Consider the following 55,921-nt stretch of genomic DNA (forward strand, 5'->3'; position numbering starts at 1 on the left):
TTATCAAGCACCCTGTTGAGTTCTCAAAGAACAACCACACCCGGCCAACCGCTCCGGGGCACTCGCTCAACTTTACTAGGTCTTCCCGGCGTTGTCAACCGGTTTATCCCGGTTGGTGCCGCTTCGTCCCAGTAACCCCGCGTCCTGAGGCGCGCAGCATCGCTGCGATCCGCAGTTCGAAGGATTTGGCAGGACGTCCGCTTGCGGATCTCTCCGCTGCCGCGTCCGTTTCCCTGCCGGCTCGCAAAACATTACACGCGCGTTCCCTGGGCTCCAAATCGGGTACCAGTCTGACGCGTATGGGCAGGTCAGCGCAGGGAAATCGTCAAGGTTGCGCCACCTCGACCTGGCCCGCCTCCACCCGCACGCGCAGCAGGGGTTGATGGTTCGCCGCCGGCCCGTGCACGACAACTCCGTCCCGGAGCCGGAACGTGCTGCCGTGCCAGGGGCACACCACGCAGGCGTCCTTCCCGGTTCCGACCACGTCGCCCTCGCCCAGGGGGCCGGTCTCGTGTCCGCACCGTTCGAGCATGGCGGTCACCGAGCTGCCCTCGCGCCACAGCAGCACTGGGACGTCTCCCACGGTTCGTACGGCCGGCTTGCCCTCGGGCAGCGAGGCGAGCGAACCCACCGACGTCCACTCCGCCGGCACCCGATTCAGGTCGGGCGCCGCCTGGTTCATCCCGCCCCCTCGGGAGTACGAGATGTGGCCGCCCAGATAGGCACCCAGCCCGGCCACCGACAAGCCGGCGTAGCTCAGGGCCCGGCCCGAGCGTCCGCGTAGACGGGCGACCAGCGACGCCGTGTAGAGCCCGACCGCCACCACGTTCGCCGTCGCATGGACGAGACCGACGCGCTGCTTGTCCTTGGTCATCTGCGACCAGTCGGTCCATCCGGCTGCGACCGCCGGCGCCACTCCCGCCGTGCCGACCGCGATGAGCACGGTCGAGGCCCGGCGCTGACCGGGAAGGAGATCGAGCACGCCGGCCGAGATGAACGCGCCCACGGGCACCTGCACCAGCACGGGGTGCAGGGCATGGCCGATCCATACCCCGTGCAGCGTGTCCCGCAGGCGCTCGGGCGTCTTGAGGATCGCCGCCTGCACCTTGTCGATCACACCGTCGAGCGAACGGGTCGTCTCCAGCCGGTTCAGTAACTGCATGACCGAGGGGTTCCCGCTGAGAGGTCCGCGAAACGCCGTGAGGGCATAGCGTGCCGGTCATGAATGGCTTGATCGCACCCGGTTTCGAGGCTGTCGGCGACGCTTTCGCCACCGATCCGCGCGGAGGCTCGGCGCTGACGATCCTGCGCGGCGGCGAACCGGTCGTCGAGCTGGTCGAGGGCTGGCGCGATGCCGCCCGCACCGACCCGTGGCGGCCCGACACCCTGGTCAACGTCTATTCGACCGGCAAGCCTGTCATCGCCATGGCGGTGGTGCTGCTGGCCGACCGCGGCCTGGTCGATCTCGACGCGCCGATGTCCCGCTACTGGCCGTCGTTCCGAACCCCGGCGTCCGTACGCCAGGTGCTCTCCCACACCGCCGGCCTTCCCTCGTTTCCCGTGCCCCGCCCCGCCTCCGCCTACAGCGACTGGGACCTGCTCTGCGGCGACCTGGCCGCGGCCACACCCGAGTACGAGCCCGGCAGCGTGGCCGCCGAGCACGCCCTGACGTACGGCCACCTGCTCGGTGAACTGGTACGCCGCGTCGACGGCAGATCGCCGGCCCGGTTCATCGCCGACGAGCTCCCGTACGACTTCGGCTTCGCCCTGTCCGATGAGGACATCGGCCGTTGCGCCGAGCTGGAGTTCGACGCCCCCGACTGGCCGGACCGCAACGCCGGCGCCCCCGGCTCCCCGAAGAACCGCGCGATCAGCAACCCACCAGGCGCCCGCGACCTGGCCGTCATCAACAGCACGGCCTGGCGCCGAGCATCGGTGCCCGCGGTGAACCTGCACGCCACCGCGACCGGCATCGCCCGCTTCTACGCCGATCTGCTGGCCGGCAAGCTGCCCTCCCCGGCAATTCCGCAGTACACCGGGCCCGACCTCTTCATCGGCGAGGAGATCACGTTGGGCCTCGGCGTCCAGCTCGAGCCGGACGGCACCTGGGGGCACGGCGGCCTGGGCGGCTCGGCCGGCTATGCCGACCCGTCCCGCAACCTGGCGATCGCCTACGTGAGCCGCCGCCTCGCCGACTTCGCGGTGCTCGACCGGGTCGACGCCGCACTACCGCGCTGAGAATTCTCAAGCAGCGGCCACCGCGACCGATTCTGAACTGTCGCGGAATGAGGGTTCACACGGAGATGGCCGCGAGGGAGCGGTGGCGGACCGGGCTGGTGCCCGCCACACTCACGGCGGTTTCCGCTTGCCGGTGCCCGCGACGTCGCCGAACACCCGGCGTCGCGGGCACCGTCACAGCTGGGCGCGTCAAGAATGGGAATCGGCCCGGAAAGCAAAACGCCCACCGTGCGTTTCCGCAGGTGGACGGTGCTCAGAGCCCGGCGAGAGGCCTGGTGGCCAGGGGCGGGGTCGAACCGCCGACCTTCCGATTTTCAGTCGGACGCTCGTACCAACTGAGCTACCTGGCCTTGCTGGTGCATTGCGGTCCTGACGGGACTTGAACCCGCGACCTCCGCCTTGACAGGGCGGCGAGCACTCCAACTGCTCCACAGGACCTTGCTATTCAAATATCTTGCTTTCCAACTGCTCGGTCAGTCTAGCGAACCGTGCTGGTCGCTAACCTACCAGTACCCCCAACGGGATTCGAACCCGTGCTACCGCCTTGAAAGGGCGGCGTCCTGGGCCACTAGACGATGAGGGCAACGCCATCAGTATTGCACGTCTGCAATGCTGTTCGGCTTTGACCCCAACCGGGCCCCCGCTTGAGGCTTGGAAAGCATACGTGATCCACCGCCCCGCCTCCAAACCGGTATTCCCTTTCGGGCGGCGGTGCCCTGACCAGCACAAACGTCAGCGGGTAGCGGCCACGACGGTGTTGACGGCGTCTTCCAGGCTGGTGAGCTGGACCACGCCCTCGGGCAGTTCGTCCGGCCAGCCGGGGCCGGCGGCGGCGGTCAGCATGGGTGGACGGGGGGCCGCGGCCACCTGCGCCAGCTGGTCGGGGTCGGACGAGGTGGGTGTCTGCGACCAGAGCACGACCACCGTGGGGCCGGTGCGGTCGATGGCGTCGGCCAGGGCTTTCGGTGGCACACGGGCGCCGAGCAGGCGGCTGGGGATGCCCACCTCGGCCAGGGCGGCGGCCAGAGCCTCCAGCGGCAACGTGTGCTGTTCCTCGTCGGCTGCGGCCAGCAGCACCCGGGGGGAGGCCGAACTGTCGGGGCGCGGCACCGAGCTCAGGACCTCGGTGACCGTACGGGAAAGCAGGTGTTCGACCTCGATGAAGCGGCGGGTGGACTCGTAGCGCTCGCCGATCCCGATGAGCACCGGCATGGCCACCTCTTCCCAGGCCCGGATCACGCCGTTCTGGGTCACCACCATCTCGAGGATGTCGCGCATGGCCGGCGCGTCCAGGCGCATGGCGGCGCGAGCCAGTCCCCGGGCCGCGGGAGTGACTGAGCCGAGCGCGATGGCGTGTCCGCCGCCGTCGCGGGTGCGCGGCAACTCGACCTCGTCGGTGGTGAGCGGTGTCCGTTGCGCCCACGCGGCGGCTTCGGCCGGGGCGACTCCCTGGGCGGTGAGCCGCCGCATCACCTGGAGGCGATCGAGATCCTGTTCCGTGTAGCGCCGGTGGTGCCCCGGCAGGTGTTCGCTCGGGCCCAGCCCGTACCGCTGGTGCCACGTCCGCAATGTGGTGACCGCCACCCCGAGGCGGCGGGCCACTGCCCCTGCGGTGAGTCCGTCACCGGCCATCGGGCTGGGCCGGCCTGGCTTCGAGCGCTAGGCGCTGGGTGACGCCGAGGAGCCAGGGCGCGTACGACCGGGGATCGCTCTCAGCCTCGGCCAGAAGCACCGGCACCGAGACCCACCGCAAGTCGGCTACCTCGTCCGGGTCGGGCGACGGTCGTACGCCGGAAGGCAGATCCCCGACGAGCACGTGGTCGTACTCGTATTCGACACGACCGGTGGCCGGATCCTCCGCGTAGTACGCGTAGACGCCCACCTCGGTGAGCTCCACGCCGTCGACCCCGAGCTCTTCGACCAGACGCCGCGCGGCCGCGACGGGCAACGCCTCGCCCGGCAGCGGATGGCCGCAACACGTGTTCGCCCAGCGCAGCGGGAACCGCGTCTTCACGGCCGCCCGCTGTTGCAGCAGCACCTGCCCGAACTCGTCGCGCAGGAAGACCGAGAACGCCCGGTGCAGCCGGCCCGGCGCCTGGTGCGATTCGGCGACCGTGGCCGTGCCGAGGGCCCGCCCCTCGGCGTCGACCAGCTCGACCAGGTGGGCTTCGCGCGCGGTCACGACGTCGCCCGGGTGACGCGGGCGGCGGCCAGCTTGCCGCTGATCAGCACCATCGGCACACCCACACCGGGCTGGGTGCCGGAGCCGGTGAAGACCACGTTGTCGAGGCCGGGGTGCAGGTTGGCCGGCCGGAAGGGGCCGGTCTGGGCGAACGTGTGCGCGGCGGCGAACGGCGTGCCGGCGGCCATGCCCTGGTCCTCCCAGTCGGCCGGTGTGATGATCTGCTGCACCTCGATGCCGTCGCCGAAGCCGACGTAGCCACGCATTTCCAGGGTGCGGACCAGCGACGACGCGTACCGCTCGGCGAGACCGCCGCGCCAGTCCATCGGTCCGGAGACCAGATTCGGGGTGGGGGCGAGCACGTAGTAACTCTGCCGTCCCGCGGGCGCGGCCGACGGATCGGTGTGCGTCGGGTTGGTCACCAGCAGCGAGGGGTCGCTCATCAGCAGCCCCTTGCCGATGACCTCCTGGAACGTGCCGCGCCACTTCGATCCGAAGTGGATGTTGTGGTGCGCGATCTTGCTGTACTGCCGGGTCGAACCGATGTGCAGAACCACGCAGGAGGGTGAGTACTTGAGGTTGCGCTGCCGCCGCGGGGGAAGCAGGTCGCGCTTCGCGATGGGCAGGTCCGGGTTCAGTACGACCACGTCGGCCGGGATCCGCGAGCCGTCCTCCGTGATCACCGCGGTCGCCCGGCCGTTGACCGTCTCGACCTCGGTCACCGTGGTCTCGTAGCGGAACGTCACGCCGTGCTTCTCAGCCGCGCCGGCCAGAGCGCGGGGGACGGCGTGCATGCCGCCCTTGGGAAAGAAGACGCCGGCGACGGAGTCGAGATAGGCGATCACGGCGTAGATGGCCAGCGCGTCGTGCGGCGCGAGACCCGCGTACATCGCCTGGAACGAGAAGATCCGCTGGGTCCGGGGATCCCGGAAGTACTGGTTGATCTTCGGTTGCAGCCGCCGGAACCCACCCAGGCCGAGCAGCTTCAGCAGGTTGAGGTTGACCAGGTCGAGCGGGGTGTCGAGGTTGCGGTCGATGAAGTGGTTGCGTTCGAGCTGCCACAGCTGCCGCGCGAAGTCGACGAACCGCAGGTAGCCGTCGGCCTCCCGCGGCCCGCAGACCCGGCTGATCTCGGCCGCCATCCGTACCGTGTCGGTGCGTACGTCCAGCGTGGACCCGTCGGGATAGAAGGCCCGGTAGGCCGGGTCGAGCGGCGTCAGCTCGAGCCAGTCGGACAGGTTCTCGCCGACGGCGTTGAGCGGCTCGGCGATCAGCTCGGGCATGGTCAGCACGGTCGGGCCGGTGTCGAACTCGTACCCCTGCAGGCTGAGCCGACCGGCCCGCCCACCGGGCACGGCCTCGCGCTCGACGACCGTCACCTGCCGCCCGGCCGCGGCCAGATGCAGGGCGCAAGCCAGCCCGCCCAGTCCTGCGCCGACCACGACCACGTGGTCGGTCGGTCCTGTCACGGTTCTCATCGTGTGCACCTCCGGTTGAACATCATGCCGGGCGGTGCGTGACACGAACCGCAAGCTCGATGAGCGCCGCACGCGCTTCTTCGTGGATCGGGGCCTGGGCCAGGGCGGCGACGCCGTCGGCGACCCGCTCCTGAATCATCGCCTCGAGCCGGGCGGGCGCGCCGGTCTCGGCGATGATGCCGGCGCGACGCTCGATCTGGGCCTGGCTGAAACCGCCCTCGGTGAGGGCGTAGGTAGAACCGCCGGAGCCGTCGGCGGGGTTGACGGCTCCGGCGGGGTCGAGGGTCAGCTCGGCCCGCTGGGCCGGGGTGGCCAGCTTGCGGGCGAGCATGAGGAGGGCGGTGGGCTTTCCGGTACGCAGGTCGTCGCCGGCCGGCTTGCCGGTGACCGCGGGATCGCCGTACACGCCCAGAAGGTCGTCGCGAAGCTGGAACGCCTCGCCGACCGCGAGCCCGTAGGACCCGTAGGCCTGCTCGGTCTCGGGCTGGACGACGCCGGTCAGCGCGAGTCCGAGCTGCAGCGGGCGTTGGATGGTATAGCTGGCGGTCTTGTGGCGGGCGACGAGCAGGGCGCGGTCGACCGACCAGGCGCCGGGCTGGTTCTCGCCGAGAATGTCGAGATACTGCCCGGCTATCGCTTCGACGCGCATGCGGTCGTAACAGGCGCGGACGGTGGGCGGAGCCTCGGAACGGGCCAGCAGCTGGTCGGCCCAGACGAGGCAGAGGTCGCCGATGAGGATCGCGGCGGACGAGCCGAAGCGCTCCGGGTCGCCGATGCTGCCGTCGTTCTCGTGCTGTCCGGCGAAGATGCGGTGCGCGGTGGGCCGGCCCCGGCGGGTGTCCGACTCGTCCATCACGTCGTCGTGGATCAGCGCGAACGTGTGCATGAGCTCGAGCGCGGCAAAGGCCGGCAGCACCGGCTCGACCGGCGCGCCGGGCCCGGTGGAGCCCCGCCAGCCCCAGTACGCGAAGACCGGGCGCAGCCGCTTGCCGCCGGCGTGCACCAGGTCGCGGGCAGTGCGGGCGAAACGGCCGAGGGCCGGATCGATCGAATCCAGCGACCCGATCTGGGCGGCCAGGAAGTCGGCCAGCGTCCCCTGGATCGCATCGATCAGCGTGTGCGGCGAGGCACCCTGGCGGGGAATACCCCTGTGCCGGTTTCCCTCGAGCGTGTCGTTAGCCACGACCAATACCGTACCCTTGCTTTGAAGTTGCGTCGATTCGTGCGTCGATTTTTCTCCGGAGGCCCCCCGTGGACGTCGATCTGGCCGCTGCCTACGAGCGGTGCCGCGAGCTGCACAAGCGGCACGGGCGCACCTATTACCTCGCCACGAGGCTCCTTCCGTCCTGGAAGAGACGGCATGTGCACGCCCTGTACGGCTTCACCCGGTATGCCGACGAGATCGTCGATCAGACCTCCGAACTCCCCGCCGCCGAGCGGGCCGCCCGCCTGAACGAATGGTCCGAGGCGTTCGTCGCCGGCCTGCGCGGCGAGCCCGTCGACGACCCACTGCTGCCCGCGGTGCTGCACACCATCGCGGTGTTCGACCTCGAGGTCGACGACTTCGCGACGTTCCTACGCTGCATGGCGATGGATCTCACCGAGACCTCGTACGGCACGTACGACGACCTGCTCGACTACATGGAGGGCTCGGCCGCCGTCATCGGCACGATGATGCTGCCGATCCTCGGCTCGAACGATCCGGCCGCCGCCCGCGAGCCCGCCCGCCAGCTCGGGTTCGCCTTCCAGCTCACCAACTTCATCCGCGACATCGCCGAGGACCTCGAGCGCGGCCGCGTCTACCTGCCCGAATCGCATCTCGGCCGGTTCGGCGTGACCCGCGACGACCTCGCCCGCGGGCTGGCCACCCCCGAGATCAAAGAGCTGGTCCGGTACGAGATCGGAGTGGCCCGCGAGCACTATGCGGCCGCCGCGCCCGGCATCGTGATCCTCGAACCGGCGTCGCAGGCCTGCATGCGGACGGCCTTCGCCCTCTACGGCGGCATCCTCGAAGAGATCGAGGCCAACGACTACGACGTCTTCGCCCGCCGGGCCACCGTGCCGAACCGGCGCCGGGCCGCCGTCGCGGTGCGCAGCCTGCTCACCCGGGCCGGCACCCCCGTCCGGACGGCGGCCTGACATGAAGACCGCCGTCGTCCTGTTCACCCGGGACCTGCGGGTACACGACAACCCCGCACTCGCCGCCGCCTGCGCGAACGCCGAGCAGGTGGTGCCGCTCTTCGTGCTCGACCCGGACCTCACCCGGCTGTCGCCCAACCGCACCCGGTTCCTGCACGAGTCGCTGGCCGACCTGCGGACCGCGCTCCGCGAACGGGGCGGAGACCTGGTGATCCGGATCGGCGACCCGGTGGCCGAGGCGATCGAGCTGGCCCGCTCCACCGGCGCCGAGGGCATCGGCATGGCGGCCGACGTCAGCCAGTACGCCCGCCGCCGCGAGGAGCGGATGCGCAAGGAGTGCGAACGGCACCGGATCGCGCTGCGGCTGTTCCCCGGTCTGACCGTGGTCGACCCCGGGGCGCTGCGGCCCGGCGGAGGCGGTGACTCGTACCGGGTCTTCTCGCCCTACCACCGCGTCTGGCGGGCGGCCCGATGGCGGGACGAAGTGGCCGCACCCGCCACGGTCACGCTGCCGCCGGGGATCGCGCTGGGGCAGCTGCCGGCGATCCCGGAAGGCGAGTCGCCCGACGCTGCCCCGGGCGGTGAGACCGAGGCCCGGCGGCGGTTCGCGACCTGGTTGCGGCACATCGGGCCGTACCCCGAGCTGCACAACGACATGCCCGGCGACGGCACCAGCCGGCTCAGCCCGTACCTCAGGTTCGGTTGTCTGTCGCCTTTGGAGCTGACGAGGGCGGCGATCAACCACGAGGCCGAGGAGTACGCGCGGCAACTCTGCTGGCGGGACTTCTATTACCAGGTCGCGCTGACGTTCCCCCAGCTGTCGACCCGGCCGCTGCGACCCCGGGCCGACACCGAATGGCGCGTCGACCAGGACGCCCTTCAGCACTGGCAGGACGGCACAACCGGTGTGCCGGTGGTCGACGCGGGCATGCGCCAGATGCGCGCCGAGGGCTGGATGCACAACCGCGCCCGCCTGATCACCGCCGCGTTCCTGACCAAACACCTCGGCGTCGACTGGCGCCCCGGAGTCCAGTGGTTCTTCCGCTGGCTGCTCGACGGCGACGTGCCCAACAATTCGGGCAACTGGCAGTGGGTCGCCGGTACCGGAAACGACACCCGGCCCTACCGCAAGTTCAATCCGATTCGTCAGGCTCAGCGTTTCGACCCCGAAGGCGTGTACGTTCGGCGCTACATACCCGAACTCAAGGGAATCGAGGGCGGCGCCGTGCACCAGCCCTGGCGCTTGCCGGAAAAGGTCCGGCGCGGCCTCGATTACCCGGGGCCGCTCGAGTCACACCGAGATGAGGCGGTGTGGCTGCGGCCGTGACCCCGCCCGGTACGCCCGGGCGGGTTCTCAGCGGGGCCCGCCGGCCCGTTGCGTCCGTCATAACGTCAAGGTCGGCGGGCTCCGCGCCCTTCTTTCGCTGCACGGTCTTCCCCCGTACGCCCGGTTCACGCATCAGCGCAGACGCGACGCTCGAGACTCCAGGTAGCGCTGCTCGGGCAGGCTCAGTGTCTGGCGCGCGGCCAGCAGATACTCGTCGCGGGCGGCGGCGAGGTCGCCGGAGCGTTCGAGCAGGTGGGCCCGGACGGCGGTGACGCGGTGGTGGGTAGCCAAGGCAGGTTCGGTGGCGGCCTTCTCCAAGGCGCGCAGGCCGACCAGTGGGCCGTCGACCTCGGCGAGTGCGACGATCCGGTTCAGCGTGACCATCGGGCCCGGGGCCACCGATTCCAGCAGGCGGTACAGGGCCAGGATCTGCGGCCAGTCGGTCTCGCCGGGCTCGGCGTGAACGGCGGCGATAGCGGCCTGCAGCTGGAACGGGCCGATTTCGGTGTCGCGCAGCGCGGCGGTGATGATTTCCACGCCCTCCTCGATCGCGGCGCGGTTCCACAGCGTGCGGTCCTGCTCGGCCAGGGGCACCAGGGCGCCGTCGGGGCGGGTGCGGGCCGGGCGGCGGGCGTCGGTGAGCAGCATCAACGCGAGCAGGCCGGCCACCTCGCCGTCCTGCGGCAGGCGGGCGTGCAGCTGGCGGGTCAGGCGGATCGCCTCGGTGCTCAGTTCGACGCGGTGCAACGACGAACCCGAGCTGGCGGTGTGGCCCTCGTTGAAGATCAGGTACAGGGTCTGGCGTACGCCGGGAAGTCGCTCCTCGAAGTTGGCCGGCAGCACAAAACGGGCGCCGGCCTCACGGATCTTGCGCTTGGCCCGGCTGATGCGCTGGCCGACCGTGCTCTCCGGCACGAGCAGGGCGCGGGCGATCTCGGCCGTGCTCAGACCGCCGACCGCACGTAGCGTCAACGCCACCTGGGACAGCGGCGTCAATGCGGGATGGCAGCAGAGCACCAGCAGCGTCAGTTCGTCGTCACCGCGTACGGAAGGAACCGGATCCGCCGGCAGTGCCTCGCGCCGGCGCCGGGCCTCCTCGTTGCGCAGCAGCTCGATGCGACGACGCGAAGCGACGCGGATCAGCCACGCGCGCGGATCATCCGGCATCCCCTCCCGTGGCCATTGCCGGGCCGCCGCCAGCAGCGCCTCCTGCACCGCGTCCTCGCTGGTGTCGAAGTCGCCGTAACGCCGCACCACCGCGCCCAGCACCTGCGGCGCGGCGGTACGCAGCACCTCCTCCAGAGGGGTCAGAACTCCCACCCGCTCATGTCCAGGATCGGGCGCACCTCGACCTCCGTGTTCGCCGCGTCGGGCACCTTGGCCGCCCACGCCACGGCTTCGTCCAGGCTGGGCACGTCGATCAGGTAGAAGCCGGCCAGGTGTTCCTTCACCTCGGCGTACGGGCCGTCCGACACGATCGTCTCGCCGTCGCGCACCGAGACGAACCGGGCCAGCGACGGGTCGGCCAGGCCCTCACCGGCGACGTGCACGCCCGCCTCGGCCATCGCCTCGTTCAGCTCGAGGTGGCCACGGCCGAACGCCGCCCGCTCGTCGTCGGACATCTTGTCCCAGATCGCCAGGCTGCGGGGATTCGACTGGATGAGAATCAGATACTTCACGGGTCATCTCCTTTGCCTCACTCAGCATGTCGAAGCCGCCGGCCCCGCTTCGACGTCTCGGGAGAAGTTTTCTGAAGAACCGAGAGGAGCACGACATGCGAGAGATCCGCGAAGTGATCGAGGGACGGGCGGCCCGGCTGAGCGAGGGCGACGTGCGGGGCTTCCTGGCGTACTCGGCGCCCGAGATTCTCCTGTACAGCCTGGCGCCGCCGCTGGGCGAGCGGGTCGACAGCAGTGACCCGACCCCGACCGAGCAGTGGCTGGCCACCTTCGAGGCGCCGCCGCGCCGCGAGGTCACCCGGCTCGAGATCGCGGCCGACGGCGATGTCGCGTTCGCGACCAGCATCGACTCGATGAGCGCGACCCCCAAGGGAACGACCGACGCGTTCACCCTCTGGTACCGGGTGACGCTCGGCCTGCGCCGCGTCGACGGACGCTGGCTGGTCGTGCACGAGCACGAGTCGGTGCCGTTCCAGATGGACGGCTCGTTCGCCGCCGCCATCGACCTGAAGCCCTGACGCCGGGCCGCGGTCACGTGCGGCGGGCGATGGCGTAGAGGTCGCGGGCCGGCCCGATGAGCTGGTCGGCGGCCCGCCACACCGCTTGCAGCCGGCGCTGGAGCGGGACGGCGGCCGGAACGGCCACGAGCGTGCCCGCTGTCAGCTCGGCGGTCACCGCGAGCGAGCTGAGCACGGCCGGACCCGAACCGGCCGCGACAGCGTGCTTGATCGCGGTGGTCGACGACAGCTCCACCATCGGAGCCGCCGCGACCAGGCCGCCGAGCGCCTGGTCGAACGCGCGGCGGGTGCCCGAGCCGGCCTCGCGGGACACCATCGGGGCCTCGGCCAGTTCGGCCGCCGTTACCGCCCGGCGCCGGCGCGCCCACGGATGCGCCGGCGCCACCACCACGGTCAGGCGGTCGGTCGCCACCACCTCGGCATGCAGCCCGGCCGGCAGGTCGGGACCCTCGACGAAGCCGAGCTCGACCTGCCCGGCCAGCACCGCCGCGGCCACGTCAGCCGAGTTCGCGGCCTGCAGCGTCACGGCCAGCCCGGGGTGGGCGGCACGCAGCGCGACCAGCCACGCCGGCAGCAGATATTCGGCCACGGTCTGGCTGGCCGCGACCGTGAGGCGGCTCTCATGGGTGGCCCGCAGCGCGGCCAGGCCGGCCGCCAGCGCGTCGGCCGCGTCGACGGCTGATCGGGCCCAGTCGGCTACCAGGGCGCCGGTGCCGGTCAGGGTCGAACCCCGCGGGGTGCGGTGCAGCAATGTCAGCCCGACCCGCCGTTCCAACTCGCGCAGGCGGGCGCTGGCCGCCGGCTGGGAGATGCGGTGCTCGGCAGCGGCTCGGCCCACGCTGCCGAGCCGGGCGACGCTGAGCAGCAGGTCGAAGCCGGTGAGGTCGGCGGCGAACGGCGGTAGAGGCATAACCCAAGGTTATGACCTCAGCCAGGATCACCACCTACCGGCGGCGATCAAACAGCCGCAGGCTGAAGACATGTTCGGACCCAACTGGTTCGCCTCCGTCATGGGCACCGGGATCGTCGCCGTCGCGGCCGCCACGCTGCCCGTCCACCTGCCCGGCCTGCACGCCTTCGCCACCGTGATGTGGCTGCTGGCCACGCTGCTGCTGGCGACCGTGATCGTGGCGTTCGCGCGCCGGGGCACCACGCACGGCGCCGACCCCGTGCTGGTGCAATTCTGGGGCGCGCCGCCGATGGCGCTGATGACCGTCGGGGCGGGCACGCTGCTGCTCGGCCCCGGCAGCATCGCCGTCACCGCCTCGTTCGTGCTGTGGAGCGCCGGCACGGTCCTCGGCCTGATCGTGGCGGTCGCCGTCCCGTACCGGATGATGACCCGCCCCGGCACCGCGCCCGACGCGGCGTTCGGCGGCTGGCTCATGCCGGTCGTGCCACCGATGGTCTCCGCCGCAACCGGCGCGCTGCTCGTGCCGCACGTGCCCGACGGCCGCGACCTGCTGCTCGTTTGCTACGCCCTGGCCGGGATCAGCCTGATCGCCTCGCTCGTCGTGATCACCCAGATCTGGACGCGCCTGGTCAACCATCAGGTCGGCGCGGCCCGCATGGTCCCGACACTGTGGATCGTGCTCGGTCCGCTGGGCCAGTCGGTCACCGCCTTCCACCTGCTGGGCCGCTCGGCCGAGGGGGTGCTGCCCGACCTGTACGCGTCGGGCGCCCAGATGCTGGCGGTGCTCTACGGCGTGCCGGTGCTGGGTTTCGCCCTGTTCTGGGCCGCGCTGGCCACCGCGATCACCGTCCGCACCGCGCGCGACGGCCTGCCGTTCTCACTCACCTGGTGGAGCTTCACCTTCCCGGTCGGCACGGTGGTGACAGCGACCGGCGGCCTGGCCACCCGCACCGGGTCCCCCGTGCTGACCGTGCTGGCGGTGACCCTGTTCGCCGTCCTGCTGACAGCTTGGGCGATCGTCGCGACCCGGACCTTGCGCGGCGTCCGACAGAAAACCCTGTGGCCCGCCGCACCTCAGCCGGTGCCCGCAACGCGCTGATCCCGGATCAGTGCTTCGAGGGCGGCGACGCAGTCGACGGCGGTGACAGTCGGCCGGTAAGCGACGTCATCCGGCCACACCCGCCCACCCGACACCCAGGCGGTACGCAGCCCAGCACCGAACCCACCCCCGACGTCGTACGCGATGTTGTCGCCCACCATCCAGCCGCCCTCAGCCAGATCGGCCCCCACCGCCGCCGCCGCGATCTCGAAGATGCGCCGATCAGGCTTCCGCACCCCCGCCCCTTCGGAGATGACCCAGCCCCGCACCAGCCGGTCCAACCCCGTACGGCGCAGCTTCGCCTCCTGCTGAGCCACCGTGCCGTTGGTGACCACCACCGGCACGAACCCCGCAGCCGTAGCCTCGCGCAGCGCCGCATCCACCCGAGGATCGGGCGCAAGCTGCTCGACCATGCCCGCCCGCAGCTCGAACAGCGTCTCCCCCGCGTCCAGCCCGTACCGCTCGGCGATCACCCGGGCCAGCTCCTCCCGCCGCCGGTAGCCGTCCCGGTCCTCCGTGACGAGCCACGCCACCTCACCCGCGCCGAACCGCCCCCGAGCCCAAGCCGCATACGCTCCCGCCCGATCGATGAGCGTGTTGTCCAGATCCAGAAGCAACAACATCGCTCGATCCTTCTCCACTCTTGCTATGGGTTGCCATGCCACCCACACCCGCCAGGCGCCGAGCAGCGTCATCTCCCGTCACGCGCATCCCGCGGCACTGACAGCCAAAGCTCGGGAGGCGGAACACCTAGTTCTTTCAGCAACTGCTCGGCGCGCTGCAAAGGCGTTATCCGCGCAAGGACGGCGGCTTCGAGATTGCCGCATTCGATTTCGAGCGCGGCCGACGTGTTGGCCGCATCGGCCTGTATCAGGCGGGATCGGCCAGATCCTCGAGAAGCCGGCCGAGGAACAGATCTGCTTCCTCGATCTTGGCTCGGCACAACGGGGCAGCCTCGCGCGGATCAGGCCCGAACTCCTCCATCGCGATCACGTCGATGCCCAGGCGCTGGCAGACGTGGATCACGACCTCGCGGACAAGGCTCGAGGTCGCGTGCGGTGCTGCTCAGAAAGAGCGTAGGACAGGGATTCGACGACACACGGAATGCTATCCGCGGTCGCGCACATCATGCCGGAGCCGCCTGCGGGAGATCGACTGCGGAGACGGTGGAAGAAGCGGGCACGGGACCAGGCTTGTAGGCGGCTGTGCGGTCGATAAGAGTGAACTGCAGGTCGGTGAGCAGTAACGTTCGTCGATCTTGTCCGGGTCGGGCGTGACGAGGAGGACGGCGTGCTGACATTCACAAACGCGGCTGAGCAGGCGGCCTGGAGCATGGCCGAGGCGCTCAGCGAGAAGGCCTTCGCCGCGATGAAGAACGCCGAGGAGGCGCAAGAGATGTTCCGGTCCGGCCGGATGGCGATGCGCCGGCAGTTCAAGGCGCGCGGCCTGTCCGAGGTCGACGCGGCCATCCGCTGGAAGAGCACCGCCCAGGCCCAGTCCGCGCTGGCCGACCACGAGTTCTACATGTCGCTGGCGTCGATGTACAACGAGGCCGCGGCCGCCCAGTACACCAAGGCGCTGTATCTCAAGAACGGCAAAGGCTGAGCGGTCTCAAGAGGGGCAAAGGCTAAGCGGCGCGGTGGCGCAGCGTCGCCACCGTCGAGCCGGCCAGGGCCAGCAGGCAGTCGGGCAGCTGGCCGTCGGCGATCGCGGCGCCGAACAGGGCCTCGGCGGTCGGGATGTCGCCGTTCGCGTAGGCGCTGATGAAGCGGGCCACCCACCGCTTGTCGTAGCGCGCGTCGTCGATGCCGGGGAAGTCGAGCGTCCACGCGCCGCCCGAGGGCACCTGGCCGACCATCGTCGCGGCCAGGCACCACGCCACGTCGTAGGCGCCGACGATGCCCGAACGGTCGACGACCGAATCGAACGTGCCGACCACCGCATCACTGTCGCCGCTCAGCGCACTCTGAAGCACGAGTGCCGCGTCGTCGATAGCGTGCTGTGGTACCTCGGTCACGAGAAAGAAGGTACGTGGAACGGTCAAGGTCTGCGCGGTGAGACCCCGGAAATCACGCTCCGCGGAGCAGGCAGGTGATACGCGCGGTGCAGACGCGCTCCCCGCTGTCGTCGGTGATGACGATTTCGTACGTCGCCATGGTGCGGCCCCGGTGCACCGGGGTGGCCACCCCGGTGACGACCCCGGACCGGGCCGACTTGTGATGCGTGGCGTTGATGTCGACGCCCACGGCGAACGGCCGGTCGACCGTCTGCCCGTGCATGACCGCCCCGACCGAGCCCAGCGTCTCGGCCAGCACGCACGAGGCGCCGCCGTGCAGAAGCCCGTACGGCTGGGTGTTGCCCTCGACCGGCATGGTGCCGACGACACGTTCGGCCGACGCCTCGCTGAGCTGGATGCCCATTCGCGCACCGAGCGAACCGCCGCCGTCGGTGAAGAGCTCCTGCACACTGTCGGCCGCTATGTCCATTCGATGAACGTTACCGGCGGCACTCGGCTCGCGGCGCTGTGACTTGGGTCTTACTCTTCCCTGCGACCGTGTACGCCATATGCCGGGAGGCCCCATGACCGAGCCGCAGGAGACCGTCGAGACGCGTGGAAACGAGCGCGTCGACCTGATCGCCCAGGACGCCAACGGCGACGGCAAGACCGACGTGTGGGTGTCCGACACCGACGGGGACGGCAAGCCCGACCTCTTCCAGTTCGACACAGACGGGGACGGCAAGGTCGACATCACGATGGTCGATCTCGACGAGGACGGGAACCCCGACATGATCGTCGACGGGGACGGCGGGATTCCGCCGAAGGTCTAGGCGCCACCGAGGGCGCTCAACGCGACCCACAACACGGCGATCGCCACGGCAGTCGCGGCGATCGTCCAGGCCCGGTGCCGCCACGACACCGGGCCCGCGACGGCTTCGGGATGTCCGAGCCGCCGCAGCTCGGCCCGCTGTGCACGGACGGCTGCCTTCCCCTGCTCGACCGAGGGGGAGGCAGCCAGCCGGGCCTGGGCCCGCTGCAACCGTCGTACGGCCGACGCGGCCGCCCGCCCACCCTGTTCGGCGGCCAGCCGGCGGGCCGACGCCCGACGCGCCCCCGAGCGGAGCGCCTCCAGCTCACCGCCCGTGATCAATTCCGGGTCGTCCAGTTCGGCGAGCCGGCCCACGTAGTAGTCGGCCTCGCTGTCGTGCGCCCGCCGCACCAGCAGCAGGATCAGCACCAACGGCGGCAGCCCCTTGACGACCAGCACTCCGAGCAGCGCCAGAGCCCCGTTGCCGAGCCCGTCGACAACCAGCGGCGCGTTCCAGAGCACGTGCGAGGCCCACGCGCCCAGCACGCCCAGCACCGCCACGCCCACCCGGTGCGGGCCTCCACGTTCCCGGCTGACCACCAGGTAGCCGATCCCGGCCCCGGCCAGCGCGCCGAAAAGCGTGTGACTCCAGATGCCGCTGAGGAAGCCGCGCAGCAGAAACGTCGCGATCACCGGCTGCACCTGGTCGCCCTGTCCGGCCAGCGCCACCGCGCCGACGGCGAAGACGATGTCCTCGGCGATCTGGAAGCCGAGGCCGACCATCGCCCCGTAGACGATGCCGTCGAGCACGCTGTTGACCTGGGAGCGGGCGATGAGCACGATCGCCACCACGCCGAGCGTCTTCGCGATCTCCTCGACCGTCGGCGCGGCCAGGGCGGCGCCCCAGCCCGCGGCCAGTTGCGGCGAGCCGAGCTTGGCCACCAGGTTCTGCAGGGCCACGCCGCCCGGGATCGACACCGTGGTGGCCACCAGCCCACCCCACGCGAAGGCCAGCACGAGCAGCTTCGTCGGCTCCGGCTCGAAGAAGTCGAGTTCCGAGACGAACAGCCAAAACGGCACGGCCAGAAGCGCGAAGAGCAGAACCGAGGCGGCTGTCGCTTTCGGGTACGAGGTGAAGAACTGCCCGGCGAGTTGAGCCATGCGCAGTCCGCCGGCCGCCACCACCGCGAGCACCACCCAGAAGGCGGGCACCCGCATCAGGGCCGACACCCGTGGGCTGCCCGCGGCCGGCCGCACCACCGAGGCGGTCACCGCGGCTCCCCGTTCTGGCGCAGGGTGCGCGTGCTCGCCTCGATCCGGGGCAGCGTCCGGCCCAGGTCCAGGTCGTTCCCGCTGATCGTCACCTCGATGGTGTGCTCGTCGGCGACGAAGACCGAGTACCGGCCGCCGCGCCCGGGAGCGGTGTAGCCGCCCTGCAGCCCGGCGAGACCACCCGCCGTGCTCACCGTGAGCTGCGCGCTCGTGACCTGGTAGCCGGTGGTGTCGACGATCCTCTTCCGCAACCGGTCGGCGGCCGCGGCGAGGTCACCCCGGAACGGGCGTACGGCGATCGCGTAGCGCACCGGGCCGACGCGGAACAGGACCGTGCCTTGGGAGTCGCCCGGTCTGGTGCCGGTCACGTCGAGCACCGCGCCGGACGGCGGCACAACGGTCACCCCGGCGCCGGCCGAGTAGGGCTCGTCGTCGGGAACCGCGCGTTCGGCCGGCAGCGACCGGTCGGCCGCCGGCAGCCCGAAGGCGAGGCCGCCCAGGATGGCGACAACACCGACCGCACCGAGGAGATTCGTCAGCTCACGCCGGTTGATCCTCGCCATCACCCCACGCTAACGGGGGGTGTGCGCCGTCATGACGTACGACCACTGTGGAGCCGGGTATTACGGATTTGTCGCTTCTAGCATGAGAAAACGCGGCGGCACGCCCGGCGTCAGCCAGACCCCGTTCGCGCTGAGGTGGAACACGTGCCCGGCCGCGGCCATCTCGCCCGCCGCGACCCGCAGCACCACCACGTCGGCCGAGCGACGGCGGCCGACGAGCAGTGCGGTCGGCACGCCGGACGAGAGGTGCACGTGGTCCCGGCTGCGCGGCCGCAGGCCCTCAGCAATGATCGATTCGAGGTTGGCCCGGGGCGTGCCGTGGAACAGCACCGGCGGCGGATCGGCCGGCGGCAGGCCGAGGTCGACGGACACCCGGCGCGAGTGTCCCTGGCTGGCCCGGATCCAGTCGACCCCGTCGCGATGGGTCACCGCGAACCTGGACTTGTCGTTGTGCTCGACCACCGCATCCAACTCGTCCCGGGTGATACCCAGCGCGGACAGCAGGTCGGCGACCAGCACCCAGCCGTTGGCGTCGAGGGTCAGGCCGGCCGACTCGGGCCGGTGCCGCAGCACCAGGGCGATCCGCCGGCTGGTCCGCACCTGCTCGCGGGTCAGCCCGGTCATTCCCGCAGCTCCATGACGGCAAGGTAGTACGGCCGGTCGGCGTCGTCGATCGTTGCGAGGCGCCACCGCGTGCCCGCGAGCAGAGCGTCCAACTCGGCCACCGAGCAGTTCAGGTAGTCGAACCAGGCCGTGGCCAGCCGCCGGTAGCGCAGCCGCAGCCGCAACTGTCCACCGAGGCGGCCCTTCTCGCGGTTCCGCTGGTGATAGCCGACGTGCACGGGATCGGTGGTGCCGTACGGGTCGGTGCCCTGCGCGATGATCCGGGCGCCCGGGTTGGCCAGCCGGGCCAGCGCGGCCAGGAAGACGGGCGCCCGCTCGGCGTTCTCGATCAGGCCCAGGTTGTTGCCGAGCAGCAGGAACGTGTCGTAGCGGGCGCTCGCCGAGGCGTACGCGTCGACGGTGTTGAGCACGGTGTCGCGCAGACCTCGCTCGCGGGCGACAGCGATCGCCCCGGCCGAGGTGTCGAGACCGGTCACCGCCATGCCCCGGCGCTGCAATTCGACGGCAGTGCGGCCGGCGCCGACGCCGATGTCCAGGACGTGCCCCCGGCAGAGGCGGAGCGCGCGATGGTCCTGCTCCTCCCATTGACGAGGCTCGTCCAGGTAGTGATCGGCCGGAGCGCCGTTGATCAGTCCGTCGTCGCGCTCGATCACCTCGATCACCGGCCGGGGCACCCGCCCGCCGGCCAGCGGCCTCGGCCCGACGCCGGTGCGCACCGCGTAGGCGTCGCGGATCATCTCGCCGAACACGTCGCCGATCGGTGGCTCTTCCATGGTCACTACCCTTGGGGGCATGGCCACCCTGGAGCAACTCGGTTCCGAGAAGTACGTCCTTCTGACGACTTACCGCAAGGACGGCTCACCCGTGGCGACGCCCGTCTGGGTGCTGCCCGACGGCGCCGGCGTGGCCATCTGGACGGAGACCCGGTCGTACAAGGTGAAGCGGGTCCGCAACGACCCGCGCGTCACCGTGGCGGCCTGCGACATCCGCGGCAAGGTGCGGGGTGAGGCGGTCGAGGGCACGGCCCGCATCGTCAGCGACGCCGAGCGCGACCACTTCGCCAAGGTGCTGGGCCGCAAGTACTGGGTGACCGGCATCCTCGGCTCGCTGCGCTACCGGATGCTGGGCCACCGCGACCGCATCACGGTCATCGCGGTGCAGCCGGCCTAGCGAGACGAACCGTCTCGTCTCGTCCCGGGCGCGGAGCCGGCCCGGACACGAAGAAGGGGCGATCGTCTTCCCCGACGCTCGCCCCTTGCAACGATCTCTCGCCTCGACTGAGGTTCGTTCAGTCGCCCTGACGCTGCGTGGGAATCTGCCCTTGCAGCAGAGCGCGAACCTCCGACTCCCGGTAACGACGGTGGCCGCCCAGAGTGCGGATCGCACTCAGCTTGCCGGCCTTCGCCCACCGGGTGACGGTCTTCGGGTCGACACGGAACATCGACGCCACCTCGGCCGGAGTTAGTAGCGGCTCAGGATCATGCGTACGCGATGCCATCGGTCACTCCTCCACAGGTACCTATAGACAACGGCCGGGGTCCCGCCGGCCGGTGCGTCTCTCATGGTCCGGCTAGTCCCCGATGTCCGACATGGGCCGAACGGACGAAGGTCCCCAGATAGACGGATGAAGCATGCCCGATTTTTACGTGTTTTCTACGCCAGATAGTGCCGCGTTTAGTCCGATTATCACGCTTCGCGGAACGGTGATTACGAAGAGTGTTCACCTCGGGAGCGTTCCCACGGGGGGCATATCACCGCATTTTCGCAGGTCAGTTGCAGCGCTCCAGAAGTTGGACGGCGCGCCAGCGCTCGACCAGCTTCTCGTACGCGGCGGAGGCGTCGTCGGCGTCGCCCCGCGACAGTGCCGAGAGACCCGCCGCCACCACTCCGGGTGAATCGTCACCAGCGAGAACGTCATCCGGCAGAAGGTTGACGAGGCCGCCGTAGTCAAGCTCGACGATCGAGCGCGGGTGGAACTCCTCGAGCCAGCGCGTGCCCTCTTCGACCGCCTCGGTGATCGGGGCATCGCCCACCGACTTGCGCAGCACGGCCACCGCGCGGTGCGCGCGCCGCCGGGCCTTCGAGATCTCCGTGCGGTAACGCAGGGTGCGCGGCTGGGCGGCGAGGTCGATGACCCGCTCCTCCAGATCGACGAAGACGAACCAGCGCAGCGGCACACCCCAGGTGGCGATCTGCTCGTGGACCCGCGGCACACCGTGCTCGAGCACCTTGGCCCCGCTGCGCCAGTCCTCGACCACAGCCTTGGCCTGGCCGGCCAGCACGGGCGGAACGAACGCGTCGGCCAGCACACTGGGCACGCCGTCGCGCGCGTTCAGCGCGGCCTCGGCGACCCGCAGGCGCAGGTTCCACGGGCAGACCAGCAGCGAGTCGCCCCACTGCAACACGTACGCCTCGTCGGGCAGGTCGGGCAGCCTGGTCCAGCCGGCGCCGAGCGCCTCGAGCACGGCCGAACGCTGACGGACCGGGCCGTCGACCGGGCCCAGGGCACGACCCTCGCGCGCGTACTTGCGCCAGAAAACCTGACGGTCGCGGTCGAAGGCGGTCAGTGGCTCGTAAACCCTCAGGTACGACGCGAACAGTGACGGCACGGCGCGATCCTTTCACGAAATCGGCCGGGTGGAACTTCCCGCGCAGACGTAAATCCGGTAGAGGTGCACCCGACTAGGCTCGGGATGTCCGGCCCACCCCAGCCGGTACGACCTGCCCCACAAGGGCCCAGACACCAGATCAGGAGAACAGCCATGGGCGTGTTCGACACCGACGGCACCGACGCCACCGGTCACGAACAGGTCGTCTTCTGCCAGGACAGGCAGACCGGCCTCAAGGCGATCATCGGGATCTACTCCACGGCCCTCGGGCCGGCTCTCGGCGGCACCCGCTTCTATCCGTACGAGAGTGAGGACGCCGCCCTCGCCGACGTGTTGAAGCTCTCCCGCGGCATGGCCTACAAGAACGCCCTGGCCGGTCTCGACCACGGCGGCGGCAAGGCAGTCATCTGGGGCGACCCGGCCCGGGCCAAGTCCGAGGGCCTGCTGCGCGCGTACGGCCGCTTCGTGGAGTCGCTGCACGGCCGCTACTACACCGCCTGCGACGTCGGCACCTACGTCCCCGACATGGATGTCATCGCCCGCGAGACCCGGTACGTCACCGGCCGCAGCCTCGAGCACGGCGGCGCCGGCGACTCCTCGATCCTGACCGCCTGGGGCGTCTTCCAGGGCATGCGCGCGGCCGCCGAGCACACCTGGGGCCGCCCCACCCTGGCCGGGCGCACGGTCGGCATCGCCGGCCTCGGCAAGGTCGGGAAATATCTGGCCGGCCACCTGATCGAGGACGGCGCCGCGGTCATCGCGACCGACGTCAACGAGGCCGCCCTGAGCTGGGCCCGCACCACCTACCCGCAGATCGAGCTCGTGGCCGACACCCAGGCGCTGATCACCTCCGAGCTCGACGTGTACGCCCCGTGTGCCCTGGGCGGCGCGCTCGACGACGACACTGTCCCCCTGCTGCGGGCCAAGGTCGTCACCGGCGGCGCCAACAACCAGCTGGCCCACCCGGGCATCGAGAAAACGCTGGCCGAGCGGGGCATCCTCTACACGCCCGACTATCTGGTCAACGCGGGTGGCGTGATCCAGGTGGCCGACGAGATCGAGGGCTTCAACTTCGAGCGGGCCAAGCTGCGCGCCACCGGCATCTTCGAGACCACCCGCCGGATCCTCGAGATGGCGCGGACCGAGGGGGTGGCCCCGGCCGTCGCCGCCGACCGGCTGGCCGAACAGCGCATGGCCGAGGTCGGCCGCCTGCGCTCGATCTATCTCAGCTGAGACCTGGCCCGAACGGCCACCTCCATCCGCCGAAAGGTGGGGTGCGAGGTAGGAAAAGAGAGCGGTTTAGTGCCTGCCGCGCGTTCCGGGACGGAAAACCGCGACGCGCGGCAGTGTCACACGCAACCCGAGGTGCCGAAGACGGCATCGTCCATGTACCGTAAGACCCACGAGAGATGCCTAACGTCATCGGGGCCCGCCTTCGGGCTGCCCCGAATTCTGTGCGAGGGGGTCGAGCCATGGGGCGCGGCCGTGCTAAGGCCAAGCAGACGAAGGTGGCCCGGGAGTTGAAGTACCACTCCCCGAACACCGACCTCACCGCCTTGCAGCGCGAACTGGCGGGTGCCGGTCCATCCGACCGTCACTTCGACGACGACAACGATGAGTTCGTCGACGATGACGAGGATGACGCTGACGACGACCGGGATTCCTGGTCGCCGACAAGGCGCTGACCCGAATCGCACAGAGCACGCGGCAGACCGCGTGCTCACGTGCGTCGTGGTCAGTTGCTTGTGGTGATACAGCCTACGGTTCAAACACCGAAGCCCACGCGGGCCAACCCCCGCGTGGGCTTGGAACCAGAACAACCACCGGCGCCGGCGAGCACCTCGTAGTTCAGGGTGGCCCGGTCCTCACCAACATCACCTGCGTCGACCCGAAAATCGTGAGCTGCCTGCGCTTGCCTCGCATGTGAGCAGGCAGTCGATTTTTCGTCGCCGCGGGGTTTGCGGTGCCGGAAAATCGGCTGTCTGCTCACATGCCTCCCAGAGGCAAGCGCCCGCGGAGCGAAGCGGAGCCATGTTAACGCGGCCGGTTGTTCCAGTTGTAGAACGTGGGAATGTTCTCGAAGTGGTTCCAGGCGCACACCGCCGAACCTTCCTCCGCCGTGCTCTCCGCGCGTGCCTGCCGTGCCTGTTCCGCCTCCGCGAGGAGCGTGGCCAGTCCGGCCTGGGTGTCATGCACCCGTGCGCTCACCGGATCGGTCCCCGGCTCATCGGACAGCCGAGGACTCGTGGTCTCGGGCATGGTCCAGCACTCCCTCCAGTAGGCGAATCTTGCTGTTCCGGCAGTGGTCGGTCTCGGTGGTGTCGAACCGACCCTGCTCGAAGTAGCGGTTGGCCGCATGGGCGCCGCCGCAGAAACCGAAGTACGGACACGTCGCGCGGCACGCTTCGACGCCGTCCAGGAACTCGGCGATCCAGGGTGCCGACGCGGCGCCGGCCAGAATCTCGGCCAGCGGCGTCGTCAGGACGTTACCGCTCGTGAAGTCGCCGTAGCGGGGGTCGGAGAAACCCGCCAGCTCGGGTGAGAGCAGCACCACCGAGCCGTCGTGGGCCACGGTGGGGATCGGGTCGAGCCGGCGGGGCAGCAGGTCGTCGGCTGTGCCGTCGAGCACCGCGGCCACGTAACGCAGCGACCACTCGACCTCCCGCAGGTGAATGCGCGGGTCGGCGCGCCAGGCCGTGACGAGCTCGGCCCAGAACGCCGTGACGTCGGCCGCGGCGTGGCCGTTGGCGCGCGTGTTCACGCCCTCCTGCTCCTCGACGTTGATGCCGAGCACGTCGCAGCCCAGCCCGAGGAAGTAGTCGTAGAGTTCGGTGGCGGCGCCGGGCCGCGGATCACCGACGACGCACAGCGCCGAGAACGGGATGCCGCGGCGGCGCAGCGTCTCGATCCCGCGCAGGATGCGGTCGTACGCCGGCTTGCCGCCCCGGGTGACCCGCTCACCGTTGCGCTCCGGTGGCCCGTCGACGCTGACACTCACCCGTACGTCATGGGCCTGGAAGAAATCGCACCAGGCGTCGTCGATGAGCGTGGCGTTGGTCTGCACGTGGTGTTCGACGCCGGGGGCGAACGGCTCGAGCAGGGCGGCCAGATGCTCCCGCCCGGCGGCCAGCGGTTCGCCGCCGTGCCAGACGACCGAGAAGCGGCCGTCGCGGGACCAGCCGTCGATCGAGGCGGCGACGGCCCGGGCGACCTCGACCGTCATGCGATTGTCGGCCGCCCGGAACGGGAGGTAGCAGTAGGCGCAGTCGAGGTTGCAGAGCGTGGTGGGCTGCATGACGACATAGGTGGGCACGGAAGCGATTCCACGCATCCCGCTCCAGGCTTGTGCCACTGCCGCACCCCCGTCCTGCCCGGCCGCGTGCGGAAATGCCCCACGCGTGAAGAACTCACGTCAGAGGCTAGGCCCCCGGGTCCAGCCAGTAAACGAAAAAGATCCGCATGTGCCGGATATCGACACACGCGGATCTATGCATCGGCGGGCCTCAGCCGCGGGTGTACTGCCCCATCATCTGCACCTCGCCGGTGCCCTCGATGACCTCGCCGACCTGCCAGGCCTCGACGCCGCGGCCGGTCAGATAGGCCATGGCGCGGTCGGCGTCGTCGGACGAGACGATCGCGAACATGCCGACGCCCATGTTGAATGTGGCTTCCATCTCGTTGTCCTCGATCCGGCCCTTGGCCTGGATGAGGTCGAAGATGGGCTGCGGGCGCCAGGTCGAGCGGTCGACCACCGCGTCGGCGTTCCCGGGCAGGACGCGGTTGAGGTTGCCGGGGATGCCGCCGCCGGTCACGTGCGAGAACGCGCGGACGTCGGTCTCCTCGATCAGGCCCAGGCAGTCCTTGGCGTAGATCTTGGTGGGGGTCAGCAGTTCCTCACCCAGGGTGCGCTGCGAGCCGAAGTCGTCGACCACCGAGTCGAGCCGCATCCGGCCGGCGCCGAGCAGTACGTGGCGCACCAGCGAGTAACCGTTGGAGTGCAGACCCGACGAGCGCATCGCGATCACCGCGTCGCCCAGCTCGACGCGCTCGCGGCCGAGGATCTCGCTCTCTTCGACCACACCGACCCCGGTCGCGGAGACGTCGTACTCGTCGGGGCGCAGGACCCCCGGGTGCTCGGCCGTCTCGCCGCCGAGCAGCGCGCAGCCGGCGTAGCGGCAGCCGTCGGCGATACCGGCGCCGATCTCGGCCACCTTGTCCGGCACGACCTCGCCGCAGGCGATGTAGTCGAGCAGGAACAGCGGCTCGGCGCCACAGGCGACCAGGTCGTCGACGACCATGGCGACCAGGTCGATGCCGATCGTGTCGTGGATGTCGAGCTGCTGGGCGATCACCAGCTTGGTGCCGACGCCGTCGGTCGACGAGGCCAGGATCGGGCTCTTGTATTTCGCCGTGTTGAGCTTGAACAGGCCGGAGAAGCCGCCCAGGTCGCCCATGACCTCGGGCCGGGTGGTCTTCTTGACCTTGGACTTGAGAAGCTCGACGGCCCGGTCGCCGGCCTCGATCGAGACGCCCGCGTCGGCGTACGTGGCCGTGCGCTTACGCACCCCGCGGCCGCCGCCGGCCGTCCACGGCCGGCGGTCGGCGCCCTCAGCGCCGTTGGACCCGGCACTGTTGCGCTCGGACACGTGCGTCACGGTTCTCCCCTTAGCGGTCTTTCGTTCGTCGAAGTCACGCGCCGCCGCCCTGGCCGGCCAGCTCACGCACGTCGTACTCGGTCTCGAGCTCGGCGACGGCCGCGGTGGCGGCCTCGTCGGTGGCCGACGGCATCGAGGCCCGCTTGCCGACGCCCTCGAGCAGGTGCTTGCCGATCAGGTTGCCCGCCGGCAGCTCGATCGGATAGTGCCCGTCGAAGCAGGCCATGCACAGTCGCGTCTTCGGCTGCTCGGTCGCCTGCACCAGCCCGTCCAGGGAAACATAACCCAGGGAGTCGGCGCCGATCGAGCGGCGGATGCCCTCGTTGTCGAGCCCGTTGGCCAGCAGCTCGGCCCGGGTGGCGAAGTCGATGCCGTAGAAGCACGGCCACTTCACCGGCGGCGACGAGATGCGCACGTGCACCTCGAGCGCCCCGGCCTCGCGCAACATGCGCACCAGGGCTCGCTGGGTGTTGCCGCGGACGATCGAGTCGTCGACCACGACGAGGCGCTTGCCCCGCACGACCTCGCGCAGCGGGTTGAGCTTGAGCCGGATGCCGAGCTGACGGATCGTCTGCGACGGCTGGATGAAGGTGCGGCCGACGTACGCGTTCTTGGTCAGGCCCGCACTGAAGGTGATGCCGGAGGCCTCGGCGTAGCCGATGGCAGCCGGGGTGCCCGACTCGGGCACCGGGATGACCAGGTCGGCCTCGACCGGGTGTTCCCTGGCCAGCACACGGCCGATCTCGACGCGGGCCGAATACATGTTGCGGCCGGCGATCGTGGTGTCGGGACGCGCGAGATAGACGTACTCGAAGAGGCAGCCCTTGGGCTCGGGTGCGGCGAACCGGGTGGACCGCAGGCCGTGCTCGTCGACCGCGATCATCTCGCCCGGCTCGACCTCACGGACGAAGCTCGCGCCGACGATGTCGAGGGCGGCCGTCTCACTGGCGACCACCCAGCCCCGCTCCATGCGGCCGAGCACCAGGGGGCGAACGCCCTGTGCGTCGCGCGCGGCATAGAGCGTGGTCTCGTCCATGAAGACGAAGCTGAAGGCTCCCCGCAGCCCCGGCAGCACCTCGAGCGCCGCACCCTCGACCGACAGGTCGGGACGGCTGGCCAGCAGCGTGGTGACCAGGGAGGTGTCGGAGGTGGCGCTGTCGACCTCGAGGCCCCGCTCGGCGACCTCACGGGCCAGCTCGGCGGTGTTGACCAGGTTGCCGTTGTGGGCCAGCGCGATCGTCGTGCCGGCCGTGGTGGCCCGGATCGTCGGCTGGGCATTCTCCCAGTTCGAGCCGCCGGTGGTGGAGTAGCGCGTGTGCCCGATCGCGAGGTGGCCGCGCAGGCTGGCCAGCGTGGGCTCGTCGAAGACCTGCGACACCAGGCCGAGGTCCTTGTAGACCACCACGCCCGAGCCGTCACTCACCGCGATGCCCGCCGCCTCCTGGCCGCGGTGCTGCAGAGCGAAGAGCCCGAAGTAGGTGAGTTTCGCGACCTCTTCCTCGGGAGCCCAGACGCCGAAGACGCCACAGGCATCCTGGGGGCCACGCTCCTGGGGGTCGAGATCGTCGGTCAACCGGCCGTCGCCTCGGGGCACCTGTAGCTCCCTCATGCTCATGTGCTCGTAACTGCCGTCCGACCGACCAGTGTACGCGAGCCGATGGGCGCCGACCTCGCTGCTAATCGGCCTCGCGACCAGTTAACGGAAGGTATTCGGTCAGATCCGTGCGGATACCGCTGGCCCGCAGGCGTCCGTCACGCACCGCATCGGCCCAGGTCATACGCTGCGTGGCGACGAGCAGCCAGGTGATGGGATCCGCTTCGACCACATTGGGCGGTGTGCCGCGGGTGTGCCTGGGACCAGGAACACACTGAATAGCACCGAAAGGCGGAATCCGGACCTCCACCGATCGGCCAGGGGCCTTCCTGGACAGCTCCGCCAGGAGCGCTCGCACAGCGTCACGCTGCACAGATCTCTCGGGTTCGACGCCTCGGTCCAGCGCGTCCAACGCTTCTTTCACGGACTCGGATTTATTGTGCGCAGGGGACACGTCGGGACGATACGACTCGCTTCAGCGAGATTGGTACGCGGCCCTGGGTCGCGCGATGGACGTGTGACAAGGCATAGTGGCCGACGGTGTTTTAGTCGCGGGATGTAACCGGCCACCCTTGAACGGCCGGGAGGACCGTGCGACCGGAAGGCGGTGGATGGTGAGAACGCACCTACGAGCCCGGGCGACCCAGGCCGGTGCGTTACTGGCGGTGGTGCTCGGCGGTATCTTCGTCGCCCCCGCGGTGGCGTTGGCCGACCCGCCGAACGTAGAGATTACCGACCTGCAGACCGAGGTGCTCTCGGGCGGCCGGCTGACCATGCAGTTCCAGGTCGCCGAAGGCAACGGCAGCCAGGTCCCGGTCCCCGCGAACATCACCGTCAACGGCGGCGGCATGGAATGCCGGGGCGGCGACTGCAGCCGGCGCACCACGGTCGACGGCAACGGGCGCCCGTTCTCCGTGCAACTCACCGCACCCAATGTCAACGCCGGTGAGACGCGCCAGGTTACGGTCGAGATCACGGCGAATGTCCAGGGCGAGCAGCCGGGCCGGGCCAGCCAGCAGATCACGATCAAGGGCCCGGACCGTCCGCAGTCCGTGCGCCAGGTCTCGGGCCGCGTCAAGGACCAGGACGGCAAGTCGATCGCGGGCGCCACCGTCGGCATGCAGGACAGCGCCGGCAGTGTCTTCCAGGGCACCTCCGACGGCTCGGGTCAGTATTCCTTCCGGTCCACCGACAGCAAGCCGATCTCGCCCGGCCGCATCTCCATCGGCGCCGGCAAGAACGGCTTCGAAGAGGCCACGGTCCAGCGTGAGGCCCAGGCCGACCAGAACCTGACCGTCTCGCTGACGCTGAAGTCGACCGCCCCCGCGACGCCCTCCCCGACTCCGACTCCGAGCCCGTCGGCCACCAGCGCCGCCCCCACCGAAGAGGTGAGCGAGCAGGCGACGCCCGAGGAGACGGCGACCGAGCAGGCGACCGACCAGGCCGCGTCCACCGAGGACGACGGCGGGTCGATGCTCTACATCATCATCGGCGTTCTGCTGGTCGCGGCCGGCATCGGCGCGATCGTGCTGGTCGTTCTGCGCCGCCGGAACAGCGCCGACAACGGCGGTGACGACGACGACCCGACCGGCCTCTCCGGCTCGGGCGGCGTGGTGCCGCCGAGCCGCGGCGGCTTCACCGACGCAACCCGGGTCGGCGCGCCGGTCGGTGGCGGGCGCAACGACGCCACCATGATCGCCCCGGCGCCGCGTTCGGCGGCCATGGCGGACGCCCCGACCATGATCCACCGCCCCGTGCCCGCGGTCGAGGACGAGTTCCCCGACCCCTACGGCGTTCCGCTGCCGCAGCAGGGCGGCTACGCCGGTGCGGCCGCCGGCGGGTGGGACCAGGGCGGCAACCAGTACGGCGCCGGCACCCAGCAGTACGGCGCGGGGACCCAGCCGTACGACGGCGGCGCTCAGCCGCCGTACGGCGAGGCGACCTCGTACGGCCGCCCGCCGGAGGACAACGGTTACGCCGGCGGCGCCCAGCAGGGCGGCGGCTACGGAGCGTACGGCGAAGCTACCGGCATGTACCGGCCCGAGGCCGACGACGGCGGCTACGGCAACCAGCCGTACGGCGGCACCAACCAGTACGGCACCGGCCAGTACGGCGCGGAGCCGGTTGGTGGCTACCCGGCCGGCGGTTACGGACAGGAACCGGCCGAGCAGGGCGGCTACGGATCGTGGGGGGCTGCGGGCGACGGCCTCGACAACAACGGCTACGGCCCTCAGGGCGGCGGCCAGCCGTACGGCGGCGGTCAGACCGGCCCGTACGGCGGCACCCAGCCGTACGGCGGCGACCCGGCCAGTGACCCGGCCAGTGACCCGGCCGGCGGCGCACCCGCCGGTCAGCCGTACGGCGGCGGTTACGACCAGGGCTACCAGGCCGGCCAGCCGGGCGGCTACGACCAGGGCTACCAGCCGGGCGGCGGCTACGACGACCGCGGCGGCTACGACGACCAGTACGGCAACCAGCCGGGCGGGCACGACCAGCGCGGCGGACGTCCGGAGGCGCCGGCCCCGCGGCGCGGCAACCACGACTACTGAGTCACGGCAACACAACAAGAAAGCCGGCCAGCGAATTCGCTGGCCGGCTTCTTTGTGCCTGACTGCCGGGGTCAGGAAGCGTCGTCGTTGGGCGACGGCTCCTTGACCTCGGCCACGGCGGCGGCTGGAATGCCGTCCGCCTCGATCGGGGCCGCCGACTCCATGGCCGCGCCGGCCGCCGCGGTGACCAGCACGTCGTCACCCCGGTCGGGGCTCGCGGGTGCGGTCGGGTCGGCCGCGTGCTCCGGGTCGCCGTGCCGGTTGGCCAGCTCGGCGGCGCCACCGAACAATCGCGGCAGCGTGCCCTCGTGGGCCTCGCGAGCCTCGTCGAGCGGCAGGCTGAACTGGTCGCGCACCTCGAGCACGGGCTCGGCCGAGGTGATGCCGATCGGGGTGCACGGGATGCCGAACTCGGCGGCCAGGCCCGCGAACGCCTTGTCGTGCCCGCGCGGCACGGCGACCAGCACACGACCGGCCGACTCGCTGAAGAGCTGCACGAAGGCGTCGGCCGGCAACGTGACCTGAGCGCCCACGTTGTAGCGCAGGCAGCTCTCGACCAGAGCCTGGGAGAGACCGCCGTCCGACAGGTCGTGGGCCGCGCTGACCAGTCCGGTCCGCGAGGCCCGGGCCATCAGCTGGGCCAGCCTGCGTTCGTGCTCGAGGTCGACCTTGGGCGGCCGGCCGCCGAGGTGGCCGTGGGTGACCCACGCCCACTCCGACCCGGAAAGCTCGGTCGTCGTCTCGCCGAGCAGGAAGAGCAGGTCGCCGTCGCCGGTCGGGGTCTTGAAGCCCATCGGGATGCGCCGGGCGACGTCGTCGAACAGGCCCAGCACGCCGACCACCGGGGTGGGGTGGATCGCGGCGGCGCCGGTCTGGTTGTAGAAGCTGACGTTGCCGCCGGTCACCGGGGTGCCCAGTTGCTGGCAGCCGTCGGCCAGACCGCGTACGGCCTCGGCGAACTGCCACATCACGGCCGGGTCCTCCGGCGAGCCGAAGTTCAGGCAGTCGGTGACGGCGATCGGCTCGGCGCCGGTGACGCCGACGTTCCGGTACGCCTCGGCCAGTGCGAGCCGGGCACCCTCGTACGGGTCGAGGCGCGCGAAGCGGCCGTTGCCGTCGACCGACAGCGCGACACCGAGGCCGGTCCGCTCGTCGATGCGCAGCACGCCCGAGTCTTCCGGCTGAGCCAGCACGGTGTTGCCGAGCACGTAGCGGTCGTACTGCTCGGTGACCCAGGTCTTGTCGCACAGGTTCGGTGAGGCGATCATGCGCAGCACCGTCTCGCGCAGCTCGTCGCCGGTCGTGGGCCGGGGCAGCGTCTCCGCCTTGTCGGCCTGAAGCAGTATGAGGTCGGCCGGCTCACGGATCGGGCGCGCGTAGACCGGGCCGTCGTCGGCGAGCGAGCCCGGCGGCACGTCCACCACGACGTGGTCATTCCAGCTGATCACCAGGCGGCCCGGCGAACCGTCCTCGCCGGCCGGGGTGACCTCGCCGATCGCGGTGGCCCAGACGCCCCACTTCTCGGCCACGCCGAGCACGGCCGCGAGGTTTTCCGGCGTGACGATCAGGAGCATGCGCTCCTGCGACTCGCTGGCCAGGATCTCGGTCGGCGACATGGACGCCTCACGCAGCGGCACCCGCTCGAGCCACACCCGCATGCCGGTGCCGGCAGCGGCTGCGGTCTCGGTGAGTGCGCAGGTCAGGCCGGCGCCGCCGAGGTCCTGGATGCCCGCCACGAGGCCGGCGTCGTAGAGCTCGAGGCAGCTCTCGATCAGCAGCTTCTCCATGAACGGGTCGCCGACCTGCACCGACGGGCGGCGCTGTTCGGCTCCCTCGTCGAAGGTGGCCGAAGCCAGGACGGAGACGCCGCCGATGCCGTCGCGACCGGTGCGGGCACCGAGCAGCACGACGATGTTGCCGACGCCAGCAGCCTCTTTGTGCTGCAGGCGCTCGACCGGCAGCACGCCGATGCTGAGCGCGTTGACCAGCGGGTTGCCCTGATAGGTGGGGTCGAAGACGATCTCGCCGCCGATGTTGGGCAGGCCCAGGCAGTTGCCGTAACCGCCGATGCCGGCGACCACGCCGGGCAGCACCCGAGCGGTGTCGGGGTGGTCGGCCGCGCCGAAGCGCAGCGGGTCCATCACCGCGATCGGGCGAGCGCCCATGGCGAGGATGTCGCGCACGATGCCGCCCACACCGGTGGCCGCGCCCTGATAGGGCTCGACGAAGCTGGGGTGGTTGTGCGACTCGACCTTGAAGGTGACGGCGATCTCGTCGGAGATCTGGACGACGCCCGCGTTCTCGCCGATGCCGGCCAGCATGCGGGTGCCACGCGGCGCCTTGTCACCGAACTGGCGCAGGTGCACCTTGCTCGACTTGTAGGAGCAGTGCTCGCTCCACATGATCGAGTACATGGCGAGCTCGGAGGCGGTGGGCCGGCGGCCGAGGATCTGCCGGATCCGGTCGTACTCGTCGTCCTTGAGGCCCAGCTCGGTGTGCGGCTGAAGCTCATCGGGCGTGGTGTTGGCTCGCTGAACGGTGTCCGGCCCGCCGTCGAACTCGTTGACCAGCACGTCGGTCGCCGCAAAGCCCGTCTGCTTCGGCGGGGCGGACGTGTCCGGCTGCGTCGTCATTACTGGTGTCCCCCTGCGTTCACTCCCGCTGACCCGGCCAGGGCCCGCAGGACAGAAGTGAAGAAACCGAGGCCGTCGAGGGACGGACCGGTCAGCGCCTCCACCGCGTGTTCCGGATGCGGCATGATGCCGACGACGTTGCCGGCCTCGTTGGTGATCGCGGCGATGTCGCGCTGCGAACCGTTCGGGTTTCCGCGGATGTAGCGCGCGACCACGCGGCCCTCGGCCTCGAGCTGGTCGAGCGTGCGCTCGTCGGCGACGTAACAGCCCTCGCCGTTCTTCACCGGGATCAGGATCTCTTGTCCCGCGGTGAAGGAGTTGGTCCAGGCGGTGTTCGTCGAATCGACGCGCAGGAACTGGTCGCGGTTGCGGAAGTGCAGGTGCTGGTTCCGGGTCAGCGCGCCGGGAAGCAGGTGCGCCTCGCAGAGGATCTGGAAGCCGTTGCAGATGCCGAGCACCGGCAGCCCGCCCCGGGCCGCGTCGATGATCGAGTCCATCGCGGGGGCGAACCGGGCGATGGCGCCGCACCGCAAGGCGTCGCCGTAGGAGAAGCCGCCAGGCAGGACCACGGCGTCGACGCCGTGCAGGTCGGAATCGCCGTGCCAGAGGCGGACGACGTCGGCGCCGGCGATACGCGCGGCACGGGCCGCGTCCCCGTCGTCGAGCGAACCCGGGAAGGTGACCACACCGATGCGCATGGTCAGGCGACCTCCGCCGTGGCGTCCTCGTGGACGTGGATGGTGAAGTCTTCGATCACCGGGTTGGCGAGCAGCTTGTCGGCGATCTCGCGAGCCCGATCCAGGTCGGGCGCACCGGCGAACTCGATCTCGATCCGCCGGCCGATGCGGACGGACGAGACATCGGTGACGCCGAGCCTGGGCAGCGCATTCGCGACCGCCTGGCCCTGCGGATCGAGGATCTCCGGCTTGAGCATGACGTCGACCACGACGCGAGCCACGGGCACTCCTGACTGATAGGTGTAAGCACGTTGAGCCTACCTTGCGAACCACGTCACGGAATTCTCGGCCGGTGTCGCGCACGCGACGCCGGGGCCGCTGAGCAGCCAACTCCCGGGTGATCTCTGCCACCGCTCGATCAAAACTTCAAGCACTGGCGGGTCATCACACGGTGATAGGGGCCAACTGGATTGTTGGCGGCCGGAACGACCGGCCTTACGGTCGGCTCATCGATCTCCATCAGACCGGGCGGTGGTCGCCCCACTGCCGGCCGGCTCAGGATTCCGCCGGGGCGCGGCGTGACTCTTGTCTCCGCCGTGCCCCAGCGGCACAGCCCTTACAGAATCGGCGCCGGCGCGTACTTCGCGGCGTCCGGGTGCGCCGCGACGATCGTGGCGACCCGGTCGGCCACGGCCCGCACCTGCGAGGGGGCGGCGCCCACGAAGGCGGCGCGGTCGGCGACCAGCGTGTCGATCTCGGCGCGGGTCAGGGCGAGGCGGCCGTCGGCGGCGAGCCGGTCGAACAGGTCGTTGACCGTGGCGCCCTTCTCGCGCATGGCCAGCGCGACCGCGACGGCGTGCTCCTTGATCACCTCGTGGGCGACCTCACGGCCGACGCCCTTGCGCACGGCCGCGACCAGGATCTTGGTCGTCGCCAGGAACGGCAGGAACCGGTCGAGCTCACGGGCGATCACCGCGGGGTAGGCGCCGAACTCGTCGAGCACCGTGAGAAATGTCTGGAACAGGCCGTCGGTGGCGAAGAACGCGTCCGGCAGGGCGACCCGGCGGACCACCGAGCAGGAGACGTCGCCCTCGTTCCACTGGTCGCCGGCCAGTTCGCCGACCATCGACAGGTAGCCGCGGACGATCACGGCGAGCCCGTTGACCCGCTCGGACGAGCGCGTGTTCATCTTGTGCGGCATCGCCGACGAGCCGACCTGGCCCGGCTTGAAGCCCTCGGTCACCAGTTCCTGGCCGACCATCAGGCGGATCGTGGTGGCCAGCGAGGACGGACCGGCGACGATCTGGGCGAGCGCGGAGACCACGTCGAAGTCGAGTGAGCGCGGGTAGACCTGGCCGACGCTGCTGAGGACGCGCTCGAAGCCCAGGTGGCCGGCGACGCGCTGCTCGAGGGAGCCGAGCGCGTCGAAGTCACCGTCGAGCAGGTCGAGCTGGTCGGCGGCGGTGCCGACCGGGCCCTTGATGCCCCGCAGCGGGTACCGGGCGATCAGGTCGTCGAGACGCTCGTACGCGATGAGTAGCTCTTCGGCCGCCGAGGCGAACCGCTTGCCGAGCGTGGTCGCCTGCGCGGCGACGTTGTGCGAGCGGCCGGTCATTACCAGGTCGGAGTACTCGACTGCGCGCTCGGTGAGCCGGGCCAGCGCGGCGATCACGCGGGACCGGATCAGCTCGAGCGACGCCCTGATCTGGAGCTGCTCCACGTTCTCGGTCAGGTCGCGCGAGGTCATTCCCTTGTGGATCTGCTCGAAGCCGGCGAGCGCGCTGAACTCTTCGATGCGGGCCTTCACATCGTGCCGGGTCACCCGCTCGCGGGCCGCGATCGAGCCCAGGTCGACCTGGTCGAGCACCGACTCGTAGGCCTCGACGGCGCCCTCGGGCACGGCCACACCGAGGTCGCGCTGAGCCTTGAGCACGGCCAGCCAGAGCCGGCGTTCCATGCGGATCTTTTCCTCCGGCGACCACAGGGACACCAGGTCGGTCGAGGCGTAACGAGCGGCGAGGACGTTCGGGATGGTCACGGCACCGATTGTTTCACGGCACCGGTTTCGGGCTCCGGCAGCTTGTGCTGCAAGGTGCGAACGTCCCGGCTCGACAGCATGAAGATCACCGAGAGCGTCATCAGCACGGTGGCGCCGATCAGCGTCGTCTCGATCCCCACGACGTGGGCGAACGGGCCCACCGCCATCTCGCCGATCGGGATGGCGACAAAAGAGCCGACCATGTCGTACGAGTAAACGCGGGCCAGCTTGTCGGCCGGGATGTGCTCCTGCATGGTCGTCTCCCACGCGATGCCGAACTGCTCCACCATCAGGCCCGCCACCAGCGCGCCACCGATGAGCAGCCACAGGTGCGGATAGACGCCGAGGATCAGCACCGGAATCGACATGAACAACGTGCTGAACACGCCGAAGAGCAGCATCCGCCGCATCCGCAGACGCATCGCCAGCAGGGCGCCGACGATCATTCCGAGGGTCTCGGCCGCCAGAACCAGGCCCCAGGCCCGGCGCCCGATCGTGTCATCGGCGACGACCGGCCCGAGCACGAAGAGCGAGCCGCTCCAGGCCGCGTTGAGCACGCAGAAGCCGGCCACCACGACCCACAGCCAGGTGCGCGAGCGGAACTCCGACCACCCCGTGCGCAGGTCGGCGAAGATGTTGGGGCGGGACGGCTCGACGGCCGCCTCGCCCGGGGTCTTCTCGTCGCCGATGACGCCGGGCGCGGGCTCGGCCTCGGGCGCCGGCGGCACTCGCAGAAAGGCGAAGAGCAGGGCGCTGACCAGGAAGGTGGCGGCGTCGACAGCGATGCCCCAGCCCGGGTTGGTCGCGGCCACCACCACGCCGGCGAGCGGGGCGCCCAGCACGGCAGCCGAGTTGAGCGCCACCCGGTTGAGCCCGTTGGCCTGCTGGCGGATCTCGGCCGGAACGATCTGCGGCAGGATCGACGACGTCGCGGGCAGAGCGAGCGCGCCGACCATGCCGTTGAGCGCCGAGATGGCGATGAGTAGTGGAATCGTGGCCGTGCCGGTGAGCACCAGGGTGGCGACGATCGCCTGCGTGACGAAGGCGGCCAGGCTGGCCCCGACCATCAGCAGATGTTTGGGCAGGCGGTCGGCGAGCACCCCGCCGAAGAGCAGGAAGATGACGTTGACCAGGGTGCGGGCCCCGACCACCAACCCCAGGTCGGTGGCCGAGCCGGTCAGGTCGAGGACGGCGAAGGCGAGCGCGATCGGCGCGAACGAGTTCCCCAGCGCGTTGATCGTGCGACCGCCGATGAGCAGGCGGAAAGCGGGGATGCGAAAGGGCGCCAAGGCGGTGCTCATCAGGACTCCATCTCGAACATCGCGACTGTCGTGCTGGTGCGGATGGTGCCGGGTGTGTGCGGCGGCTGGGCCGCATCGTGCAACTCGCGCAGCACGCCGGCGATCGTGTTGTGCAACTCGCGCCATCTAACGGGATCGATCCAGAACTCGCCGTCCCCCAGCAGAGCCGGCGCGGGCGGTCCGCCCGCCGCCGACCAACGGCCCTGCGCGACGCGCCGGATGAGCTCGTGGCCGAGCGCGGTGTAGAGCGCCTCCTTCCCGTCTGCGGACTCGGGCGCACGGTCGCGAGCGGGATCGTATCGATAGCGCTTGGCGATGCCGCCCCGGATTTTCTCCTCGCCGGCGGCCTCGACGACGCCGGCCGAGTGCAGGTTGCGCAGGTGGTAGCTCGCGTTGGCGTGGGTGAGCCCGAGTTCGCGGGCCACCTCGGCCGCGGTGAGCGGGGTGCTGGTGAGCAACGACAGAATGCGAAGGCGAACCGGGTGGGCCATCGCCCGGAGCGCGGCCCCCTCATCTCCCAAAGGCATGTTGGGGAGTCTAGGGCGCGGCATGCCGACTGTCCAATGATTGTTGGGGAGTGGCACACTGCACGGCAAGCGGCTTTGCCGTTAAAGTTACCGACGAGTAGGTCGACTCAGCCTGAAAGGTCTCCACCGATGACTGATTTCAACCCGGACTCGCTCGCCGATATCGGGCCGAAGGAGTTCGCACAGCTCGTCAAGGCGACGCCGGACGCCAAGCTGGCCGAGGTGATGGCCGGCGACTCGCGCGCCAAGATCCTCGACGAGGTCTTCAACCGGATGCCCACCCTGTTCCGCCCCGAGAAGGCCGGCAACACCACTGCGGTCATCCACTGGATCATCACCGGCGGCGCGGGCGGCGCGAGCGACACGTACGAGACGGTGATCGAGAACGGCGCCTGCACGGTCACCAACCAGCCGGTCCGTGAGCCCAAGCTGGCCATGACCATGGACCCGGTGACGTTCCTCAAGGTCGTCTCGGGCGACGGCAACCCGATGATGATGTTCATGACCGGCAAGATCAAGGCCAAGGGCGACCTGGGCCTGGCGGCCAACGTGGCCAAGCTCTTCGACATCCCGAAGGGCTGACGCTCAGAGCAGTCCGTTCTCGCGGGCGTACAGCGCAGCCTGGGTGCGGTCCCGCAGTCCGAGCCGGCCGAGGATGTGCGACACGTGGTTCTTGACGGTGCCCTCGCTGACGAAGAGCTGCGCCGCGATCTCGCGGTTGGTCGCACCTCGGGCCACTCGCCGTAGCACCTCGATCTCCCGGCCGGTGAGGCTCCACCGGTCGGGAGGCGCGCTGGTCGGCTCGGCCGGCGTGCTCTGGCTCTCGGTCGATTTGTTCCGCTACAGAGAGATGCGGCCCTCGACCGCGCCCAGCGCGATGTCCCGGCGGAACTGAGAGCCGTCGAGGCGCACGCTGTCGACCAGGGTGTAGGCCGCGTCGCGGGCCGAGGCCAGGTCGGGGCCGGTGGCGGTCACGCTCAGGACGCGGCCGCCGGCCGAGATCAGGGCGCCGTCGTCGCGGCGGGCCGTGCCGGCGTGGATGACGCCGGGCACCTCGGCGCCCTCGATCACGTCGCCGGTCCGCGGAGTGCCGGGATAGTTCCGGCTGGCCACCACGACGGTGATCGCCGCGCCGTCGAGCCAGCGCAGCGGCGGGAACTGGGCCAGGGCGCCGGTGGCGGCCGCGTTCAACAATCCGGCCAGCGGCGTCTCGAGCAGCGCCAGCACGACCTGGGTCTCGGGGTCGCCGAAGCGGGCGTTGAACTCGATGACCTTGGGGCCGTCGGGGGTCAGGGCGAGCCCGACGTAGAGCAGCCCGGTGAACGGGGTGCCGCGGCGGCGCATCTCGGCCAGCGTCGGCTCCACGGTCTCGGCCAGCACGCGCGGCACCAGGTCGGCCGGCGCCCAGGTGAGCGGGGCGTACGCGCCCATGCCGCCCGTGTTGGGGCCCTCGTCGCCGTCGGCCAGGCGCTTGAAGTCCTGGGCCGGCATCAGCGGGACGGCCGCCGTGCCGTCGGTGACCACGAACAGCGAGACCTCGGGGCCGGGCAGGTATTCCTCGATCACGACCCGGCCGCACTCGGCCGCGTGCCGCTCGGCCTGGTCGCGGTCGTCGGTCACCACCACACCCTTGCCCGCGGCGAGCCCGTCGTTCTTGACCACGTACGGGACGCCGAGGTCGTCGAGCGCCCGCCCGACCTGCTCCGGCGAGGTGCACGCGTACGACCGGGCGGTGGGCACGCCGGCCGCGGCCATCACCTCCTTGGCGAACTGCTTCGACCCCTCGAGCTGGGCCGCCGCCGCACTCGGGCCGAAGCAGGCGATGCCCTTGGCCCGCACGGCGTCGGCCACCCCGGCCACCAGCGGCGCCTCGGGCCCGACGACGACCAGGTCGGCGGCGAGCTCGACGGCGAGCGCCGCCACGGCGGCCGGATCGGTCGCCTTCACCTCGTGCAACTCGGCGACCTGGGCGATGCCGGGGTTGCCGGGGGCGGCGGCGAGGAAGTCGACGGAGGGGTCGGCAGCGAGGCCGACGGCGAGGGCATGCTCGCGCCCGCCGGAACCGATCAGAAGTACGCGCACGACCGGCGATCCTACCGGCGGGCCGCTTCCCCACGTCGCACAGCAGGGCAGTCGCGTAAACTTCGGCAGTACCCGGACCTCTGCCGAGTACGAGCTGTCCGACGGAAGGCGTCAAGCAAGTGCCGGTGATCGTGTTGGTCGGCGCCCAATGGGGCGACGAGGGCAAGGGCAAAGCCACTGACCTGCTGGGCGACCGGCTCGACTACGTGGTGAAGTTCAACGGCGGAAACAACGCCGGTCACACTGTGGTGATCGAGGGCGAGAAGTACGCCCTGCACCTGCTGCCGAGCGGCATCCTTTCGCCGGGCGTCGTCCCGGTGATCGGCAACGGCGTGGTGATCGACCTCAACGTGCTGTTCCAGGAGATCGACGGTCTGGAATCGCGCGGCATCGACACGTCGCGGCTGCGCATCAGCGCGAACGCGCACGTCATCCCGTCGTACAACCGCTCGCTCGACAAGGTCAGCGAGCGTTACCTGGGCGCGCGGCGGATCGGCACCACCGGTCGCGGCATCGGCCCGACCTACGCCGACAAGATGAACCGCGTCGGCGTCCGCGTGCAGGACCTCTTCGACGAGTCGATTCTGCGGCAGAAGGTCGAGGCGGCCCTCTCCTTCAAGAACCAGATCCTCGCGAAGATCTACAACCGCCAGGCGGTCAAGCCGGACGACGTGGTCAACGAGCTTCTGTCGTACGTGGAACGCCTGCGCCCCTACGTCGGTGACACCGCCCTCGAGCTCTCCGAGGCGCTCGACGAGGGCAAGGTCGTGCTGTGCGAGGCCGGGCAGGCCACGCTGCTCGACGTCGACCACGGCACCTACCCGTTCGTGACCAGCTCGAACGCGACGGCCGGGGGCGCCTGCACCGGTTCCGGCATCCCGCCCACCCGCATCGACCGGGTGGTCGCTGTGCTGAAGGCGTTCACCTCCCGCGTCGGCGAGGGCCCGTTCCCCACCGAACTGCACGACAAGTTCGGCGACCACCTGCGCGAGGTCGGTCAGGAGTACGGCACGACGACCGGCCGCCCGCGCCGCATCGGCTGGCTCGACCTGGTGATGGCCCGCTACGCCCAGCGGATCAACGGCGTCACCGACTTCGTTCTCACCAAACTGGACAATTACGACGACCTCGACGAGATCCCCGTTTGTATCGCGTACGAGGTGAACGGCGTCCGCCACGACGAGATGCCGATCAGCCAGTCCGACTTCCACCACGCTGTCCCGATCTTCGAGACGATGCCGGGCTGGAAGCAGAGCATCATGGGGGCCCGCTCGTTCGACGACCTGCCCAAGGAGGCGCAGGACTTCGTCGTCTTCGTCGAGGAGCGCATCCGCGCCCGCATCTCGGTGGTCGGCGTCGGCCCCGCGCGCGACCAGGTCATCGAGCGGCACTCGGTCCTGAGTGGAGCCTGACGTGTACGACGTGGTCCTGCTCAGCCTGGCCGAGGGTCAGGGCTCCGGCGGGGGCGCGTGCGGCGCCGAGTGCGGTGGCTGCGCGCCCGCGACAGCCTGCACGCCGCGGGTTCCGGTGTTGCGGTGCGCCGACGCGCTCACCGCGGCCGGGGCCCGCGTCGAGACGGTCACCGCCGCTTCCGATCAAGAGATCGACGAGGTGCTGGCCCGGTTCGACGGCCCGGCCCGGCCCGACGGCCTCACCTGGCCCGACCCCGACAGCAAGATCCGCCTGGTGGTGGCCTCGGCGACCGACGGTCAGTTGCGCGCCGTCGTGCGCCGGCTGGTCCGGCGGTACGCTCCCCCGCCCAGCAAGCGCCCCGGCGACCTGCCCACGGGCCGTACGGTGCCCGACCTGCCGGCGCTGGCGATCCTGCCGCTCGACGCGGGCGACTCCACCGACCTCGCGGCGCAACTGGGTCTGCCCCGTACCCCCGAACAGGTGGCCGCGGCCGTCCTGGGCGGGTCGGTGCGGCGCCTCGACCTGCTGCGCAACGACGGCGGATCGGTCACGGTGGACGGTGCCCTGGTCGGCGGCATGGACGACAACGGGCACGCGGTGCCGTGGCGGGGCCGGGTCGAGGTCGACGACGCGGTGCTGTCCGACGGCGACGAGCCGATTCTCGCCTGCGCGATCGGCAACAGCGCCGGCTACGCCGAGTTCGCCGGCCTGCGACTGCTGGCCGAGGGCGACGCGGTGGACGGTCAGGTCGAGGTCGCGGTGGCCGTGCCGTCCATCGTCAAGCAGCGGTTCCGCGGCACGAAGATGCGCGTCGAAGTGCGCCGGGCGCGCGGCCGCGCGGTCTCGGTGCTCCCCCGCGACGGCGAGATCCATTTCCTCGACGACGGGGTCGGCGGCGCGATGAACCGCAAGCGCTCGTGGTGGACCGAGGCCGGGGCCTGGGCGGTGTACGCGAGCTGACCTACTGTGTGACTCAGGAGTAGCAGATTTCGGACGGCATCCGGGGAGGGTCGCTTCCGTGGCATCGGTGGAGGACGACGACGCTGACCGCGTCTACGTCCCGGGTTCGGCCAGCAACCCCGCACCGCCCGACCGGGATGTCGAACCGTTCTGGGCGGCGGAGGAGCTGGAAGCGCCGGTGCACGGCCGGCCCGTGCCGCACGAGGCCCCGCCGCCCGTCCCGCTGCCGCAACCGCCGAACGGGGCTCCCGGGGTCTACCGGCCGGGCGAGCGCATTCCGGTGCCGCCGCCCGTCGCTGTTCCGGTGCCGCCGCCCGCGAACATCCAGGTGCCGGCCCCACGGCCCGCTCCGCCGCCCACCCAGGCCTGGCCCAATCTCGAGCCGTCGGCGCCCGCTCCCGAGGTGCCGGTCCCGGCGGCGCCGGTCTCCGGCGGTGACGAATCCGGTGTGCACACCTCGCCCGACTCGCCTTGGTCACAGCCTCCGCAGCGGCCGGTGCCGGCGCCCGCGGTCCAGCCGCCAACGGCCGCGCGCGCCTCGGTTCCGGTCGCGCCCGAACAGCCTCCGGTGAGCCGGCCCGAGGCGGGGGAAGCGGCCAACGGCGCGATCTATCGCCCGGCCCCTCCGCCGCCGCACGCTCACGGTGCTGCCGCCGTACCCCCGCAAGCGCCGCCGGCCCCGCCCACCGCGCCGCGGCAGATGCCCGGGCCGTATCCGCCCAGCATCGACCCGCGCGCGATCCCGCCGCACGCAGCCGCGCCGCATCCCCAGCCACCCGCGATGCCGCCGCAGGCCGCCGTGTCCCATCCGCAGCCGCCCACGATGCCGCCGCAGGCCGCCGTGCCCCATCCGCAGCCGCCCGCGCCGGCCCAGCCCTCGACCGATCCGTTCCAGGATCTGCCCTGGGTCTCCGACGGCACGCCCACCGCCGAGGAGTTCGCCCGCCGCCGCATGGCCAAGCCGGCCGACCCGGTGGCCACCCAGGGCCCCCGGGCGATGCTCCGCAAGGGCACGATGGGCCTGGTAAAGCTGGCTCCGGGCAAGCGCGAGCAGGAGTACAAACAGGACGTCGAGATGGTCCGCCGCAACTTCGGCGGGCTCCGGCAGGTCACCGTCGTCAACCCCAAGGGCGGCGCCGGCAAGACCGTGGCCGTGCTGCTGCTGGCCATGACGTTCGGGCAGAAGCGCGGCGGCTACGTGCTGGCCTGGGACAACAACGAGACCCAGGGCACCCTCGGCATGCGCGCCCAGCAGGACTTCCACGCCCGTACGGTGCGCGACATGATGCGCGACCTGCATCTGTTCCGCGGCTCGCAGGGGCGCGTGGGTGACCTGTCGCAATATGTACGGGCCCAAGGCGAGGGCATGTTCGACGTGCTCGCCTCGGACGAGTCGGCCACCGCGGGCGAGATGCTCACGGCCGACGCGTTCGGTGAGATCCGCGAGATCGTGAGCCGGTTCTACAAGCTGATCTTCGTGGACACCGGCAACAACGTGCGCGCGCAGAACTGGCAGGCGGCCATGGACGCCACCGACCAACTGGTGATCACCATGTCGGCCCGCAACGATTCGGCCGAGACCGCGGCGCGGATGCTCGACCACCTCGAGCAGAGCGGGCGGCAGCGTCTCGTGCGACAGGCGGTCAGCGTGGTGTCGATGCCGCCGACCCGCAAGGACATCGACCTGCCGGCCATCCAGCGGCACTTCGCGGCCCGCACGAGGGCGGTGCTGCTGGCCCCGTACGAGAAGTTGATCGACTCCGGCGAGCCGATCCGCTACGGCCACCTCTCCAGCAACACCAAGGATGCCTGGCTGAAGATCGCGGCGGCCGTAGCGGAAGGCTTGTAACCATGGCTCCGCTCCGCTCCGCTCTGCGGAGCGGAGCGGGTCAGCTCAGGGCGTCGGCGGCAGCGGGGTCGCTGTCCCGCAGGAACTGGGCGCAACGAGCTGCCTCGTCGGCCTCGCCGATCTCGGCCGCGGCCTGCGAGAGCGAGTAGAGACAGCGCAGGAAGCCCTGGTTGGGCCCGTGCGACCAGGGGATCGGGCCGTGGCCCTTCCAGCCGTTGCGGCGCAGGGCGTCGAGGCCACGGTGATAGCCGGTGCGGGCGAAGGCGTACGCGGTGACCGGGTCGCCGTCAGCCAGGGAACCGGCCGCGAGGGCGGCCCAGGCCGCGCTGTAGGTCGGGTGATCCGCGGCAACGGACTTGAGGGCCTCGGTCGTGCCCGTCGCGGTCGCCTCTGCGAAAGCCTTGTCGGCCTCGGTGTCGGCGGGAAGCAGGGTGGCCGGAGGCTCGGGGAGCAGATTCTGCATGACCTAATTCAACCGGCCCGCGGAGCAGGCATTCCGCCGGGGCACCGAAAGATCACCCCGGATTCGCGGCCCGTTCCGGCTGGGCCCTTCTCAGTCCCAGGCCGCAGCGAGCCGGGCGAGCCGGTCGGCGTACTCGATCTGCTCGCGCCACGCCGCCGGCCAGGCCCCCATGCCCAGTGCGGCGCCGGCGAAAGCCCCGGCCAGGCAGGCGATCGAATCGGAGTCGCCGGACGACGCGGCGCCCCGGCCCAGCACGGCCACCGGCTCGTCGGGCGAGATCAGGTAGCAGTACAGCGCGGTCGCCAGCGCCTCCTCGGCGATCCAGCCCTCGCCGGTGGCCAGGCACGGGTCGCCGTCGAAGTCTCCGGCCCGCAGAGCGACGCCGACCCGGTCGAGGGCAGCTGCCGTCTCGTCCCAGCCCTGGGCGATGAACTGCTCCGCACTGCCGGCCCCCGAGCGCTGCCAGAGATCGCCCAGCCACGCCTCGCGGTAGACCGTGCGCTGGCTGCCGGCGCGCTCGCGCAACGCGTCCAGCAGGTCACCGGGTTTGCGGCCGCCGGCCAGCCACCAACAGGCATACGCGGTGAGTTCGCTCGCGGCGAGCCCGGTCGGGTGACCGTGGGTGAGGCCGGCCTGCAATTGGGCCAGACCGGCGCGCTGGTCCTCGTCGAGGCCGGGGTGCAGCCCGACAGGAGTGACGCGCATATTGGCGCCGCAGCCCTTCGATCCGGCTACGGTCGCGTGCTGCCACTTCGTGTTCTCGCTGAGGGCGGCACACGCTCTCAGACAGGTCATGCCCGGGGCGCGATTGTTGTCGGGGCTCTTGGCCCAGGCGAGGAAGTGGGCACGCAGCAGCGGCTCCGTCGCCGCCGGCGTGATCGCGGGCGCTTCCAGCATCGCTTCGCCGACTGCCAGCGCCATCTGCGTGTCGTCGGTGACCAGCGCCGGGTTGCCGGTCAGCTGCCGCGGGCCCCGGGCGCCGTACGTGGCGACGATCGTCGCGTAGTCCTGAAACTCGGTGGGCTTGCCGAGCGCGTCCCCGTACGCCAGTCCGAAGAGCGATCCCGCGACCTTTTGCACAGTGACTACCCTACGGTCATGCCCGGCGACCCTTTACAGCCCGTACTCGGTGGACCCATCCCGTTCGACGCCACCGCGACCGAGATCGAATCCCGGGCCGAGCTCGACGTTCACCTGGCCGCCAAGTCGCTGGCCGACTTGGTGATCCTCGGCCTGCGGCTCGACCTCGCCCCGCCCGATCTCGCCGACGTCGACGTGCGCGGGGCGCTGTTCGTGGGCTGCCGGCTCGAGAACGAAGACGTCGAGATCGACCTGATCCGGCGCGGGGCCCACCTGATCCCGCCGTTCGACGCGCGGCCCTACCCGACGCATCCAGCCAACCTCTACACGCCGGAGGATCTGTCGTTCGGCTTCGCCGCCGAGGGCTTCGCCGGCATGTACGACACGCTGGTCTACGACCACTTCGTGGCGCACGGGCACGCGGCGCCGGACATTCGCGAGGCGATCGCCCAGCGGCTGCACGACGCCGGCATCGACAACGCGCTGGGCAAGGCGCTGGCCGCCTGGGTGCAGGCGCGGGGGCGGGCCGGAGCGGTCGGCATCATGGGCGGGCACGCGGCGCCGCGCGGGTCGGCCGCGTACCGGATGGCGGCCACCCTGTCGTGGCGGCTGGCCTCGGTCGGCCGGCTGGTGGTGACCGGCGGCGGGCCCGGCGTCATGGAGGCGGCCAACCTGGGCGCGTACTTCTCGACCCGTCCCGCTTCCGAGCTGGCGTCGGCGATCGAGATGCTGTCGGTGGCGCCGCATTTCGCCGACCACGACCCGTACACGGCGGTCGCGCTCGCTGTCCGCACCAAGTTCCCGGCGCCGGCGACTTCGGTGACCGACGTGGCCGGGCGGCTGCTGCACGGCGGACTGGCCCTGCCGACCTGGCTCTACGGCCACGAGCCGGCCAACCTCTTCGCCGGTCAGATCGGAAAGTACTTTTCCAACGCCGTACGGGAGGACTCGATCCTGCGCCTGTCGCGCGGTGGCATCGTGTTCGCGCCCGGCTGGGCCGGCACCGTGCAAGAGATCTTCCAGGCCGCGACGAAGACCTTCTACCAGACCGACGGACCGTCCGGCGCCTTCGTCTTCCTCGGCGTCGACCACTGGAAGCAGCTACCGGTCGAAGAGCTGTTGCGCCCACTGCTGGCCCGGAGCCCGCACGGTGATCAGTCGAACCTCGTGGTCGTCACCGACTCCCTCGACGAGGCGATGGCTGCCCTGGCCGCCGGCTCAGGCCACATGCACACGCCGCCAATTGGTCACGGGTAGTTCGTTCTCCGGCACGTCGGTGATGCCGTTCTCGTCCATCGCGTTGAAGATGGCCAGCCGCGCGTCCTCGAAGAGAAACTCGACGGCGTGCAACACCCGGGGCCGCCACTCGGCCACGGTCACCAGCTCGATGATGTTGACGGCACGCAGGATGCTTCCGCGGGCGCTGCGCAGGGCGGCGTGCGGGTCGGGGCGCCAGTCGAAGTGCTCGTACCAGTCGATCGGGACGTTCAGGTCGATCTGGTCCCAGGTGATGGCGCATTCGTCGAATTTACGATGGGTAATTTCGACGTGTGTGGCGCCGAAGTCCAGGATCACCGGGCCGTCCGCGAACCAGCCGCGCTCGGCGACATCCCACATCAGCCAGCTCGACCGCAGCTTGCGCCCGATGAGCCGTACGAATCTCGTCCGGTGGACCGCCGCCAGTGCCTCGGCATCATGGTGCCACTGGGGTTCGTATCCCTCGATGCCGAGCACGATCTTGGTCCTCCTCTCAAGGGAGGAACGATCGTATACATACCTCTGAGTAACCCGGCAACACGAGAGACGGGCGGTACCCCTCCTGGGGAACCGCCCGTCATCGTTCGACTACTTTTCGATTACTTCGAGAGGGTGGTTCCCGCCGAGCGCAGGTGCTCGCACGCCTCGACGACGCGCTTCGCGAGGCCGTTCTCGGCCAGCTTGCCCCAGGCGCGCGGGTCGTACGCCTTCTTGTTGCCGACCTCGCCGTCGATCTTCAGAACGCCGTCGTAGTTCTTCATCACGTGGTCGACCACGGGGCGGGTGAACGCGTACTGCGTGTCGGTGTCGATGTTCATCTTGACCACGCCGTAGTCCAGGGCGCCGTGGATCTCGGACAGCAACGAGCCCGAACCACCGTGGAAGACCAGGTCGAACGGCTTCTCCTTGCCGTACTTGGCGCCGACCGCCTCCTGGATCTCCTTGAGGATCTCGGGGCGCAGCTTGACGTTGCCCGGCTTGTAGACGCCGTGCACGTTGCCGAAGGTCAGGGCCGTCATGTAGCGGCCCTTCTCGCCCAGGCCCAGGGCAGCCGCAGTGGCCAGGCCGTCCTCGACGGTCGAGTAGAGCTTGTCGTCGATCGCGGCGGAGACACCGTCCTCCTCACCGCCGACCACGCCGACCTCGATCTCGAGGATGATGTGCGCGGCAGCCGCCGCGGCCAGCAACTCCTCGGCGATCTGCAGGTTCTCGTCGACCGGCACGGCCGAGCCGTCCCACATGTGCGACTGGAACAGCGGGGCGCGGCCGTTGGCGACGCGCTCCTTGCTGATCGCGAGCAGCGGGCGGACGTAGGAGTCGAGCTTGTTCTTCGGGCAGTGGTCGGTGTGCAGCGCGATGTTGATCGGGTAGTTCTTGGCGACCTCGGTGGCGTACTCGGCGAGCGCGACCGCACCGGTGATCATGTTCTTGATGGTGGGGCCGGACGCGTACTCGGCGCCACCGGTCGAGATCTGGACGATGCCGTCGCTGCCGGCCTCGGCAAAGCCCTGCAGCGCCGCGTTGAGGGTCTGCGAGGACGTCACGTTGATCGCCGGGTAGGCGAACGCGCCGGCCTTGGCGCGGTCCAGCATCTCGGCGTAGACCTCGGGAGAAGCGATGGGCATCGGTGCGCTCCTAGCTCGTTGCTTTACGGGAGACAGAGGGCAGGACCGCGCTGTCCTCCAGCGGCCAAGTATTCCGTAGCCGCTTCGCCGTTGGGAAATGACCCCGTAACTGTCCAGCGGAAACCGGCTCATCGGACATAGAGGGCGACTTACGCTCCGACCATGCCATTGATCTCGCGGGCGCTTGCGGTGGCGCTGCTTCTCGTCCTGCTGCCGCTGCAACCCGCCGCCGCGGCGCCCACGACGGCCACGCTGGAACCTCGTGTCCCGCCGATCACTCTGGCGCCGGGCAGCAACACCCGTTACACCGTCGTTGATGTCCGCAGTGCCAACGCGGAGCCGGGCGTTCTCGTACGCCTGGAAGTGACCGTCGATCTGGGCGGCGCCACGGAGTTCGCGGACGTCAGCGTCGAACCGGGTTTCGGTACGACCAGCGCCGGGGGCGGTGCGGTCGTCGTCGAGCCCGGCGACACGTCGACGCCGTGCCGCCGCACGGACGACAAGATCACTTGCTCGTGGACCTCGACCCCCTCCTCGGAGACGGTGTTCCAGAGTCCTGCCGTGCTGGCCGTCACGCCACGGAAAACGGCCAAGCCCGGCGACCGCGCCGTGCTCACCATGGCCGCGCGGATCGGTGACGGCGCCGTCACCGGCGGCACCTCGGTGATTCGGATCGGCGAGGGCGTCGACCTGGTGTCGGACGGCGAGCAGACCGTCAAGGCGACGCCGGGCCGGTCGGTGCGGACCACTCCGACGGTGCGCAATGGCGGCCAAACCGCGATCGCCGGCGTGGTGCTGGCCCTCAGTGCTCACCCGCGCCTGCTGAGGCAGTCGTCCTATCGGAACTGCCGCTACTACTTCGGCATGGTCTGCACCTTCGACACCACGCTGGAACCGGGACGCCGCTATGCCCTCTCGGCCCCGGTCACCCTGCACTCGCCGGCTGACACCGTGCCGGGCAGCGTCGCATCCGTGGAACTCGCGTGGATCACGCCGACCGAGTGGGCGGAGACAGACCCGGGTGATTCCGGCCGGCTGGGGACCGGCGCGCCGCTCACGCTCAGACCGCTCGCCACCGCCCAGGACGCGAGCCGCCAGGCGGACGTGAACCTCGAGGACAATTTCGCCTCCATCGGGTTCGCGGTCACCGGCACGAGGAAACCGAGCCTGAGCGCGATCGGCTCGCGGCTCAGCGCCGCCACCAGCGATCGCCGGACGCTCACGGCCGGCCTGATGAACTTCGGGCCGGGGACGCTGCGGCCCGACCTGTTCCGGAACAACAGCCTCAGCGTGGCCCTGCGCCTTCCGACCAACGTGGGTGTGGAGGAGTATGCCGGCTCCGACTGCTACTCCGTAGGCTTCGACCTCCCCTCAGCAGCTCCCCCGACCTCGGCCGCGCGAAGCGAGCAGGCGAACGAGTGGTACTGCAACCTGAACCGGGATCTCGGGCCGGGGCAGCGGATGAACTTCTCCTTCCTGGTGACGGTGGAAGACGATTGCGGGACGCCCGGCCAGGTCGAGATCCTGCCGGGCGACGACGGCATCATCGGCCCCAGCCGGAAGGTCGTCCCGCTGTCGGTGAACGTCGCCGGAGCGACCTGTGCCGCCGTCGCGCTGCCGATCACCGGGCCGGCCGCGGGGTGGACCGCGCTGGCCGCCCTCGTGCTGATCGCCGCCGGCATCGGGCTGGTGGTACGGCGTACCCGGCGACCGGTTTGCGCGCATGCTGAGGGGGCAAGTGGGGCCGGATCGCGACAGGAGGGATGACCACGATGACTGACCCGGGTTGGGAGACGCCGGCCGAGGACGCCGCCGAGCAGTCAGCCGACGCCTTCGGCGAGGACGAGGAGCAGACACAGAACCCTCCCGAACTGAGCGTCGAAACACCGGAGTGGGATGCGCAGGAACAGAGCCAGGTGGTGCGCGGCGAGGACGAGTATCGCTGAGCTCCTCGAGCCGGCGATTCCGTTGTCCACAGGCCTCACGACCCCGATCCGGAGTCGTCCACAGGACCGCAAATAGGTCGCCCAAGATCGCGATGAGCGCTCATCATCGAGGGCGTGCTGCTCACCGTGACAACCACCCGCCGGCCCGCCACCGACCTCGGCTACCTGCTGGTCAAGCATCCTGACCGGGTGCACCGGTTCGACGTGCCCACCGGCACGGCGTACGTGCTCTATCCCGAGGCCACCGACGAGAGGTGCACGGCGGCCCTGCTGCTCGATGTGGATCCGCAGCGGCTGCGCGCGCAGCACGACGCGTTCGCCCTGGGTCAGTTCGTCAACGACCGCCCCTACGCGGCGTCCAGCCTGCTGGCCAGCGCCTTGGCCAAGGTCTTCCGCAGTGCGCTGCGCGGCGCCTCCAAAGACCGCCCCGAACTGGTCGCCACCCCGCTCCCGCTGACGATCAGGGTGCCGGTGCTGCGTGGCACCACCGAGCTCGCGACCCGGCTGTTCGAGCCGCTCGGCTGGTCGGTCACGGCCACCCCGATCCCGCTCGAGCCCGTGCTGGGCGGCGACAGCCACTATGTCGGCCTCGAGCTGAGCGGCGAGCTCACACTGGCCGCGGCCCTCAACCACCTCTACGTGCTGCTGCCCGTCCTCGATGACGCCAAGCACTACTGGGTGGCCCCCGACGAGATCGACAAGCTGCTGCGATCGGGTGCCGGCTGGCTCGCCGCCCACCCGGAAAGGGTGCTGATCGCCCGCCGCTATCTGGTGCACAAGCGGGCCCTGACCACCACGGCGCTGCAGATGCTCGAGGGTGAAGAGGCCGAGGAACCGCCGGCCGAGGAGGACGCGGAGCTTCCCGTACACCGCAAGCAGTCGCTGGCCGATCGGCGCCGCGATGCCGTGCTCGCCGCGCTGGCCGAGGTCGGCGCGTCCCGCGTGCTCGACCTGGGCTGCGGCGGGGGCGCGCTGCTGACCGCCCTGCTCAAAGACCGGCGCTATACCGAGATCGTCGGCACCGACGTGTCGGCCCGGGCGCTCGAGATCGCGGCCCGCAGGCTGCGCCTCGACCGGATGCCCGAGCGGCAGCGCGACCGCCTGAAGCTGTGGCAGTCCGCGCTCACCTACCGGGACGACCGGCTGCGCGGCTACGACGCCGCCGTGCTCATGGAGGTCATCGAGCACGTCGACCCGCCGCGGCTGCCGGCGCTCGAGGCGAGCGTCTTCGGCCACGCGCGTCCCGGCGCCGTCGTCGTGACGACACCCAACGCGGAATACAACGTCAACTACCCCGGCCTGACCGGTCTGCGCCATTCCGACCATCGCTTCGAATGGAGCCGGGCCGAGTTCGCGGCGTGGGCCCACACCGTCGCCGGCGCCTACGGCTACTCGGTTACCGTGCGCGGGGTCGGCGACGTCGACGAAATCACCGGCTCTCCCACCCAGCTCGCGCTCTTCACCGCTGCACCGTCGGAGGTGACCGCATGATCGACATCCCCGAGCTCGCGCTCGTCGCTCTGGTCGGCATCTCCGGCTCGGGCAAGTCGACCTTCGCGCGCACTCATTTCCGGCCCACCCAGGTGCTCTCCTCCGACTACTTCCGGGGCCTGGTCGCCGACGACGAGAACGACCAGTCGGCCTCGGCCGAGGCGTTCGACGCGCTGCATTACGTCGCGGGCAAGCGACTCACGGCCGGGCGGCTGACCGTGGTCGACGCCACCAACCTCCAGCCGCACGGCCGCGCCGCGCTGGTGCGCCTCGCCCGCGACCACGACGTCCTGCCGGTGGCGATCGTCCTCGACGTGCCCGAGGCGCTGGCCTGGGAGCGCACCGAGGCCCGGGCCGATCGCCACTTCGGCCGCCAGGTTCTTGCCCGCATGCATCGCGACCTGCGTCGATCCCTGGGCTCGCTGACTCGCGAGGGTTTCCGCAAGGTGCACGTGCTGCGCGGACCCGACGAGATCGCCGCCACCACGATCCGCTACGAGAAGCTCTTCAACGACAAGCGCGAGCTGACCGGGCCGTTCGACATCATCGGCGACGTGCACGGTTGCCGGGCCGAGCTCGAGACCCTGCTCGATCGGCTCGGCTACACCCTGGTCCGCGACGAATCCGCCCGTCCGGTCGACGCCGTGCCGCCCGAGGGCCGCACCGCGATCTTCGTTGGCGACCTCGTCGACCGCGGCCCCGACTCGCCGGGTGTGCTGCGCCTGGTCATGGGCATGGTCGCCGCCGGACACGCCCTGTGCGTGCCCGGCAACCACGAACAGAAGCTGGCGCGCAAGCTCAACGGCCGCAACGTGCAGCTCACCCACGGCCTGCCCGAGACGCTCGAGCAGCTCGCCGCGGAACCGGACTCGTTCGTGGCGTCGGCCAAGGCGTTCATCGAAGGCCTGGTCAGCCACTACGTGCTCGACGAGGGCCGGCTGGTGGTCGCGCACGCCGGCCTCAAAGAGGCGTACCACGGACGCGCCTCGGGCCGGGTGCGCAGCTTCGCGCTCTACGGCGAGACAACCGGCGAGACCGACGAGTACGGCCTGCCGGTGCGCTACCCGTGGGCGCGGGACTACCGGGGCTCGGCCGCGGTGGTCTACGGCCACACGCCCACCCCGAAGCCGGAGTGGATCAACAACACGATCTGCCTCGACACCGGTTGCGTGTTCGGCGGCGCCCTGACCGCGCTGCGCTGGCCGTCGCGCGAACTGGTGTCTGTGCCGGCCGAGCGGGAGTACTACGCGCCCGTACGCCCGCTGGCGCCGGCCGAGCGGCCCGATGACGGCCTCGACATCGCCGACGTGACCGGGCGGCGGCACGTCGATTACGGGTACGGGCGGGTGACCGTCGCCGCCGAGAATGCCGCCGCGGCGCTCGAGGTGATGAGCCGGTTCGCGCTCGACCCGGCCACGCTAGTGTGGCTGCCGCCGACCATGGCCCCGTGTTCGACGTCGGCGCTCGACGGCTACCTCGAACACCCGGCAACCGCGTTCGACGACCTCCGCGCAGCCGGCGCCGAGCGGGTCGTGTGCGAAGAGAAGCACATGGGCTCGCGCGCCATCGTGCGGGTGTCCCGCTCCGGCGCGGGCGACGCGATCTGGACCCGGACGGGCCGGCCGTTCTTCGGCCCAGCGCTCGACGAGCAGTTGCTCACCCGGGTGCGCGCCGCCGCCGCCGGGCTCTTCGACGAGCTGTCGAGCGACTGGCTGCTGCTCGACGCCGAACTGCTGCCGTGGTCCGCGAAGGCGGCGGGCCTGATCCGCGAGCGCTACGCCGGGGTCGGCGCGGCCGGCCGGGCTGCGCTGCCGGCCGCTCTCGACGTCGTCGACCGGGCCGCCGCGCGTGGGCTCGACGTGTCCGGGCTGCGCGAGCAGCTGTCCCTGCGCTCGGACGAGATCGACGGCTACTCGGCGGCGTACCGCGTGTACGTGAAGCCGACGGACGGGCTCGACGGGGTCACGCTGGCGCCGTTCGCTGTGCTGGCCGGGGACGGCGTCTCGTATGCCGACCGCGACCACGGCTGGCACCTCGCGCTGGCCGACAAGCTGGTGGCTGCCGACCCGGCGCTGTTCACCCCGACCCGCCGCATGATCGTCGAGCTCGGCGACCAAGCTTCCGAGGCCGCCGCGACCCAGTGGTGGCTCGAGCTGACCGCGTCCGGCGGCGAGGGCATGGTGGTCAAGCCGTGGACGGGTCTGAAGGCCGTCGACGCGAAGGGCCGGTTGATCCAGCCGGGGGTGAAGTGCCGTGGCCGCGAATACCTGCGGATCATCTACGGCCCGGAATACACCCGCCCGGAACAGCTGACCCGGCTGCGGCGGCGCAACCTGGGCCGCAAGCGCAACATGGCGTTGCGCGAGCACGGGCTGGGACTCGCGGCGCTCGACCGGCTGGCCGAGGACGCGCCGCTCTGGCGCGTCCACGAGCTGGTCTTCGCGATCCTCGCCATCGAGTCGGAGCCCGTCGACCCCCGCCTCTGACCTGCTGCGCGGCCTGTCCTCCAGAGCCGTTCGGATGGGTGCCGCGCACGAATGGACGGATGGCCCCGGACCTCCCGCCGGGGCCGCCATCCCTTCTCGGACGGAAAAGCTGCGCACAGCGAAAGGAAACGAAAGACGTAGGTATCTGGGCGTACCCTGGCTCCTCGTGACAGTCCGCGCGCTCGGCGACGCCCTCGCCTTCAACCCCCTGGATCCGAAGGATCTGCTGCAAACCTTCGGCGTGGTCGGTGTCTGGGCGATCATGTTCGCCGAGACAGGTCTGCTGGTCGGTTTCTTCTTCCCCGGCGACTCGCTGCTGTTCCTGGCCGGCGTGGCCGCCTCCCCGGTGGCCGACTCGATCTTCGGCACCCAGCTGTCGTACGTCGGGCTGCTGATCGGCGCGCCGATCTGCGCCATCGTCGGCGCCCAGCTCGGTCACTGGCTGGGGGCCCGCTACGGCACGCGCATGTTCGACCGGCCGGACTCGAAGCTCTTCAAGAGGGAGTACGTCGAGAAGGCGGAGTACTACTTCGAGAAATTCGGCCCGGCCAAGGCCGTGGTGCTGGCCCGCTTCATCCCGATCGTGCGCACGTTCCTCAACCCGGTCGCGGGCACGCTGGGCATGCCGGCCCGCAAGTTCCTGCTCTGGAACATCGTCGGCGCGGTCCTCTGGACCGACGGCATCATCATCGTCGGCCACACGCTGGCCCAGCAGATCTACGACGCCATCGGCGAGCACATCGACCGCTACATCCTGCCGGTCGTGGCGCTGATCGTCCTGATCTCGATCCTGCCCATCCTGATCGAGATCGTGCGCGAGCGCCGCCACAAGAAGACGGCCGGCCCCTCTGCCCCGCCTGAGCCGTCGGCCGCCATCGGCGTCGTGGCCGCGGCCAGCATCGCCGGCCTGGTCGAGGCCGCCCGTCACGACGACGAGGACGACCCCCGGAACCCCCGCTCGCACCGCCGCCACTGACCCGCTCTACCGGGCGGCCTTTCCGTAAGAACACAGCAGCGCCCGGCACGGACCTCTCGGGGAGCCGTGCCGGGCGCTGCTGTGTGTGCTGCTGCTCGTCGGTGGGGATGGTTCGGGTGGCCGGAACGGGACGTGCCCCGGCTGCGCCGATCCACTCTGCGCCGTTGGGGGCGGGCGCGGGGCGGGTCGACCGTTTGGTGCGTGTCAGACCGTGACGGCGGTGGAGCCGTACAGGCGGTCCAGGAACTCATCGGGGCAGTCGCGGAGGTTCTCCAGGCGGCCGGCGGACAGCGCCCGGTAGGTGAGTTCCGCTGCTTCCTCGAGGTTGCGGGCACGTTTGTGCGCCAGTTCGATCGTGTCGCCCAGCACCACGCAGCCATGCTGACTCAGCACCAGGCAGTCGGTGCCGTCAGCGGCCATCGCGGCAGTCAGAGCGGCAAGCTCGGTCGTGCCGGGGAGCCGGAACGGCACCGTCGAGACACGGCGCAGGTAATACGCGTGGTCGGTGGTGACGATCCGGATGTGCTCACCCAGTGCATCGAGCAGGAGTGCGGTCTGCGGATGCAAATGGATGATGGCGTTGACGTCGGGACGGGCCCGATACAGCGCCAGGTGCAGAGCCAGTTCGCTCGTCGGCTCGATCGCGGGTGGTGGCACATTGCCCACCAGCGCGGGCGAGCCGTCAGACACTCGGACGGCCGCGAACGTGGTCCGGCTCAGCCGGCCCAGCCACGAACCGCTGCCGGTGACCCAGATGGCGTCCTCGTCGGGGATCCGGGCGGAGAGGTTTCCGCCCGACCCGGCGACGAGGCCGGCCTGGACCACGTCGAAACCCACGTACGCGAGCTGGTCACGCAGATCGCCGTGGACGTAG

General features: G+C 70.5%; 56 protein-coding genes, 3 tRNA genes and 1 pseudogene (1 of these 60 cut by a window edge). 21 read left to right on the forward strand and 39 right to left on the reverse strand.

Annotated elements, in window-relative coordinates; translation table 11 throughout:
* Positions 1-325: 325 nt before the first annotated feature.
* Positions 326-1,162 carry a Rieske (2Fe-2S) protein gene (locus tag KXC43_RS36490; protein ID WP_221380793.1) on the reverse strand — a complete coding sequence of 279 codons (837 nt, stop codon included), beginning with the start codon at positions 1,160-1,162 and terminating at the stop codon, positions 326-328.
* A gap of 59 nt (positions 1,163-1,221) precedes the next feature.
* Here KXC43_RS36490 and KXC43_RS36495 point away from each other — a divergent pair, with 59 nt between their 5' ends.
* Positions 1,222-2,238: a serine hydrolase domain-containing protein gene (locus tag KXC43_RS36495; protein ID WP_221380794.1), complete on the forward strand. Its 1,017-nt coding sequence runs from the start codon at positions 1,222-1,224 to the stop codon at positions 2,236-2,238.
* A gap of 273 nt (positions 2,239-2,511) precedes the next feature.
* Here the strand turns inward: KXC43_RS36495 and KXC43_RS36500 are convergent.
* The 7 genes from KXC43_RS36500 to KXC43_RS36530 all read right to left on the reverse strand — a co-directional run bounded on the left by KXC43_RS36500 (position 2,512) and on the right by KXC43_RS36530 (position 7,081).
* A tRNA-Phe gene (locus KXC43_RS36500) sits at positions 2,512-2,588 on the reverse strand.
* A 14-nt stretch (positions 2,589-2,602) separates the two neighbouring features.
* Positions 2,603-2,676 (reverse strand) — tRNA-Asp (locus KXC43_RS36505).
* A 72-nt stretch (positions 2,677-2,748) separates the two neighbouring features.
* Positions 2,749-2,821: transfer RNA gene (locus tag KXC43_RS36510), tRNA-Glu, on the reverse strand.
* Between the two features lie 149 nt (positions 2,822-2,970).
* The gene (locus KXC43_RS36515) at positions 2,971-3,870 is read right to left on the reverse strand and encodes a MerR family transcriptional regulator (protein ID WP_221380795.1); all 900 of its coding nucleotides are present in this window, start codon (positions 3,868-3,870) and stop codon (positions 2,971-2,973) included.
* Complete coding sequence (idi, locus tag KXC43_RS36520) at positions 3,860-4,420, reverse strand: isopentenyl-diphosphate Delta-isomerase (protein ID WP_221380796.1); 561 nt, start codon at positions 4,418-4,420, stop codon at positions 3,860-3,862. Before idi ends, KXC43_RS36515 begins: the two co-directional genes overlap by 11 nt.
* Entirely contained in the window at positions 4,417-5,898 is a 1,482-nt protein-coding gene (crtI, locus tag KXC43_RS36525; RefSeq protein WP_221380797.1) for a phytoene desaturase family protein, read from the reverse strand. Before crtI ends, idi begins: the two co-directional genes overlap by 4 nt.
* 22 nt (positions 5,899-5,920) lie before the next feature.
* Positions 5,921-7,081, reverse strand: coding sequence for a polyprenyl synthetase family protein (locus KXC43_RS36530; protein WP_221380798.1), 1,161 nt, complete (start codon positions 7,079-7,081; stop codon positions 5,921-5,923).
* A gap of 68 nt (positions 7,082-7,149) precedes the next feature.
* Between KXC43_RS36530 and KXC43_RS36535 the strand changes: the two genes are divergently transcribed.
* Both KXC43_RS36535 and KXC43_RS36540 read left to right on the forward strand, forming a co-directional pair.
* Complete coding sequence (locus KXC43_RS36535; protein ID WP_221380799.1) at positions 7,150-8,037, forward strand: phytoene/squalene synthase family protein; 888 nt, start codon at positions 7,150-7,152, stop codon at positions 8,035-8,037.
* A 1-nt stretch (position 8,038) separates the two neighbouring features.
* On the forward strand, positions 8,039-9,364 hold the full coding sequence (locus KXC43_RS36540) for a cryptochrome/photolyase family protein (protein ID WP_221380800.1): 1,326 nt from the start codon (positions 8,039-8,041) through the stop codon (positions 9,362-9,364).
* Positions 9,365-9,496: 132 nt separating this feature from the next.
* On the opposite strand, the gene KXC43_RS36545 is transcribed toward KXC43_RS36540, so the two are convergent.
* Positions 9,497-10,684, reverse strand: a complete 1,188-nt coding sequence (locus tag KXC43_RS36545) for an RNA polymerase sigma factor (RefSeq protein ID WP_221380801.1) — start codon at positions 10,682-10,684, stop codon at positions 9,497-9,499.
* The gene (locus tag KXC43_RS36550; protein ID WP_221380802.1) at positions 10,672-11,043 is read right to left on the reverse strand and encodes a YciI family protein; all 372 of its coding nucleotides are present in this window, start codon (positions 11,041-11,043) and stop codon (positions 10,672-10,674) included. The genes KXC43_RS36545 and KXC43_RS36550 overlap by 13 nt, the downstream gene beginning before the upstream one ends.
* A 95-nt stretch (positions 11,044-11,138) precedes the next feature.
* On the opposite strand from KXC43_RS36550, the gene KXC43_RS36555 reads away from it, so the two are divergent.
* Positions 11,139-11,561: a nuclear transport factor 2 family protein gene (locus KXC43_RS36555; RefSeq protein ID WP_221380803.1), complete on the forward strand. Its 423-nt coding sequence runs from the start codon at positions 11,139-11,141 to the stop codon at positions 11,559-11,561.
* A 13-nt stretch (positions 11,562-11,574) separates the two neighbouring features.
* Here the strand turns inward: KXC43_RS36555 and KXC43_RS36560 are convergent, their stop codons facing one another.
* Positions 11,575-12,471, reverse strand: a complete 897-nt coding sequence (locus KXC43_RS36560) for a LysR family transcriptional regulator (RefSeq protein WP_221380804.1) — start codon at positions 12,469-12,471, stop codon at positions 11,575-11,577.
* A 70-nt stretch (positions 12,472-12,541) separates the two neighbouring features.
* Between KXC43_RS36560 and KXC43_RS36565 the strand changes: the two genes are divergently transcribed.
* Positions 12,542-13,570 carry a TDT family transporter gene (locus KXC43_RS36565; RefSeq protein ID WP_221380805.1) on the forward strand — a complete coding sequence of 343 codons (1,029 nt, stop codon included), beginning with the start codon at positions 12,542-12,544 and terminating at the stop codon, positions 13,568-13,570.
* Here KXC43_RS36565 and KXC43_RS36570 read toward each other — a convergent pair.
* Complete coding sequence (locus tag KXC43_RS36570; protein ID WP_221380806.1) at positions 13,546-14,193, reverse strand: HAD family hydrolase; 648 nt, start codon at positions 14,191-14,193, stop codon at positions 13,546-13,548. The genes KXC43_RS36565 and KXC43_RS36570 overlap by 25 nt on opposite strands.
* A gap of 247 nt (positions 14,194-14,440) precedes the next feature.
* A complete protein-coding gene (locus KXC43_RS36575; protein WP_221380807.1) occupies positions 14,441-14,596 on the reverse strand; it encodes a DUF4062 domain-containing protein in 156 nt (51 codons plus the stop codon).
* Between the two features lie 264 nt (positions 14,597-14,860).
* Between KXC43_RS36575 and KXC43_RS36580 the strand changes: the two genes are divergently transcribed.
* The gene (locus KXC43_RS36580; RefSeq protein ID WP_221380808.1) at positions 14,861-15,175 is read left to right on the forward strand and encodes a hypothetical protein; all 315 of its coding nucleotides are present in this window, start codon (positions 14,861-14,863) and stop codon (positions 15,173-15,175) included.
* A 22-nt stretch (positions 15,176-15,197) separates the two neighbouring features.
* Here KXC43_RS36580 and KXC43_RS36585 read toward each other — a convergent pair whose 3' ends face one another.
* Positions 15,198-15,587, reverse strand: a complete 390-nt coding sequence (locus KXC43_RS36585) for a hypothetical protein (RefSeq protein ID WP_221380809.1) — start codon at positions 15,585-15,587, stop codon at positions 15,198-15,200.
* Between the two features lie 52 nt (positions 15,588-15,639).
* On the reverse strand, positions 15,640-16,056 hold the full coding sequence (locus KXC43_RS36590) for a PaaI family thioesterase (RefSeq protein WP_221380810.1): 417 nt from the start codon (positions 16,054-16,056) through the stop codon (positions 15,640-15,642).
* A 94-nt stretch (positions 16,057-16,150) separates the two neighbouring features.
* Between KXC43_RS36590 and KXC43_RS36595 the strand changes: the two genes are divergently transcribed.
* Positions 16,151-16,399 (forward strand): hypothetical protein, encoded by a 249-nt coding sequence (locus KXC43_RS36595; RefSeq protein ID WP_221380811.1) that lies wholly within the window; start codon positions 16,151-16,153, stop codon positions 16,397-16,399.
* Here KXC43_RS36595 and KXC43_RS36600 read toward each other — a convergent pair.
* From KXC43_RS36600 to KXC43_RS36615, 4 genes are read right to left on the reverse strand one after another with little or no spacing between them, the layout of a single operon-like run.
* The gene (locus KXC43_RS36600) at positions 16,396-17,649 is read right to left on the reverse strand and encodes a PrsW family intramembrane metalloprotease (RefSeq protein WP_308129422.1); all 1,254 of its coding nucleotides are present in this window, start codon (positions 17,647-17,649) and stop codon (positions 16,396-16,398) included. The two genes, KXC43_RS36595 and KXC43_RS36600, sit on opposite strands and share 4 nt — an antisense overlap.
* On the reverse strand, positions 17,646-18,212 hold the full coding sequence (locus KXC43_RS36605; RefSeq protein WP_221380812.1) for a hypothetical protein: 567 nt from the start codon (positions 18,210-18,212) through the stop codon (positions 17,646-17,648). Before KXC43_RS36605 ends, KXC43_RS36600 begins: the two co-directional genes overlap by 4 nt.
* A gap of 60 nt (positions 18,213-18,272) precedes the next feature.
* Complete coding sequence (locus KXC43_RS36610) at positions 18,273-18,836, reverse strand: RNA 2'-phosphotransferase (protein WP_221380813.1); 564 nt, start codon at positions 18,834-18,836, stop codon at positions 18,273-18,275.
* On the reverse strand, positions 18,833-19,609 hold the full coding sequence (locus KXC43_RS36615) for a class I SAM-dependent methyltransferase (protein WP_221380814.1): 777 nt from the start codon (positions 19,607-19,609) through the stop codon (positions 18,833-18,835). The genes KXC43_RS36610 and KXC43_RS36615 overlap by 4 nt, the downstream gene beginning before the upstream one ends.
* Before the next feature lie 19 nt (positions 19,610-19,628).
* Between KXC43_RS36615 and KXC43_RS36620 the strand changes: the two genes are divergently transcribed.
* Positions 19,629-20,006 carry a PPOX class F420-dependent oxidoreductase gene (locus tag KXC43_RS36620; protein WP_221380815.1) on the forward strand — a complete coding sequence of 126 codons (378 nt, stop codon included), beginning with the start codon at positions 19,629-19,631 and terminating at the stop codon, positions 20,004-20,006.
* Between the two features lie 118 nt (positions 20,007-20,124).
* On the opposite strand, the gene KXC43_RS36625 is transcribed toward KXC43_RS36620, so the two are convergent.
* Complete coding sequence (locus KXC43_RS36625) at positions 20,125-20,334, reverse strand: BldC family transcriptional regulator (RefSeq protein ID WP_014687221.1); 210 nt, start codon at positions 20,332-20,334, stop codon at positions 20,125-20,127.
* Between the two features lie 271 nt (positions 20,335-20,605).
* Entirely contained in the window at positions 20,606-21,445 is an 840-nt protein-coding gene (locus KXC43_RS36630) for a DUF8083 family protein (RefSeq protein WP_221380816.1), read from the reverse strand.
* Between the two features lie 153 nt (positions 21,446-21,598).
* On the opposite strand from KXC43_RS36630, the gene KXC43_RS36635 reads away from it, so the two are divergent.
* Entirely contained in the window at positions 21,599-22,678 is a 1,080-nt protein-coding gene (locus KXC43_RS36635) for a Glu/Leu/Phe/Val family dehydrogenase (protein WP_221380817.1), read from the forward strand.
* Between the two features lie 239 nt (positions 22,679-22,917).
* The gene (locus tag KXC43_RS36640) at positions 22,918-23,130 is read left to right on the forward strand and encodes a DUF3073 domain-containing protein (protein ID WP_221380818.1); all 213 of its coding nucleotides are present in this window, start codon (positions 22,918-22,920) and stop codon (positions 23,128-23,130) included.
* Positions 23,131-23,479: 349 nt separating this feature from the next.
* Here KXC43_RS36640 and amcA read toward each other — a convergent pair whose 3' ends face one another.
* The 5 genes from amcA to KXC43_RS36665 all read right to left on the reverse strand — a co-directional run bounded on the left by amcA (position 23,480) and on the right by KXC43_RS36665 (position 28,148).
* Positions 23,480-23,704 carry a multiple cyclophane-containing RiPP AmcA gene (gene amcA / locus KXC43_RS36645; protein ID WP_221380819.1) on the reverse strand — a complete coding sequence of 75 codons (225 nt, stop codon included), beginning with the start codon at positions 23,702-23,704 and terminating at the stop codon, positions 23,480-23,482.
* Positions 23,670-24,776 (reverse strand): cyclophane-forming radical SAM peptide maturase AmcB, encoded by a 1,107-nt coding sequence (gene amcB, locus KXC43_RS36650; RefSeq protein WP_221380820.1) that lies wholly within the window; start codon positions 24,774-24,776, stop codon positions 23,670-23,672. Before amcB ends, amcA begins: the two co-directional genes overlap by 35 nt.
* A gap of 172 nt (positions 24,777-24,948) precedes the next feature.
* Entirely contained in the window at positions 24,949-26,100 is a 1,152-nt protein-coding gene (gene purM, locus KXC43_RS36655; RefSeq protein ID WP_221380821.1) for a phosphoribosylformylglycinamidine cyclo-ligase, read from the reverse strand.
* 34 nt (positions 26,101-26,134) lie between these two features.
* Positions 26,135-27,694 (reverse strand): amidophosphoribosyltransferase, encoded by a 1,560-nt coding sequence (gene purF / locus KXC43_RS36660; RefSeq protein WP_221380822.1) that lies wholly within the window; start codon positions 27,692-27,694, stop codon positions 26,135-26,137.
* Positions 27,695-27,776: 82 nt separating this feature from the next.
* Positions 27,777-28,148, reverse strand: coding sequence for a sterol carrier family protein (locus tag KXC43_RS36665; protein ID WP_253242468.1), 372 nt, complete (start codon positions 28,146-28,148; stop codon positions 27,777-27,779).
* Positions 28,149-28,305: 157 nt separating this feature from the next.
* On the opposite strand from KXC43_RS36665, the gene KXC43_RS36670 reads away from it, so the two are divergent.
* The gene (locus KXC43_RS36670; RefSeq protein WP_221380823.1) at positions 28,306-30,243 is read left to right on the forward strand and encodes a carboxypeptidase-like regulatory domain-containing protein; all 1,938 of its coding nucleotides are present in this window, start codon (positions 28,306-28,308) and stop codon (positions 30,241-30,243) included.
* 71 nt (positions 30,244-30,314) lie between these two features.
* Here KXC43_RS36670 and purL read toward each other — a convergent pair whose 3' ends face one another.
* From purL to KXC43_RS36700, 6 genes are all read right to left on the reverse strand, one after another.
* On the reverse strand, positions 30,315-32,876 hold the full coding sequence (gene purL, locus KXC43_RS36675) for a phosphoribosylformylglycinamidine synthase subunit PurL (protein WP_221380824.1): 2,562 nt from the start codon (positions 32,874-32,876) through the stop codon (positions 30,315-30,317).
* Entirely contained in the window at positions 32,876-33,580 is a 705-nt protein-coding gene (gene purQ / locus KXC43_RS36680; RefSeq protein WP_221380859.1) for a phosphoribosylformylglycinamidine synthase subunit PurQ, read from the reverse strand. Before purQ ends, purL begins: the two co-directional genes overlap by 1 nt.
* Positions 33,577-33,834 carry a phosphoribosylformylglycinamidine synthase subunit PurS gene (gene purS / locus KXC43_RS36685; protein WP_221380825.1) on the reverse strand — a complete coding sequence of 86 codons (258 nt, stop codon included), beginning with the start codon at positions 33,832-33,834 and terminating at the stop codon, positions 33,577-33,579. The genes purQ and purS overlap by 4 nt, the downstream gene beginning before the upstream one ends.
* A gap of 335 nt (positions 33,835-34,169) precedes the next feature.
* On the reverse strand, positions 34,170-35,591 hold the full coding sequence (gene purB, locus KXC43_RS36690) for an adenylosuccinate lyase (RefSeq protein ID WP_221380826.1): 1,422 nt from the start codon (positions 35,589-35,591) through the stop codon (positions 34,170-34,172).
* Complete coding sequence (locus KXC43_RS36695) at positions 35,588-36,892, reverse strand: MFS transporter (protein ID WP_221380827.1); 1,305 nt, start codon at positions 36,890-36,892, stop codon at positions 35,588-35,590. Before KXC43_RS36695 ends, purB begins: the two co-directional genes overlap by 4 nt.
* Positions 36,892-37,419 (reverse strand): ArsR/SmtB family transcription factor, encoded by a 528-nt coding sequence (locus KXC43_RS36700; protein ID WP_255645469.1) that lies wholly within the window; start codon positions 37,417-37,419, stop codon positions 36,892-36,894. Before KXC43_RS36700 ends, KXC43_RS36695 begins: the two co-directional genes overlap by 1 nt.
* A gap of 129 nt (positions 37,420-37,548) precedes the next feature.
* On the opposite strand from KXC43_RS36700, the gene KXC43_RS36705 reads away from it, so the two are divergent.
* Entirely contained in the window at positions 37,549-38,001 is a 453-nt protein-coding gene (locus tag KXC43_RS36705) for an SCP2 sterol-binding domain-containing protein (protein WP_221380828.1), read from the forward strand.
* Between the two features lie 3 nt (positions 38,002-38,004).
* Here the strand turns inward: KXC43_RS36705 and KXC43_RS36710 are convergent.
* Together KXC43_RS36710 and purD are read right to left on the reverse strand one after the other, a co-directional pair.
* A pseudogene (locus tag KXC43_RS36710) lies at positions 38,005-38,181 on the reverse strand (response regulator transcription factor); the annotation flags it as partial.
* Between the two features lie 78 nt (positions 38,182-38,259).
* Positions 38,260-39,501 carry a phosphoribosylamine--glycine ligase gene (purD, locus tag KXC43_RS36715; protein WP_221380829.1) on the reverse strand — a complete coding sequence of 414 codons (1,242 nt, stop codon included), beginning with the start codon at positions 39,499-39,501 and terminating at the stop codon, positions 38,260-38,262.
* Between the two features lie 119 nt (positions 39,502-39,620).
* Between purD and KXC43_RS36720 the strand changes: the two genes are divergently transcribed.
* The 3 genes from KXC43_RS36720 (at position 39,621) to KXC43_RS36730 (ending at position 43,723) form a co-directional block, all read left to right on the forward strand.
* Positions 39,621-40,913, forward strand: a complete 1,293-nt coding sequence (locus tag KXC43_RS36720; protein WP_221380830.1) for an adenylosuccinate synthase — start codon at positions 39,621-39,623, stop codon at positions 40,911-40,913.
* A 1-nt stretch (position 40,914) separates the two neighbouring features.
* Positions 40,915-41,874 (forward strand): diacylglycerol kinase family protein, encoded by a 960-nt coding sequence (locus tag KXC43_RS36725; RefSeq protein ID WP_221380831.1) that lies wholly within the window; start codon positions 40,915-40,917, stop codon positions 41,872-41,874.
* Between the two features lie 67 nt (positions 41,875-41,941).
* A complete protein-coding gene (locus KXC43_RS36730; RefSeq protein ID WP_221380861.1) occupies positions 41,942-43,723 on the forward strand; it encodes a MinD/ParA family ATP-binding protein in 1,782 nt (593 codons plus the stop codon).
* Positions 43,724-43,763: 40 nt separating this feature from the next.
* Here KXC43_RS36730 and KXC43_RS36735 read toward each other — a convergent pair whose 3' ends face one another.
* Together KXC43_RS36735 and KXC43_RS36740 are read right to left on the reverse strand one after the other, a co-directional pair.
* Entirely contained in the window at positions 43,764-44,186 is a 423-nt protein-coding gene (locus KXC43_RS36735; RefSeq protein WP_221380832.1) for a DUF3151 domain-containing protein, read from the reverse strand.
* Between the two features lie 90 nt (positions 44,187-44,276).
* On the reverse strand, positions 44,277-45,266 hold the full coding sequence (locus KXC43_RS36740) for an ADP-ribosylglycohydrolase family protein (protein WP_221380833.1): 990 nt from the start codon (positions 45,264-45,266) through the stop codon (positions 44,277-44,279).
* 18 nt (positions 45,267-45,284) lie between these two features.
* Here KXC43_RS36740 and KXC43_RS36745 point away from each other — a divergent pair, with 18 nt between their 5' ends.
* Positions 45,285-46,523 (forward strand): LOG family protein, encoded by a 1,239-nt coding sequence (locus tag KXC43_RS36745; protein ID WP_221380834.1) that lies wholly within the window; start codon positions 45,285-45,287, stop codon positions 46,521-46,523.
* On the opposite strand, the gene KXC43_RS36750 is transcribed toward KXC43_RS36745, so the two are convergent.
* Positions 46,485-47,000, reverse strand: coding sequence for a hypothetical protein (locus tag KXC43_RS36750; protein ID WP_221380835.1), 516 nt, complete (start codon positions 46,998-47,000; stop codon positions 46,485-46,487). The genes KXC43_RS36745 and KXC43_RS36750 overlap by 39 nt on opposite strands.
* A gap of 122 nt (positions 47,001-47,122) precedes the next feature.
* Positions 47,123-48,148, reverse strand: a complete 1,026-nt coding sequence (gene fbaA, locus KXC43_RS36755; RefSeq protein WP_221380836.1) for a class II fructose-bisphosphate aldolase — start codon at positions 48,146-48,148, stop codon at positions 47,123-47,125.
* 162 nt (positions 48,149-48,310) lie between these two features.
* Here fbaA and KXC43_RS36760 point away from each other — a divergent pair, with 162 nt between their 5' ends.
* The 5 genes from KXC43_RS36760 (at position 48,311) to KXC43_RS36780 (ending at position 55,047) form a co-directional block, all read left to right on the forward strand.
* On the forward strand, positions 48,311-49,915 hold the full coding sequence (locus tag KXC43_RS36760) for a hypothetical protein (protein WP_221380837.1): 1,605 nt from the start codon (positions 48,311-48,313) through the stop codon (positions 49,913-49,915).
* A gap of 5 nt (positions 49,916-49,920) precedes the next feature.
* Positions 49,921-50,094 (forward strand): hypothetical protein, encoded by a 174-nt coding sequence (locus KXC43_RS36765; protein ID WP_221380838.1) that lies wholly within the window; start codon positions 49,921-49,923, stop codon positions 50,092-50,094.
* 114 nt (positions 50,095-50,208) lie between these two features.
* The gene (locus tag KXC43_RS36770) at positions 50,209-51,585 is read left to right on the forward strand and encodes a 3' terminal RNA ribose 2'-O-methyltransferase Hen1 (RefSeq protein WP_221380839.1); all 1,377 of its coding nucleotides are present in this window, start codon (positions 50,209-50,211) and stop codon (positions 51,583-51,585) included.
* Complete coding sequence (locus KXC43_RS36775) at positions 51,582-54,071, forward strand: polynucleotide kinase-phosphatase (RefSeq protein ID WP_221380840.1); 2,490 nt, start codon at positions 51,582-51,584, stop codon at positions 54,069-54,071. The genes KXC43_RS36770 and KXC43_RS36775 overlap by 4 nt, the downstream gene beginning before the upstream one ends.
* A gap of 166 nt (positions 54,072-54,237) precedes the next feature.
* Positions 54,238-55,047, forward strand: a complete 810-nt coding sequence (locus tag KXC43_RS36780; RefSeq protein ID WP_308129423.1) for a DedA family protein — start codon at positions 54,238-54,240, stop codon at positions 55,045-55,047.
* Positions 55,048-55,251: 204 nt separating this feature from the next.
* Here the strand turns inward: KXC43_RS36780 and KXC43_RS36785 are convergent, their stop codons facing one another.
* Positions 55,252-55,921: the 3' portion of a class II aldolase/adducin family protein gene (locus KXC43_RS36785; protein ID WP_221380842.1), read on the reverse strand. 5 nt of this gene lie beyond the right edge of the window; 670 of the gene's 675 nt are visible here — the last part of the coding sequence; its start codon lies off the right edge, out of view; the stop codon is at positions 55,252-55,254.

Source organism: Paractinoplanes polyasparticus, from assembly GCF_019710575.1.
Taxonomy (GTDB): domain Bacteria; phylum Actinomycetota; class Actinomycetes; order Mycobacteriales; family Micromonosporaceae; genus Actinoplanes; species Actinoplanes polyasparticus.

Bases quoted from the DNA above. Each gene is read 5' to 3' on its own strand.
- KXC43_RS36490 (WP_221380793.1), bottom strand. From the start codon at position 1,162: ATGCAGTTACTGAACCGGCTGGAGACGACCCGTTCGCTCGACGGTGTG.
- KXC43_RS36495 (WP_221380794.1), top strand. From the start codon at position 1,222: ATGAATGGCTTGATCGCACCCGGTTTCGAGGCTGTCGGCGACGCTTTC.
- KXC43_RS36515 (WP_221380795.1), bottom strand. From the start codon at position 3,870: ATGGCCGGTGACGGACTCACCGCAGGGGCAGTGGCCCGCCGCCTCGGG.
- crtI (WP_221380797.1), bottom strand. From the start codon at position 5,898: ATGAGAACCGTGACAGGACCGACCGACCACGTGGTCGTGGTCGGCGCA.
- KXC43_RS36540 (WP_221380800.1), top strand. From the start codon at position 8,039: ATGAAGACCGCCGTCGTCCTGTTCACCCGGGACCTGCGGGTACACGAC.
- KXC43_RS36555 (WP_221380803.1), top strand. From the start codon at position 11,139: ATGCGAGAGATCCGCGAAGTGATCGAGGGACGGGCGGCCCGGCTGAGC.
- KXC43_RS36560 (WP_221380804.1), bottom strand. From the start codon at position 12,471: ATGCCTCTACCGCCGTTCGCCGCCGACCTCACCGGCTTCGACCTGCTG.
- KXC43_RS36565 (WP_221380805.1), top strand. From the start codon at position 12,542: ATGTTCGGACCCAACTGGTTCGCCTCCGTCATGGGCACCGGGATCGTC.
- KXC43_RS36570 (WP_221380806.1), bottom strand. From the start codon at position 14,193: ATGTTGTTGCTTCTGGATCTGGACAACACGCTCATCGATCGGGCGGGA.
- KXC43_RS36590 (WP_221380810.1), bottom strand. From the start codon at position 16,056: ATGGACATAGCGGCCGACAGTGTGCAGGAGCTCTTCACCGACGGCGGC.
- KXC43_RS36595 (WP_221380811.1), top strand. From the start codon at position 16,151: ATGACCGAGCCGCAGGAGACCGTCGAGACGCGTGGAAACGAGCGCGTC.
- KXC43_RS36605 (WP_221380812.1), bottom strand. From the start codon at position 18,212: ATGGCGAGGATCAACCGGCGTGAGCTGACGAATCTCCTCGGTGCGGTC.
- KXC43_RS36610 (WP_221380813.1), bottom strand. From the start codon at position 18,836: ATGACCGGGCTGACCCGCGAGCAGGTGCGGACCAGCCGGCGGATCGCC.
- KXC43_RS36615 (WP_221380814.1), bottom strand. From the start codon at position 19,609: ATGGAAGAGCCACCGATCGGCGACGTGTTCGGCGAGATGATCCGCGAC.
- KXC43_RS36620 (WP_221380815.1), top strand. From the start codon at position 19,629: ATGGCCACCCTGGAGCAACTCGGTTCCGAGAAGTACGTCCTTCTGACG.
- KXC43_RS36625 (WP_014687221.1), bottom strand. From the start codon at position 20,334: ATGGCATCGCGTACGCATGATCCTGAGCCGCTACTAACTCCGGCCGAG.
- KXC43_RS36635 (WP_221380817.1), top strand. From the start codon at position 21,599: ATGGGCGTGTTCGACACCGACGGCACCGACGCCACCGGTCACGAACAG.
- KXC43_RS36640 (WP_221380818.1), top strand. From the start codon at position 22,918: ATGGGGCGCGGCCGTGCTAAGGCCAAGCAGACGAAGGTGGCCCGGGAG.
- amcA (WP_221380819.1), bottom strand. From the start codon at position 23,704: ATGCCCGAGACCACGAGTCCTCGGCTGTCCGATGAGCCGGGGACCGAT.
- amcB (WP_221380820.1), bottom strand. From the start codon at position 24,776: ATGCGTGGAATCGCTTCCGTGCCCACCTATGTCGTCATGCAGCCCACC.
- KXC43_RS36670 (WP_221380823.1), top strand. From the start codon at position 28,306: ATGGTGAGAACGCACCTACGAGCCCGGGCGACCCAGGCCGGTGCGTTA.
- purL (WP_221380824.1), bottom strand. From the start codon at position 32,876: ATGACGACGCAGCCGGACACGTCCGCCCCGCCGAAGCAGACGGGCTTT.
- KXC43_RS36695 (WP_221380827.1), bottom strand. From the start codon at position 36,892: ATGAGCACCGCCTTGGCGCCCTTTCGCATCCCCGCTTTCCGCCTGCTC.
- KXC43_RS36700 (WP_255645469.1), bottom strand. From the start codon at position 37,419: ATGCCTTTGGGAGATGAGGGGGCCGCGCTCCGGGCGATGGCCCACCCG.
- KXC43_RS36705 (WP_221380828.1), top strand. From the start codon at position 37,549: ATGACTGATTTCAACCCGGACTCGCTCGCCGATATCGGGCCGAAGGAG.
- KXC43_RS36735 (WP_221380832.1), bottom strand. From the start codon at position 44,186: ATGCAGAATCTGCTCCCCGAGCCTCCGGCCACCCTGCTTCCCGCCGAC.
- KXC43_RS36745 (WP_221380834.1), top strand. From the start codon at position 45,285: ATGCCCGGCGACCCTTTACAGCCCGTACTCGGTGGACCCATCCCGTTC.
- fbaA (WP_221380836.1), bottom strand. From the start codon at position 48,148: ATGCCCATCGCTTCTCCCGAGGTCTACGCCGAGATGCTGGACCGCGCC.
- KXC43_RS36760 (WP_221380837.1), top strand. From the start codon at position 48,311: ATGCCATTGATCTCGCGGGCGCTTGCGGTGGCGCTGCTTCTCGTCCTG.
- KXC43_RS36765 (WP_221380838.1), top strand. From the start codon at position 49,921: ATGACTGACCCGGGTTGGGAGACGCCGGCCGAGGACGCCGCCGAGCAG.
- KXC43_RS36775 (WP_221380840.1), top strand. From the start codon at position 51,582: ATGATCGACATCCCCGAGCTCGCGCTCGTCGCTCTGGTCGGCATCTCC.